The 54,407-nt window shown below is 60.3% G+C and carries 64 protein-coding genes and 2 pseudogenes (2 of these 66 running past the window's edge); 16 read left to right on the forward strand and 50 right to left on the reverse strand.

The annotated features are described in order from the left end of the window. Positions 1-22, reverse strand: the 5' portion of a protein-coding gene (locus CO656_RS19170; RefSeq protein ID WP_103452570.1) for a hypothetical protein. It extends 164 nt beyond the left edge of the window; only the first 22 of its 186 coding nucleotides appear in the window; it begins with the start codon at positions 20-22; the stop codon falls past the left edge of the window. Positions 23-497: 475 nt separating this feature from the next. Between CO656_RS19170 and CO656_RS19180 the strand changes: the two genes are divergently transcribed. Beyond that, complete coding sequence (locus CO656_RS19180) at positions 498-719, forward strand: hypothetical protein (protein ID WP_234819530.1); 222 nt, start codon at positions 498-500, stop codon at positions 717-719. 310 nt (positions 720-1,029) lie between these two features. Next, positions 1,030-1,242, forward strand: coding sequence for a hypothetical protein (locus CO656_RS19185; RefSeq protein WP_097526763.1), 213 nt, complete (start codon positions 1,030-1,032; stop codon positions 1,240-1,242). Between the two features lie 212 nt (positions 1,243-1,454). Here CO656_RS19185 and CO656_RS30855 read toward each other — a convergent pair. Beyond that, positions 1,455-1,604 (reverse strand): annotated as a pseudogene (locus tag CO656_RS30855) (ATP-dependent DNA ligase); the annotation flags it as partial. 735 nt (positions 1,605-2,339) lie between these two features. Here CO656_RS30855 and CO656_RS19200 point away from each other — a divergent pair. The 6 genes from CO656_RS19200 (at position 2,340) to CO656_RS19225 (ending at position 5,354) form a co-directional block, all read left to right on the forward strand. Continuing rightward, complete coding sequence (locus CO656_RS19200; RefSeq protein ID WP_097526765.1) at positions 2,340-2,795, forward strand: hypothetical protein; 456 nt, start codon at positions 2,340-2,342, stop codon at positions 2,793-2,795. Further along, positions 2,785-2,967 (forward strand): hypothetical protein, encoded by a 183-nt coding sequence (locus CO656_RS19205; protein ID WP_097526766.1) that lies wholly within the window; start codon positions 2,785-2,787, stop codon positions 2,965-2,967. Before CO656_RS19200 ends, CO656_RS19205 begins: the two co-directional genes overlap by 11 nt. Positions 2,968-3,011: 44 nt before the next feature. Next, positions 3,012-3,725, forward strand: a complete 714-nt coding sequence (locus CO656_RS19210) for an SOS response-associated peptidase (protein WP_097526767.1) — start codon at positions 3,012-3,014, stop codon at positions 3,723-3,725. Continuing rightward, on the forward strand, positions 3,722-4,228 hold the full coding sequence (locus tag CO656_RS19215; RefSeq protein WP_097526768.1) for a thermonuclease family protein: 507 nt from the start codon (positions 3,722-3,724) through the stop codon (positions 4,226-4,228). The genes CO656_RS19210 and CO656_RS19215 overlap by 4 nt, the downstream gene beginning before the upstream one ends. Positions 4,229-4,463: 235 nt before the next feature. Continuing rightward, the gene (locus tag CO656_RS19220; protein ID WP_097526770.1) at positions 4,464-4,664 is read left to right on the forward strand and encodes a hypothetical protein; all 201 of its coding nucleotides are present in this window, start codon (positions 4,464-4,466) and stop codon (positions 4,662-4,664) included. Positions 4,665-4,688: 24 nt separating this feature from the next. Then, positions 4,689-5,354: a Fic family protein gene (locus tag CO656_RS19225; RefSeq protein WP_097526771.1), complete on the forward strand. Its 666-nt coding sequence runs from the start codon at positions 4,689-4,691 to the stop codon at positions 5,352-5,354. A 285-nt stretch (positions 5,355-5,639) separates the two neighbouring features. Here the strand turns inward: CO656_RS19225 and CO656_RS19230 are convergent, their stop codons facing one another. The 7 genes from CO656_RS19230 to CO656_RS19265 form a co-directional block, all read right to left on the reverse strand. After that, a complete protein-coding gene (locus tag CO656_RS19230) occupies positions 5,640-6,014 on the reverse strand; it encodes a hypothetical protein (protein WP_097526772.1) in 375 nt (124 codons plus the stop codon). Positions 6,015-6,085: 71 nt separating this feature from the next. Further along, positions 6,086-6,337 (reverse strand): hypothetical protein, encoded by a 252-nt coding sequence (locus CO656_RS30860; RefSeq protein ID WP_097526773.1) that lies wholly within the window; start codon positions 6,335-6,337, stop codon positions 6,086-6,088. Further along, the gene (locus tag CO656_RS19240; RefSeq protein WP_097526774.1) at positions 6,228-6,512 is read right to left on the reverse strand and encodes a hypothetical protein; all 285 of its coding nucleotides are present in this window, start codon (positions 6,510-6,512) and stop codon (positions 6,228-6,230) included. The genes CO656_RS30860 and CO656_RS19240 overlap by 110 nt, the downstream gene beginning before the upstream one ends. After that, positions 6,512-7,336 (reverse strand): glycoside hydrolase family 108 protein, encoded by an 825-nt coding sequence (locus tag CO656_RS19245; RefSeq protein ID WP_179864793.1) that lies wholly within the window; start codon positions 7,334-7,336, stop codon positions 6,512-6,514. The genes CO656_RS19240 and CO656_RS19245 overlap by 1 nt, the downstream gene beginning before the upstream one ends. Positions 7,337-7,383: 47 nt before the next feature. Continuing rightward, the gene (locus tag CO656_RS19250) at positions 7,384-8,376 is read right to left on the reverse strand and encodes an SGNH/GDSL hydrolase family protein (protein ID WP_144353227.1); all 993 of its coding nucleotides are present in this window, start codon (positions 8,374-8,376) and stop codon (positions 7,384-7,386) included. A gap of 155 nt (positions 8,377-8,531) precedes the next feature. Continuing rightward, positions 8,532-8,747, reverse strand: coding sequence for a hypothetical protein (locus tag CO656_RS19255; RefSeq protein WP_210421638.1), 216 nt, complete (start codon positions 8,745-8,747; stop codon positions 8,532-8,534). Positions 8,748-9,112: 365 nt separating this feature from the next. Beyond that, positions 9,113-10,192: a hypothetical protein gene (locus tag CO656_RS19265; protein ID WP_097526778.1), complete on the reverse strand. Its 1,080-nt coding sequence runs from the start codon at positions 10,190-10,192 to the stop codon at positions 9,113-9,115. A 96-nt stretch (positions 10,193-10,288) separates the two neighbouring features. On the opposite strand from CO656_RS19265, the gene CO656_RS19270 reads away from it, so the two are divergent. Further along, entirely contained in the window at positions 10,289-10,486 is a 198-nt protein-coding gene (locus tag CO656_RS19270) for a hypothetical protein (RefSeq protein WP_097526779.1), read from the forward strand. Positions 10,487-11,292: 806 nt separating this feature from the next. Here the strand turns inward: CO656_RS19270 and CO656_RS19285 are convergent. From CO656_RS19285 to CO656_RS19360, 16 genes and pseudogenes are all read right to left on the reverse strand, one after another. Then, positions 11,293-13,329: a hypothetical protein gene (locus tag CO656_RS19285; protein ID WP_097526783.1), complete on the reverse strand. Its 2,037-nt coding sequence runs from the start codon at positions 13,327-13,329 to the stop codon at positions 11,293-11,295. Further along, the gene (locus CO656_RS19290; RefSeq protein ID WP_097526784.1) at positions 13,329-15,323 is read right to left on the reverse strand and encodes a phage tail tip lysozyme; all 1,995 of its coding nucleotides are present in this window, start codon (positions 15,321-15,323) and stop codon (positions 13,329-13,331) included. Before CO656_RS19290 ends, CO656_RS19285 begins: the two co-directional genes overlap by 1 nt. Further along, positions 15,323-16,684, reverse strand: a complete 1,362-nt coding sequence (locus CO656_RS19295) for a tail fiber domain-containing protein (RefSeq protein WP_097526785.1) — start codon at positions 16,682-16,684, stop codon at positions 15,323-15,325. The genes CO656_RS19290 and CO656_RS19295 overlap by 1 nt, the downstream gene beginning before the upstream one ends. A gap of 3 nt (positions 16,685-16,687) precedes the next feature. After that, positions 16,688-17,149 (reverse strand): hypothetical protein, encoded by a 462-nt coding sequence (locus CO656_RS19300; RefSeq protein ID WP_097526786.1) that lies wholly within the window; start codon positions 17,147-17,149, stop codon positions 16,688-16,690. Beyond that, positions 17,149-18,762, reverse strand: a complete 1,614-nt coding sequence (locus tag CO656_RS19305) for a hypothetical protein (protein WP_179864795.1) — start codon at positions 18,760-18,762, stop codon at positions 17,149-17,151. Before CO656_RS19305 ends, CO656_RS19300 begins: the two co-directional genes overlap by 1 nt. After that, the gene (locus tag CO656_RS19310; RefSeq protein ID WP_097526787.1) at positions 18,759-19,361 is read right to left on the reverse strand and encodes a hypothetical protein; all 603 of its coding nucleotides are present in this window, start codon (positions 19,359-19,361) and stop codon (positions 18,759-18,761) included. The genes CO656_RS19305 and CO656_RS19310 overlap by 4 nt, the downstream gene beginning before the upstream one ends. Next, positions 19,358-19,957 (reverse strand): hypothetical protein, encoded by a 600-nt coding sequence (locus CO656_RS19315; protein ID WP_097526788.1) that lies wholly within the window; start codon positions 19,955-19,957, stop codon positions 19,358-19,360. Before CO656_RS19315 ends, CO656_RS19310 begins: the two co-directional genes overlap by 4 nt. After that, positions 19,954-20,277 carry a hypothetical protein gene (locus CO656_RS19320; RefSeq protein WP_097526789.1) on the reverse strand — a complete coding sequence of 108 codons (324 nt, stop codon included), beginning with the start codon at positions 20,275-20,277 and terminating at the stop codon, positions 19,954-19,956. The genes CO656_RS19315 and CO656_RS19320 overlap by 4 nt, the downstream gene beginning before the upstream one ends. Next, a complete protein-coding gene (locus CO656_RS19325) occupies positions 20,274-20,453 on the reverse strand; it encodes a hypothetical protein (RefSeq protein WP_097526790.1) in 180 nt (59 codons plus the stop codon). Before CO656_RS19325 ends, CO656_RS19320 begins: the two co-directional genes overlap by 4 nt. A 54-nt stretch (positions 20,454-20,507) precedes the next feature. After that, entirely contained in the window at positions 20,508-20,942 is a 435-nt protein-coding gene (locus tag CO656_RS19330) for a hypothetical protein (protein ID WP_097526791.1), read from the reverse strand. Between the two features lie 12 nt (positions 20,943-20,954). After that, positions 20,955-21,950, reverse strand: a pseudogene (locus tag CO656_RS19335) (DUF5309 domain-containing protein). Positions 21,951-21,974: 24 nt separating this feature from the next. Continuing rightward, on the reverse strand, positions 21,975-22,940 hold the full coding sequence (locus tag CO656_RS19340) for a hypothetical protein (RefSeq protein ID WP_097526792.1): 966 nt from the start codon (positions 22,938-22,940) through the stop codon (positions 21,975-21,977). A gap of 32 nt (positions 22,941-22,972) precedes the next feature. Then, positions 22,973-23,212 (reverse strand): hypothetical protein, encoded by a 240-nt coding sequence (locus CO656_RS19345; protein ID WP_097526793.1) that lies wholly within the window; start codon positions 23,210-23,212, stop codon positions 22,973-22,975. Further along, positions 23,212-25,269, reverse strand: a complete 2,058-nt coding sequence (locus tag CO656_RS19350; RefSeq protein ID WP_097526794.1) for a phage portal protein — start codon at positions 25,267-25,269, stop codon at positions 23,212-23,214. Before CO656_RS19350 ends, CO656_RS19345 begins: the two co-directional genes overlap by 1 nt. Then, the gene (locus CO656_RS19355) at positions 25,269-26,708 is read right to left on the reverse strand and encodes a terminase large subunit (protein ID WP_179864796.1); all 1,440 of its coding nucleotides are present in this window, start codon (positions 26,706-26,708) and stop codon (positions 25,269-25,271) included. Before CO656_RS19355 ends, CO656_RS19350 begins: the two co-directional genes overlap by 1 nt. Continuing rightward, the gene (locus CO656_RS19360) at positions 26,596-26,985 is read right to left on the reverse strand and encodes a hypothetical protein (protein ID WP_097526795.1); all 390 of its coding nucleotides are present in this window, start codon (positions 26,983-26,985) and stop codon (positions 26,596-26,598) included. The genes CO656_RS19355 and CO656_RS19360 overlap by 113 nt, the downstream gene beginning before the upstream one ends. 58 nt (positions 26,986-27,043) lie before the next feature. Between CO656_RS19360 and CO656_RS19365 the strand changes: the two genes are divergently transcribed. After that, positions 27,044-27,298 carry a hypothetical protein gene (locus CO656_RS19365; protein ID WP_210421639.1) on the forward strand — a complete coding sequence of 85 codons (255 nt, stop codon included), beginning with the start codon at positions 27,044-27,046 and terminating at the stop codon, positions 27,296-27,298. A 937-nt stretch (positions 27,299-28,235) separates the two neighbouring features. Further along, the gene (locus CO656_RS29785; protein ID WP_103452571.1) at positions 28,236-28,478 is read left to right on the forward strand and encodes a hypothetical protein; all 243 of its coding nucleotides are present in this window, start codon (positions 28,236-28,238) and stop codon (positions 28,476-28,478) included. A 123-nt stretch (positions 28,479-28,601) separates the two neighbouring features. Here CO656_RS29785 and CO656_RS19380 read toward each other — a convergent pair whose 3' ends face one another. The 8 genes from CO656_RS19380 to CO656_RS31260 form a co-directional block, all read right to left on the reverse strand. After that, on the reverse strand, positions 28,602-29,120 hold the full coding sequence (locus tag CO656_RS19380) for a transcription termination/antitermination NusG family protein (RefSeq protein WP_097526799.1): 519 nt from the start codon (positions 29,118-29,120) through the stop codon (positions 28,602-28,604). A 38-nt stretch (positions 29,121-29,158) separates the two neighbouring features. Then, positions 29,159-30,562: an AAA family ATPase gene (locus CO656_RS19385; RefSeq protein ID WP_245428533.1), complete on the reverse strand. Its 1,404-nt coding sequence runs from the start codon at positions 30,560-30,562 to the stop codon at positions 29,159-29,161. A gap of 330 nt (positions 30,563-30,892) precedes the next feature. Further along, positions 30,893-31,687: a DUF1376 domain-containing protein gene (locus CO656_RS19390; RefSeq protein ID WP_158255688.1), complete on the reverse strand. Its 795-nt coding sequence runs from the start codon at positions 31,685-31,687 to the stop codon at positions 30,893-30,895. Then, positions 31,677-31,904 carry a hypothetical protein gene (locus CO656_RS30270; protein ID WP_158255689.1) on the reverse strand — a complete coding sequence of 76 codons (228 nt, stop codon included), beginning with the start codon at positions 31,902-31,904 and terminating at the stop codon, positions 31,677-31,679. The genes CO656_RS19390 and CO656_RS30270 overlap by 11 nt, the downstream gene beginning before the upstream one ends. After that, positions 31,904-32,113 carry a DNA-binding protein gene (locus tag CO656_RS19395; protein WP_097526802.1) on the reverse strand — a complete coding sequence of 70 codons (210 nt, stop codon included), beginning with the start codon at positions 32,111-32,113 and terminating at the stop codon, positions 31,904-31,906. The genes CO656_RS30270 and CO656_RS19395 overlap by 1 nt, the downstream gene beginning before the upstream one ends. A 96-nt stretch (positions 32,114-32,209) precedes the next feature. Continuing rightward, positions 32,210-33,160 carry a hypothetical protein gene (locus CO656_RS19400; RefSeq protein ID WP_097526803.1) on the reverse strand — a complete coding sequence of 317 codons (951 nt, stop codon included), beginning with the start codon at positions 33,158-33,160 and terminating at the stop codon, positions 32,210-32,212. After that, positions 33,147-34,334, reverse strand: coding sequence for a site-specific integrase (locus tag CO656_RS19405; protein ID WP_097526804.1), 1,188 nt, complete (start codon positions 34,332-34,334; stop codon positions 33,147-33,149). Before CO656_RS19405 ends, CO656_RS19400 begins: the two co-directional genes overlap by 14 nt. Before the next feature lie 692 nt (positions 34,335-35,026). After that, positions 35,027-35,161, reverse strand: coding sequence for a hypothetical protein (locus CO656_RS31260; protein ID WP_272938868.1), 135 nt, complete (start codon positions 35,159-35,161; stop codon positions 35,027-35,029). A 234-nt stretch (positions 35,162-35,395) separates the two neighbouring features. Between CO656_RS31260 and CO656_RS19415 the strand changes: the two genes are divergently transcribed. The 3 genes from CO656_RS19415 (at position 35,396) to trmFO (ending at position 37,607) form a co-directional block, all read left to right on the forward strand. Next, positions 35,396-35,539 carry a DUF1127 domain-containing protein gene (locus tag CO656_RS19415; RefSeq protein WP_064506658.1) on the forward strand — a complete coding sequence of 48 codons (144 nt, stop codon included), beginning with the start codon at positions 35,396-35,398 and terminating at the stop codon, positions 35,537-35,539. Positions 35,540-35,954: 415 nt separating this feature from the next. Next, positions 35,955-36,098, forward strand: a complete 144-nt coding sequence (locus CO656_RS19420) for a DUF1127 domain-containing protein (protein WP_014328242.1) — start codon at positions 35,955-35,957, stop codon at positions 36,096-36,098. Between the two features lie 87 nt (positions 36,099-36,185). Then, a complete protein-coding gene (gene trmFO / locus CO656_RS19425; protein ID WP_097526805.1) occupies positions 36,186-37,607 on the forward strand; it encodes a methylenetetrahydrofolate--tRNA-(uracil(54)-C(5))-methyltransferase (FADH(2)-oxidizing) TrmFO in 1,422 nt (473 codons plus the stop codon). 4 nt (positions 37,608-37,611) lie between these two features. Here trmFO and CO656_RS19430 read toward each other — a convergent pair whose 3' ends face one another. The 5 genes from CO656_RS19430 to yajC form a co-directional block, all read right to left on the reverse strand. After that, positions 37,612-38,079 carry a hypothetical protein gene (locus CO656_RS19430; RefSeq protein WP_097526882.1) on the reverse strand — a complete coding sequence of 156 codons (468 nt, stop codon included), beginning with the start codon at positions 38,077-38,079 and terminating at the stop codon, positions 37,612-37,614. Between the two features lie 83 nt (positions 38,080-38,162). Beyond that, positions 38,163-39,002 carry a phytoene/squalene synthase family protein gene (locus CO656_RS19435; protein ID WP_097526806.1) on the reverse strand — a complete coding sequence of 280 codons (840 nt, stop codon included), beginning with the start codon at positions 39,000-39,002 and terminating at the stop codon, positions 38,163-38,165. Positions 39,003-39,023: 21 nt separating this feature from the next. Next, complete coding sequence (locus CO656_RS19440; protein WP_179864797.1) at positions 39,024-39,410, reverse strand: Mth938-like domain-containing protein; 387 nt, start codon at positions 39,408-39,410, stop codon at positions 39,024-39,026. Beyond that, positions 39,410-41,962 (reverse strand): protein translocase subunit SecDF, encoded by a 2,553-nt coding sequence (secDF, locus tag CO656_RS19445; protein ID WP_097526807.1) that lies wholly within the window; start codon positions 41,960-41,962, stop codon positions 39,410-39,412. The genes CO656_RS19440 and secDF overlap by 1 nt, the downstream gene beginning before the upstream one ends. Positions 41,963-42,010: 48 nt before the next feature. Next, positions 42,011-42,343, reverse strand: coding sequence for a preprotein translocase subunit YajC (gene yajC / locus CO656_RS19450; RefSeq protein WP_037422867.1), 333 nt, complete (start codon positions 42,341-42,343; stop codon positions 42,011-42,013). A 313-nt stretch (positions 42,344-42,656) separates the two neighbouring features. Here yajC and CO656_RS19455 point away from each other — a divergent pair, with 313 nt between their 5' ends. Further along, complete coding sequence (locus CO656_RS19455) at positions 42,657-43,532, forward strand: ATP-binding protein (RefSeq protein ID WP_037422916.1); 876 nt, start codon at positions 42,657-42,659, stop codon at positions 43,530-43,532. Positions 43,533-43,559: 27 nt separating this feature from the next. Here the strand turns inward: CO656_RS19455 and CO656_RS19460 are convergent, their stop codons facing one another. Then, complete coding sequence (locus CO656_RS19460; protein WP_234819526.1) at positions 43,560-44,900, reverse strand: LysM peptidoglycan-binding domain-containing protein; 1,341 nt, start codon at positions 44,898-44,900, stop codon at positions 43,560-43,562. Positions 44,901-44,940: 40 nt separating this feature from the next. Here CO656_RS19460 and CO656_RS30865 point away from each other — a divergent pair, with 40 nt between their 5' ends. Continuing rightward, positions 44,941-45,087 carry a hypothetical protein gene (locus CO656_RS30865; RefSeq protein WP_234819527.1) on the forward strand — a complete coding sequence of 49 codons (147 nt, stop codon included), beginning with the start codon at positions 44,941-44,943 and terminating at the stop codon, positions 45,085-45,087. Positions 45,088-45,256: 169 nt separating this feature from the next. On the opposite strand, the gene CO656_RS19465 is transcribed toward CO656_RS30865, so the two are convergent. The 11 genes from CO656_RS19465 to nagZ all read right to left on the reverse strand — a co-directional run. Continuing rightward, positions 45,257-45,907: a biotin biosynthesis protein BioC gene (locus tag CO656_RS19465; RefSeq protein ID WP_097526809.1), complete on the reverse strand. Its 651-nt coding sequence runs from the start codon at positions 45,905-45,907 to the stop codon at positions 45,257-45,259. Positions 45,908-46,126: 219 nt separating this feature from the next. Beyond that, positions 46,127-46,780, reverse strand: a complete 654-nt coding sequence (locus tag CO656_RS19470) for a protein-L-isoaspartate(D-aspartate) O-methyltransferase (RefSeq protein WP_037422875.1) — start codon at positions 46,778-46,780, stop codon at positions 46,127-46,129. Next, positions 46,777-47,547, reverse strand: a complete 771-nt coding sequence (surE, locus tag CO656_RS19475; RefSeq protein WP_097526810.1) for a 5'/3'-nucleotidase SurE — start codon at positions 47,545-47,547, stop codon at positions 46,777-46,779. The genes CO656_RS19470 and surE overlap by 4 nt, the downstream gene beginning before the upstream one ends. A 26-nt stretch (positions 47,548-47,573) precedes the next feature. Next, a complete protein-coding gene (gene serS, locus CO656_RS19480) occupies positions 47,574-48,857 on the reverse strand; it encodes a serine--tRNA ligase (RefSeq protein WP_097526811.1) in 1,284 nt (427 codons plus the stop codon). 139 nt (positions 48,858-48,996) lie between these two features. After that, positions 48,997-49,839 (reverse strand): twin-arginine translocase subunit TatC, encoded by an 843-nt coding sequence (gene tatC / locus CO656_RS19490; protein WP_037422884.1) that lies wholly within the window; start codon positions 49,837-49,839, stop codon positions 48,997-48,999. Then, a complete protein-coding gene (gene tatB / locus CO656_RS19495; protein ID WP_097526812.1) occupies positions 49,836-50,549 on the reverse strand; it encodes a Sec-independent protein translocase protein TatB in 714 nt (237 codons plus the stop codon). Before tatB ends, tatC begins: the two co-directional genes overlap by 4 nt. A 70-nt stretch (positions 50,550-50,619) precedes the next feature. Further along, positions 50,620-50,826 (reverse strand): twin-arginine translocase TatA/TatE family subunit, encoded by a 207-nt coding sequence (locus CO656_RS19500; RefSeq protein WP_018239649.1) that lies wholly within the window; start codon positions 50,824-50,826, stop codon positions 50,620-50,622. Positions 50,827-50,917: 91 nt separating this feature from the next. Continuing rightward, on the reverse strand, positions 50,918-52,027 hold the full coding sequence (locus CO656_RS19505) for an ABC transporter ATP-binding protein (protein ID WP_037422892.1): 1,110 nt from the start codon (positions 52,025-52,027) through the stop codon (positions 50,918-50,920). Between the two features lie 71 nt (positions 52,028-52,098). After that, entirely contained in the window at positions 52,099-52,824 is a 726-nt protein-coding gene (scpB, locus tag CO656_RS19510) for an SMC-Scp complex subunit ScpB (protein ID WP_037384524.1), read from the reverse strand. Continuing rightward, a complete protein-coding gene (locus CO656_RS19515) occupies positions 52,817-53,680 on the reverse strand; it encodes a ScpA family protein (RefSeq protein ID WP_179864798.1) in 864 nt (287 codons plus the stop codon). Before CO656_RS19515 ends, scpB begins: the two co-directional genes overlap by 8 nt. A 145-nt stretch (positions 53,681-53,825) precedes the next feature. Continuing rightward, positions 53,826-54,407, reverse strand: partial view of a beta-N-acetylhexosaminidase gene (gene nagZ, locus CO656_RS19520; RefSeq protein ID WP_097526884.1) — the 3' portion only. The gene runs 435 nt beyond the window's last position; the window shows 582 of its 1,017 coding nt (coding positions 436-1,017); the start codon falls outside the window, past its right edge — the gene reads right to left on this strand; the stop codon is at positions 53,826-53,828.

The following is a 54,407-nucleotide window of genomic DNA, read 5'->3' on the forward strand; positions in this document are numbered from 1 at the left end:
CTTGACGATGCAGGCGATACATTGAGCCCTCCCTTGTAGTTCAGGAGAACGAAGATGGCGTCCGTGGGTTCCCGCCCTTCGCTACTTACGAGACTTTAGTCCGCCTCGGCATGGCCAAAGGTCCTATCTCCATTGCCGAGCGTGTCTCCCGCCACATATTGGGTAATTGTGCCTGCGGACCAGGGGACAAACCCCTCCCGCGTTATGGTGCCTGGTCCCAGAGCGATGCTTCCGTCCCTTCGCTACGCTCTGGGGCCTCGACTCCGAGCTTCCGCGCGAGGTCCCCCTGAACACCGGAAAGATGAGAGAGCTCATTGAGGACTGCCGGCGGGACATTAGAAACTATCTGTCTCCCGAAAGCGTTATCAGTGACAGGGAAATAGTCGTGGCCCCGCCCAATCGGCTGGAGGGGCCTCAAGGCAGGGACGAAGGCCGGCTCAAGATAATTCTCAGGCGAAAACATGTCTCTAGTTCGAGTCGGCCGAGCCCGCTTGGCGATGGCTCTGCCGCAACATCGAAAACAACTGCTCTCGATAAAGAGCGCTGAACTGGACGACCTTTTCGAAGCCTATGCCCTCGCGGCGGCGGCACTGGAAAGACTCAGCATGCAAACGCCGAAGCAGCCGGAGCTAGTGGCAGAATACAGGCAGATTTGCGTAAGCCTTCAAACTGAAGTCTTGCGGTTGCTGGCGAGAAACGGCGTCGTCGGAAATGCGTGAGGACAACGCCACTCTAGCCATGCCGCCCGGGATCGGCAATTGTGCGGCCTGCTGCGATGCTCTGGTCTACATGTTCATGCCGAAGCCGGCGGCGGAGGGGTATGCCGAGAAGGTGCAGCAATCGTCAGCCGCGGCTTCGCAGCATACCTCTTAACGTGGATTGCGACCTAATGCCGAGCCTCGGTTACATCAACCGCTTGGCGACCTTACATCATTCCTGGAGCGCGCGTATGCTGCATATCATAAAACACTAATACAAGGCATGGCCGCCAATTCCAGCGATTCACAACCGAGCCGAGGAGGAGGCGCCATGGAGCGACACGACGAACTTTGCCGACCGCTCACGCCTGCCGAAGTGGATATCCTGGGGAGGGTATTTGATGATTTGCTGGCCGAGTATTGCATTCCCAGCGAAGGACCGGATGCGGACAACCTGGCAGCCAGAGTGTTTACGCTCTACCAGTCAGGTGTGCGGGACCTTGAATTGCTGAAGAAGCTCGCCATACAGAGTGGAACTTCATAAGAATGAACCGGTTTGGCGGAAAAGAGCCTCCACTGCTGCCAAGACAACAGGGAGGCTCGCACCTGAGCGTTCGAATTCACAGGCGAGCTGTTTTTTGCGCACTCAGTTCGCCAGTGCAAGCCCTGCGCGAACTTTTTCAACTGCGGCGATTCAGCGCTTTCCTGCGTTTCCATTTATCGCCGCCAACCTCGCGATCTCCCGCTCCAGCCGCTGTAGCCGCCTCGCGTTATGATGCGCACGCGACTGGCCTCGATGTAGACGGCAAGCCGGTAGCCGTCCCATTTCACCTCGAAGGCCCAATCCGGCCCTGAGGGTGGACGATCAACGAGCGTAGCCAGGCAGGGATCAACACGCGCCGGCATTGGGTCTAGTGGCGCCGCTGCCGGCTTTATCGAGGATGCCCTCGGACTTTTCGCGGCTGTTTTCGTCATGTGGTTTCAGGCGGCGTCGGAAACTCCGCGTGCTTTTGTACCCTCAACCTATGCGAGGACAGCCAGGACGATTAGCGAAGTACACGGTCATAAAGCGTCCCCGTCGGATCCCCTCGACAGCGATCTCGCGACGCGTGATAGATTGAATCTCGGGGTCACGAACTCCGAGCCTGTAAGCACGACGAATAGCCTGGCGTTCGCTACAGCCGCGATAGGGTCGATAGTCGTCGTCATCATCATACCTTCGCTCCCGGAGCTCCGGTCCACCGGGTCCGATATACAAATCCAAGGACTGCGCTGACGGTGTGGACGGGATGCCGGCACACGTACTGGTTCCAATCAAGCCTATGGCGATTAGCTTACCAACGGACCTTTTCATTGTGTCTCCTCCACTATTTCAGTGAAGTCTAATTTGTACTCAACGAAATCGCGGCGAATGGGTTCCACGTGGGCCAAGACTGACGCACAGGGAGTTTACGCTGCCCCTAGCCACCTGCCCCACGCGAGGACACGAAGTCTGCCGCACCCAACCGCTTGGCATTCGGATCATGCGCATTGACTCTGCTGCGCACGAGAACATAATAAGAACATTCATCGGCGCTGCGGCGCGCCAATCTACAACAAGGGGACCAGACAACCGCTCTATGCGGTCAGAAAAGGTGCGCCATGCGAACGTTGGAAGATGAGATCGAGAGCATGATTGCCGTCAATCTTGCCATCTTGAAGCCCCATCAAAGGCGGGGCTTCGCCGGCCTGGATCAATATCGCCGCCCAGTTGAGGTCCGAGGCGTGCAGGAGGTCGCCGCCATAATTGCCGATTCTTTTCGAGCATTCGCCATTTTCGACATCGAGTCGGTGTTGCGCTCTCCGGCGATCACACCTTTCGTCACGCAGACGCTCTACTCAATACCAATCGAGCTGCGCCGGGCCGCATGCGATCAGGATCGGTCGAAAGCAGGAAACGCCCGCAACCAAATGGCTCACATGATCTCAGCGGCGCTGCTGCAAAGATACCACTTCGAGCAGTTGAAGCACGGTGGGAGCTCTTGCCATTCAAATTGGCAGCAAGCGTTTGAAGAGCAATTTGGCCGTCGCCGGGGAGAGAAAGCTAATGAGCGATGAGCAAGGAGCGAAGCCGCATTACGAGGCAGGCCCGTACGTCCACTACTGTGAGCACCCCGACTGCCAGAAGTGGGGCAGCTTCGGCTTTGCAGTCGGCAAGGCGGTGCCGAACTGGTTCTGCATTGAGCATCGGCCGAAGTGGAGCGGGCGGCCTGCTGACAATCATCATTGACGCGGCGCGCCGCCGCGGTAGCTTTTGTCGTTCCGGAGGAACCTATGTGCGGACGAGTCTACATCAAGAGCAGCCTTGACGACCTGTTACGGGGATTTTCCATGGCTGAGCGGGAAGCGGTCCTGGGGATGGCCAACCAGTTCCCGCGCTACAACGGCGCTCCGTCCCTTTACTATCCGATCATAATCCGCGATGTCGTCCGTGATCCGGACGTTTTCGGCCCCACATTCGTCAGTGCACGCTGGGGCTTGGTGCCCGGTTGGATGAAAGAGCAGAAGCCCGGCCGGCCGCCGCCGGTCAATGCTCGAAGAGAGGGGATTTCCTCGAACGGCATGTTCAAGAAGGCCTATGCCAGCCGCCGTTGCCTGATCCCGATCGACGGCTTTTTCGAGTGGAAGGACATCTTCGGCACGGGCAAGAACAAGCAGCCATATGCAATTGCAATGAAGTCTGGCGAACCATTCGCGCTCGCCGGCATATGGGAGAAGTGGCGCAATCCGGAGACCGGAGAGGATATCCGCACCTTCTGCGTCATCACCTGCCCGCCAAATGAGATGATGGCGACGATCCATGATCGGATGCCGGTGATCCTCCCTCGCGAGGATTACGAGCGCTGGCTTTCGCTGGAGCCGGATCCATTTGATTTGCTGAAGCCCTTTCCGGCCGAGCCGATGACGATGTGGCCGATCGACCGAAAGGTCGGATCCCCGAAGAACGATACCGCAGATATCCTCGATCCCACTGAGCCAGCCGAATGAAGCTTTCCCATGTCCTTGTCATTGCAGTTGCGCTTGGCGTCGCCCTGCCCGCTCGTTCTGCCGGTCCGATCATCGGACGCGCGACCGTAGTCGACGGCGATACCATTGAAATCCGAGGAGAGCGCATTCGCTTGCACGGCGTCGATGCCCCGGAGAGCTGGCAGCGTTGCGAGGACGGCGACGGCGGCATCTATCGCTGCGGCAAGGAGGCAGCATTCGCACTCGAACAGTTCCTCGCGGCGTCCCGCCCTACCCGCTGCGAGGTCCTCGAGCGCGACCGCTACGACCGTTTCGTCGGCGTGTGCTTTCGTGCCGACGGTCGCGAGGTCAATCGCTGGCTTGTGGAGAGCGGCAATGCTGTCGATTGGGAGAGATATAGCCAGGGAGCTTACGCCGATGCTCAGAGGTCTGCACGGTCGCGAGGTGCGGGCATCTGGCGCGGGAGGTTCAAGCTGCCTTGTCAAGCTCGCGCTGAACATGCGAAACGAGAAGCTGCTTGCTGAAATGTGCACGAACAATCGAGTATCGTCCCGCCGAAGAATTATCGGATTCGCAGACAATCCAGGCAGCATTCGCGCGCGTGCGACGAAGGGAACATAACATCGCAACCGTGCAGCAAGGACACACCTAAAAGCGATTTCATAAGGCTGGCACAATTCGATATAATTATCGTTACGCTTGATGTTGCCATGAATCGCCAAAGACGTCTTTATGGGGCTCGCATGAAAGGATATCAAGATGAATGAACCGCTCAGAAACTTGCTGGATGCCGCCAGAAAGAAGCCGCAGTCCCCGTCCGAGCTGGAGATTCAACGACGCAGCTTCGCGTACGGCAACACGCACTTCGAGAATGAGCTGATAACGCGTGAAATGGTCGAACGGGTGGCGAACGAATTGGCCAAGTCAGGCCATGCAGCTCAGACTACCAAATCAAAGTAATCTGAAGGGCATCTGCGGCTGATCATGACAGATGGAACGAGACGCCACAGCGTCGCCACCGAAGCCTATCTGATTAAGGATGCAAATGAGAGAGCTGAAGCAGAGGCCAGAAATGGCCTCCTGCAGTTCGATGTTGCCTGCAAAATGATTGTAGATGCCATTGAAAAGGGAAGCGCGTGGAAGCTTCGTCTTTCGATGTTTTTAGCGCTGCACCGAGAAGCCCTTCAAGGCATTAGCAACTATGCGGGCAGCTTTCGACCGGCCGCAGTGGAAATTCAGGGGAGCAGGCATAAACCTGTAGACGCATACCAGGTACCCGAGCTGATTGAGGACCTGTGTGAATACGTTAACAACAACTGGGAAAGCAAAACGGCGATCCATCTAGCATCGTACGTTATGTGGCGTCTGAATTGGATTCATCCGTTCAGCGATGGGAATGGACGTACTTCCCGCATGGTTTCGTATCTTGTACTTTGCGTCAAAGAGGGCTTGTTGCTGCCTGGGCGCAATACGATACCTGATCAGATTGTTGACAACCGCGGGCCCTATTTTGAGGCGTTGGAAGCTGCTGACGCGGCGATAGAAAATGGCGAGCTTGATCTTTCAAAAATGGAAGACCTCATTGAATCCATGCTAGCTGTTCAATTGGCGAGCGTCATGGAAAGCGCCAGCGGAAAGCACTATCTATAGCAAATCTCCTGTTCGCCTATCGAGCAGGTTAGCAACGTACATCGTCTTTGCCGCAGAAAAACGCGGGTCGCCCATCCTGCTCGCGCTCAACGAAACCGTCAGACAAAGAATCAACGCTGGTCGACTGGTCCTTCATGAAAGACCACCCATCGGCCTGGGAAAGTTCCGCCTTGCCGGTCCTTCCGCATATTGGGCATTTAAGATCAACCGTCCAACGATCCCTGGCAGTCATGTGGCCTCCGTTATTTCGCGGGCCATATTTAGTGCACGGCTGAGAAAGAGTCATCAGCGCCGAAGCTGCTGCCCGCCCTCTCGCTGCCCTGCCTCGATCCGCTGAAGGATCTCGCGAGTGACACGCATGTCCGCAGCGAGGCTGTTGAGCGTATTCTCAACCGCCCGCATTGAAGTAGCCGCCTCGGCAGCTTGCTTCTCGACCGCAGAGATTCTCAGTTCGTGATTGTCGAGTTGCCGGAGTGTGACTTCAACGGCCGCGACGCGCTTATCCAGGCGATCGAGGCTGGACGCTTGGGCAAACTGATTGGAGCTCAATCGCTCCCATGTCGCGCCCCATGCGATGAGACCTCCGGCAAAGCCGAGCAAGATCACGACCGTGTTTAAGTTCCACTCCCATTTCCAGGCTGGTGCTCTGACATTTGCCATATCATCGTTCCCGTTGGTCAATCGTCGGCCCCCGTATCTGCCGCATGCGCTGCGATGTCTGCTGGAATGGTTTACTGCGGCATATCGTGGTGGGCGCATTCGCTCTGCGTCCAGGCGCGGGCCCCGCTCAACCCCGCGACCGTCTCGTCGATCTTGTCCTGATCGGCCGGAGTCGCACCCCGAGCCCCAACCAGCGAAGTGCCGACGACCGCCCTAGCCGCCTGGTTGAGCCGGTCTTTCGACGCACTGACCTGTTGCGTTGACGTACAGCCGGCCGCGCTCAATGCACAGGCGACGGTTAAAGCGAGCGCGCTCGGCTTCATCGCGTAGCTCTCCAATTGCGTTGTTGGTTGCGGAATCAAGTTCGGCGCGTTCGAGCTTTCGGGCCGCCTCCCTTGCCGCAGGAATTATCCAGAGCGCGTTCACCGTCTGCATGATGAGGAAGACGACGATACCGCCAGCAAGCGCACCAGCGGCGAGGGAGAGGCGGCTGAACATCAACCGGCCTCCCTCACCCTGCGGACGAAATACCAGAGGCCGACGCCGACAGCGCCAACCATCGCCGCGGCCAGAGCCCATTGCACCGGACCGCTTCCAGCGAAGAGCGCACCGCCCGCAGAGAGAAGGCCGCCGAGCGGGCCCCAAGCTTCCGGCTTCTTCAGCACCTCGCCGAGACCTGTATCGCGGCTGTCGGCCTTTGCCCCGGCTTCCCGGGGCGTCTCGCTCTTCGCCACAGTGCTGCCGCTGGCGTCGGCCGCCAGCCGCAGCGCATTGCCGATGACGCCGGGTTGATCGGCCCATTCGCCTTTCGGGTCCTTGCCGGCAATGCGGATCGTCCAGCCGCGGCCATTGACCGGGAACCCGGTCTTCTTGTTGGTGAGCGAGCGCAGGAACCGCATGCGGGCTTCGCAATACGCGCGGATGAGCGTGCTAATCCCGCCCTCATACTTGCGCGCCGCTGCCAGAGTCTGTTCGCCTACCTGGCCGTCTTCCCGAACGCCCAAGACCTTCTGCAGTGTCTTCACAGCTCGTGCCGGTCCACTGTTGACCGCGAAATCGAACGCTGCGTAATCCAAGCCAGGCGGCAGCAGATCGCCCCCGCTCTGCGTCCAGTAGGAGCGCCGATAGATATCCTCGGCTTCCTCCCGGCTTATGGCCTTAACCTGCTCAGCGGTCATCGCAGGCTTGCCGCGATGTGCCGCCAAAGTCGCGTGCGTAATGCCGAATTTCGTCGGGCCGCCCCGATCAGTCTTCACATTCACGTAGCCGCCCTCGTGTCCGAACATGAGTTCGAGGGCGACGGGAAGGGTTTCCCGAGCCATGTTCCACCTTTGTTGCTGGTATGGAAAAATCCCGCTCAAAGGCGGGGCTACATTTGCGCCAGGATGGCGGTTCGGAAAGTGTTGTAGAGCGCGACGTGGCCGGCTCGATTCGGATGAATGCCGTCCGTCAAAAGATGCGTTGCCGGGTTAATGGCTGACCAGTTGTTGACCAGGTAGGCCTGCAGCCCGTCGCCCGATAGTTGGCTGATCATTGTCGCGATGTCGGTGTTGAAAGCCGACACGCTAGAATCGCTCCCGCCATACTTCTTATAGCCGTAGGCGTTCATGCGGATCACGTTCGAGACGAACGTCTTAACGCCGGTCTGATTGGTATTCCCGGCGATGTAATCGAGGCGGAAGTTCTGCCCATTCGCCGAGGTCACGGTCAGCTCGACCTTGTGATTGCCTGAGGAGAGCCCTCCGAAGCGGAAAGCGGCCGGGCCATACGGGAGGCCGTTCGCCGTCGTCATGCCGCCGTCGCCGGTCCCATCGCAGGTGACGGTGCCCTTCAATACCCCGTCAATCCTGACCTGAGCGACGCCCTTCGCGGCCGGGTGGTTCTGGATGATAGTTCCAATGTAGACAGCGGTTCCGCTTACCCATGCAGTCGCCTTGGCGCCATTCTGAGTGGTCGTGACGCCGAATGTGTTGACCACGGTGTTTGACCACGTTCCGGTTTTCGCGATCGACGTGCTGCGGCCGGTCTTCCTGACCGTTGCCGTAGCGTCAAGGATAAGTCGGCGAAGGAAGGCGATATAGTATCCGCGCTTGATGCTGCTCGCCTGGTAGATCCGCTGGTCATTGACCCCGACCATAATCGTGGCGATATCGCCCGAGGCGCGCTTGACGGAAATGGCTTTTTGCCCCTGATCCGCAGACATGTCGCCGTTTTTGGCCCGGTTGACCATCGGGCGACCGAGATTGGTGGAGAGCAGAGTGGCGTAACGCTGAGCGGTCGTCACCCCGTGGCCGACAGTGATGCTGTCCCCGCTCATGTCGAGTGAAGGCATAGACAACTCCGATGAGTTGCCAGACTGCAACGCCAAGCCTCCCGCCAGGAGCAGGATGAATGCTGCCGCTTCAGTTTTCTGGCGAGTGGGTTCGCTTCACCGAAGTTGTGTTCTTCGATGCTGATATGAGATCAGGCGCGGGAAACTTAGAGACGGAGAGCAGAGTCTCCACATCTCGTGATCTGTTAGTTGGCGACGGCGCTTGACGTTCCCGCGCGGACAACGCCCCTGCCCTTGAAGGCTTGATCCTGGGCCATGTCGCCGGAATAGGCGCGGTTGACTTTGGTTTCTCCGGTCGTGGCGATACGAAGCGCCGGCCAGCGTTGCGCGACAGGCGGACGATTCCCGTTGCCGGCGTCGTCTGCGCTGTTGCTGTTGCCGGTGATGTCAAGAATGGTCATGGGGTTTCCCTTGGGGACAAGACCGACGCAGGAAAGCGCCCCGGTTGCAAGCAAGCCGGTGATCAGCGTCCGTCGATCGATTGAGGAGAAATCCATTGCCAAACTTCAAAGAGAGATACCGGGCGACGGGTATCATCTAGGCTCGAAGCTTGACAACGGGGGCTAAGAACTAATGGGGAAATCGGGATTTGCCGCCAACCACTGCCGGATCGTAGGGTTTAGGCCGTGCGGGTCCTCGGGGTAGGACCAGTATTCCGTATCGAATGTTTCACCGCACACAGTTACGCGAACGGAGAGCCTATAGACGTCTTCCTTCTCGGTTGCAGAGACCGAGTAAACTTCATCGAGCGACATCGTATAGGACATCAGGCGACCCTCTGCATAAGCGCCACGTTGCTACCAGCCAGCCCCCTGGCGCGCCAGGTTCCACCTACAGCGGTCCCGTTCACGGTCGTTGAATACTGCTGCGTATTCGATGCGAATAGGTAGAAGGTCATAGCCTCGTTCCGATCCGGGGCGGCGCCGTAGGACACCACGATAGTTGTGCCAATTGGGAAGGTGAGGTTCGCCGCCGACGACCCCGTGTAAACAAGATCCGTCGTGTCGAGCACGGCCAGACCGCCCAGACCAAGGTTCGTGCGCGCTGTCGACGCCGTTGACGCCCCGGTCCCGCCATCTGCGATTGCGAGGTCCGTGATACCGGTGACCGATCCGCCTGTGATTGCGACAGCACTTGCATTTTGGGTCGCAATTGAGCCGAGGCCCAGCGAAGTGCGCGCGGTAGAGCCGCTTTCAATGACGTACGTGGTGCCGTTGCCGACGATAAATCCGCCGTCCGTGAAGGCAAGACCGGAGATAGCAGCAAGGGCAGCATCATATGCTTGAACGTTCGTGCCGATGGTGACCCCGAGTGTCGCACGCGCCGTGGTCGCGTCTGCATCATCGAGCACTGTTCGTGCGAAGGCGGTTAGCGAAGCGGTCGCGTAGGTGTCCGAAGCCGTCGTGTAGATCATCTGGTTGGCGGACGTCGTGAGACCGGCAATTGACGTCAGACCGGCGTCCGATGCCTGCGCGCCGATAGTGGTTCTCACTGCAGCGGCGTCAGCATCGTCCAGGATCGTGCGGGCGAATGACGTCAGTGCTGTCGTCGCGTAAGTGTCCGATGCGGTCGTATAGATCATCTTGTCGGCAGAGGTCGTCAGGCCGGCGATCGACGCGAGACCAGCATCGTAGGCCTGAACGTCTGAACCGATCGCCAGCCCGAGCGCCGTGCGCGCACCGCTCGCCGTGGTCGAACCGGTGCCCCCAGCGGTGACCGGGCGCGCGGCATTGGCATCTGCCGTCAGATCGTCGACGAACGCGTTATAGGGCACGCTCTGAATGGTCGTGTTCGACACGCCTTTCGTGCCGGCCGGAGGGGAATAGACGCCACCAGTTCTGGGCATGGGCATTCTCCATAGAAAAGAGGCTCCGCACCGGAAGCCTTGCCATGTGGTCGGAATTTCGGTTTGATCGCCACCGGCAAACACAGGGGCAGTTCAATGACTTACCTCGACGAAGATGCTGAGCGGGCCGTTCAGCTTTTCATGGCCGAATACGCTGTCAGCCGGGATGAAGCGCTCCGTCTCATCGTACGAGACTGGTTAATCGGGCACGCGTATCTTTCTCAGAGTGAGGAGGGCGAACTGACCAAGCGAGAACCAGAAGGAGATGCAGAAATTGCCCTCGGCGGCGCATGAGGCCATGCCTCGACTCTTGCTAGTCTTCTATTCTCGACTTCTTGTTTTATCTATTGACTCTTGTCGCCAATAAGTTGTTCACTGAGTCCCAGGGGAATTGAGGGGCACATCTTGACGTTTAATTTGGCGGGGCGGCTTTGTATTGCCGCAGCGATTACGCTTGCCTTGGGGAGCTGCACCACAACGCAGGCGGATCTTCGGAAAAATCCAAAAGCCGTGAGCAAGGCGGCATTGTGTAGGACTTTTCTCGAAACCTATGACCCTTCATTCAAGCAGGAAATCGCGCTTGAACTCGGCCGCAGAGGCATAAGTTATTATGAATGTCCGGCCATGGTTCAGAAGCAGAATCAGGCAATTGCGGCGACGGTAGCCATTGCCGCCATCGGGACTGCAGTCGCTGTATGTGCCAACAATAATTGCGGCGGGGGATCGTATTACCCTTCATCTTACAGGCCCTATCGAGGGAATTGCCAATACGATTGGCAGTATGACGCCGCGGGCAACAGGTGCGGAAGGCGCAGCGCCTATTCCCGCCCAGGTGGATATTGAACCTACGCGAGCTCGCATCTTCAATTTCCCCGCTACTCGTGTATGTTGTGGCAATGACCGCACGGCACACCATTGAGCACGACCCCAACGAACCGAAGATTGATCGGCGGCCGGAGAGCTTTCGGCTGCTTTTCTTCATCGTTGCACTCGGATGGGGTGGCTATTTCTATTCATTCCGGGCCGACTGGACTGCTCTTTTTCTCGGTTTCGGCACCGGGGCAGTCTTCATCCTCTGGGTTTCCTCCCGGTATCGCCATTTATGGTAGCCGAGCTATGCCGGCATTCGACCCCTGCAGCATGCTTTCCAGGATCATCGCGCGGAGCTGATCGCGACTGACCTGCTGACCACGCACTCGGTTAAGCGTCGCCAATGCCTGGTTCGGATCTGTTTCGACCAATGAGCGCCCCACCCTCTCGACAACACGAGGCGGCAGGCCTTTTCCGGCGTTGAAAGCCTGGCGAGCGCCAGTCAGCGCCGCTTGCTTCCAGTTGCCGGCCAGAAGGTTTGCGAGGACAGCCGGGTCAAAGTTTGCCATGTCGTCGATATCACCGAGGTTGTCAGTAGTTCGGCTGTTGCCAAGCGCAGCATTCGACGTCTCGAACATCCGGTTCTCGCGACCAATGCGATTGCCAAGCTGCTCAGCGCGGCCTGGAGCGGCGAACGCCTGAAACTCCTGCTCATACTTCGGTGTGGTCAAACCACGGGCTCGATTCGTTGCCGGTCCCATCGGAAGGCTTTCGATGTCCGCGATGATCGGATCAACGTAACCGGACCGGAAAGCCTGCTGCTGGTCGGGCATCATCGCATTGAACTGCTCAATGCTGTCCTCTGACCGCACGCGGCCCGACTTTGCCGCCTGACCTTCCGCCACGCTGTCGATAACCCTGCTCCGACTGGCAAACGTATCGTTGGCATGCCGGTAGGCATCGGACGCGTTTTCAAGGGCCCGATCGACCTCCCGCTTTATTTGACCGAGATAGTGTGCCCGGTTTCCGGCCCCCTGCCCTTCGGCGCGCCGGATCATGTCGTCGAGATCGAGTTTCGCGCGGAAGAGAGCATTGAAATCGGTCACCTGCGAATTGCCATCGGAGATCATTCGACGCACGCGAGCAAGTGCCCCCTCGATTGTGTCATTCCCGATATTGTCCCGCGGGCTGACGACCCGGTTGACGCCGGGCGACAGGGTCTCGTCGATCCTGTCGAGGATAGGCGTCACGTTGACTGGGCCAGCACCTCGGCGGGCCGCGGTGTAGAGCTGGTCAGCTTCGATATCGCGGGCGCTCGTCAAGGCGCGACTGACTTGATCCGAGGTCTGCGGAGCGTCGAAACCTTCGGCCAAGGCGTTTGCCAATCGCTGAGGCTGACCAAGCTGACGGCGGACAAGAAAATCCGTCACCTCCTGGCGGGCATCATTTGGCGTCCTGGTGACTGGGACAAGAGCTCGCTGTCCGGCATTCCCCATCGCATCGGCCAGCGTGTACATCGACTGCCCATCATCTACCGCGGAGCGCATGATGTCTGCGATCTGCTCAGGCGTCTTACCGGACCGCTGCAAGTAGGTTCGGAGGGCCTTGTCGGTATATGCAGCGGGGCGGAAGGGAGCAACGAACGGAGCGGTGGCACCTTTTACGGCACCCGCTATAGCCGTGGTCGCGCCAGGCAATGCTGCGCCGACGCCCAGACCGGCGGCAAGACCGGTCGTCGAGCTCGATATACGGTCGTCGATCCCTTCCCCGCTACCAAAACCTTGAAGAGCACCGAGGACTGCGCCCTCTTTCGCGGAGGCTGCAGTTACACCTCGCAATCGCTTGCCGGCTTTGATCGCATTTGTCGTCGCCGACAAGCCGTTCCGCGCCAGCCCAACCCCGCCGCCGACTGCACCGAGAATTTGACCCGTGAGACGCTCGGCCGTGCGCTTCTTGGCATCGAGCTCGTCCGTCGTGCGCTGGGCTTTCAGGTTTCGATCGTACCGCTCGGCAAGCGAGCCGCCGTCCTGACCAGTTCCGAAGAGAGGATTGAAAAGCGCATCCCCGCCGGCGGCAATTTCATCAGCCAGGCCGAATGACATCGTGTCCGCAGCGCCTCGCATGAACGTATCAGCACGCCCAAGCCAGTTATCACGGGCATCCGCCTGTTGCGGCTCTGTCGGCTGCGGTGCTGGCGGCTCGGATGTTGCTTGGTTCGACCCGCTTCGCATCCGCGAAATCTCAGCCGCGAGCGCCCGCGCGGCCTCAATGTCCCCCGCCCGATCGGCATTGATCAGCGCGTTGGAAAGTTGCTCGATCGTTGCCATCAAGGTGCTCCGTACTTCTTGAGAAGGTCATCGATGTTCTGACCAGTCGCTGGAGCACGATCCGGCTTGTAGTAATTGCCGCCGCGCAAATCGGCCGCTCGATCATTGTTGAACTGCAGCCGCTTTTCGGCCAACGCGCGAGCTCGGGAAAACACCTGCTTCCGGACCTCGCGGGGCATGGTCGACGAGCCTTGCAATTCGAGCAGGATGTTTCGCTCGCCCTCTGTCGGGTTGCCGCCAAAGATGGTTTTGAGCTGCGTGATGGCTTGGCCGATGATGGCGTTGTCCATGTCGGTCGTAGCCTGGGAGCTTTCCGGGCTCGAGACAACATCCGGCACCATCCAGTCTGGCAGATTGTTGCCGATCGACGCTCGCGCGCCGGCAAACCAGCCGCTATTTGCCCTATCGGAAAGAGCTTCTGCCTGCGACAGAGCATCGAGAGCGCTCTGGTTTGCCGCAACCATCTCGTCGGCTTCAAGGATCGCCTTCTTGTCCGTCGCCGTGAGCGCCTGGGAGTCTTCGCGCGGGAATTTTCCAGTCAGCACGAACGACTGATAGCGCGGGTCCTGTGGCGTTAGGCCTAGTTCGGTTGCAGCAGCCTTGCGCGCTTCCACCTCATTTCCAACGTTGATCGTCTGGCCGGCGCCGCCGACAGCGTCGACCTTGCCGCCGCGGGAACGCTGATAGACGCGCTGGTCGGTCTCCGGAATGCCGAGCGCCGAGCGCTCCTCCGGCGTGAGCGTCTGATATTCAGGCGTCTTCAGGTTCTCGACCTCGGCGCGCGTCTTCTCCAGGCCGAGCTGATAAGACGGGTCTGAGCGCTTCTGCTCGGCCTCGAACTGCTGGCGCTTAAGCCATTGCTGTTGCTCGCGTGCGGCCTGCTGCGCGCCAATCTGCTGCTGGTATAGAGATTCCAGCACTGCTCGCTCTTCGGGAGCGAGGAAGGGATTGGCAAGGGCCTGAAGCAACTGCGGATCAACGCCAGAGAGCGGGGCGACCTGCGGCATCTGCTGCGGTGCCTGCGCGACCTGTTGCGGAGGCGCTGGAGCCTGTGCCGGTGGTTGCTGCATGCCTGGGAACTGTGCCCGATTTTCCGGCGTCTGCTCGAAGGCTGCGACCTCATCCGTCAAGGAAGGCTGGCCAGTCGGCGCGGGCGGCGGGGGTGCATTCGGCTGCGGCCGCGCGCTGGGAATGCCGATCGACGGATCGAGGCTGGCGACCTGCTGCGGCTGTCCCTGGCCCTGAAATTTCGGCAGGAAGGCGTTGGCATAGCCGAGACGGTTTGCAGCCTCTCCGCCCGGCTGGTTGTAGCCTGCGAACTTCCAGGCGTTATTCATGAGGGTCTGCGCTTCCTCGGTGCTCTTGGCGTTGTTCAGCGCCGTGACGAGGTTCGGATCCTCTTGGAGGAGGAATTCCGCCTGCGTCTGCGGTGAACCGTTGCCCTGCTCACCCTTCGAGGCCGCATAGGCCTGAAGCTTCTCAAGCCGGGGCCCGCGCCAGGACATGATGCCGCCGGCCGTACCGGGGTCGCCGCTCTGGCTCGGATCGCTCCAGGTCCGATTGGCATTCGCCGGGGAAAAGCTGCTTTCAGCCTTTCCGGTCGCGGCAACAGCAGCGAGGCCGAATGGGTTCGTTATCGTATTGTCGACCGTATCCATGAAGTTCGAATAGATCTCGTTCCCGCTCATGTTGACGTCGCCGGCAGACGTCGGCTTGACGCCGGGGGAAAGCATGCTCGATGCGCTGGCATTCGGAGCTTGGCCGACGATGCGATTGAACAGGTCGGATGCGGCGCTGCGGCCTTCGCTCTCTGCCTTGTTGGCGCGCCGGTTCATAACGCCGGCCACGATGCCCGAGCCGAGCGCGTTCAAGCCCTCGCCGATGTTCCGCGGAGCAGACGATGCGCCCATGATGGCCATGGCCAGTTCACGCTTGCGCTTGATCGACTCGGGCGTTTCTTTGGTGTCGCCGCCGAACAGGAACGAATAGGCCATTATTTCTTCCTTCCTGCGTTGAAGAGCGCGCCGTAATTGACCTGTCGGAGACCGTCGCGGCGCCGGAATACGGCATCCGGCCGCTTCTTCTCGACCTCTTGCGCCATCACGCCGATGTGTCGCTTCCCGTCGTTGTGTTTGCCGCGATAGGCGTATTCGTAAAGGCCATGGCCCTTGAGTTCGCCGACCTTTTTGATGTCCTTCTTCGCCCGCTTGTCCGACAGGCTGGCGAGATGGCCGCCGAAGCCGAGCAGGCCACCGAATAGACTCTGCATATTGCCCTGCTGCTGATTGTATGCGCCCATCTTGTTCGCATAGTCCTGCTGGACGAGGCCGGCATAATCGACGGTCGGCATCGGGTTCGACTGGGTCGGGACGAAACTCGGGCTGTTCACCTGGGCGCCCGACATCAGGCCGATGATTTCGTTGATCGGCTGGTTGCGCTGGGCGTAAAGCTCGTTCAGGTACTGCGCCCGCTGCTGGTTCGCCATGTTGAACTTCGACTGCTGGGCATTGAAGGTCTGATCCTTCAGCGCGTTGTTCGCCGCGGTCGAGGTGTTCTGGTTCTGGTACATCTGCTGCTTGGCATCGTTGCCGAAGCCAGCCGACGTGACGTTCTGGCCGAACTGCTGCTGTTGCGCGGCGTTCTGGAACGATGCCTGATCGCGCGCCAGACCGGCGATACGGCTCTGTTCCTGACCCGCATTGAGGATTGCGGAGATCCGAGCGTCATTCGACTGACGGCTCGCCTGGTCGATCGCGCGGTTATAGGCTTCGGACCCCGGCTGCAGGCCTTGATTGGCGAGCCTGGTTTCGAGCGCCGCCCGATCCTGCTCAAGCTGCGGGTTCAGCCGGTCCATCAGAGCCTGTTCATAGCGCGACGTATCGAAATCCACGTCGAAGGACTTCGTGATATCGCCGGCATTGCCGACGCTCGTCTGGAGATTGGGGCCGCCGCCGAACTGCTGATACTGCGGCAGCCCGATTGCGCCAGCATTGCCCCCGGTCGGCGCGCTGGAGATATCGATCGGCTTGCCAAGCAGGTTGTTGAGCTTGCCAGACTGCGTGTTGGCGAGCGTCGCCATGTTCAATTCGGCGGCGTCGGTCTGCCCCTTGATGGCCTTCTGCTCAGCCGAAAGCTCCTGCGTCGCGGTCGGAACCTGCAGGTCATACACCTTGCCGCTGAGCGGATCGGTCCACTTCTGCGTCGTATAGGTGTAGGTCAGCTTCCCGTCCGGCGTCACCTGGTTGACGTTGCCCATGACGTTGTTGGCAACTGCTGTTCCAATGTTCGTCGCGGTCTGCGCAGATGCCGTTTCCTGCGGGTCTGGCGATTTCGGAGCGCTACCATAAAGGCCCATCGTTCAATCCTTCATCCATTCTTCGACGGTCTCTCGCGAGCCGGCATGGCAGAGTTCGAAAAAATCTTCCGTTGCCTTCTTGGCGTGGTCATAGCCGCCGCAGATCGCCGCAACCGCCGTGACGATAGAGCCGATGGCCTCACGCATGACGAACCCGAACTGGCGCTTCAGCGCGTCCCGGGAGGACCGCCACTCGTCCGAAAGTTGCCATTGGACGATGACGCTGTTGATCAGCGGCGCCAGGGCTTGCGCATGGCGGATGAAGAACGGATTGACCGGCAGATGAGTGAGCGTGCGCACCAGCAGCCAGCAGACGTTGCGCTGCCGGTTCTCTTCCTCGTCAACAATGTCGTCTGCCAGTCGGGCTATCTCGGCGATCTGCTCGAGGAAATCGGCCGCGGCCTCGTCGCCCATCGTCCATCGCAGCAGCGCCGCTCGGACCTGTTCCGCATCGTTCGGCAGCATCAGGCGCTCGCCTCCCCGACCGAAACCTGCATGGTCGCCAGATCAACCTCGAGATCGAGCTTGAAGTCGCCGCCGGAGGTAATCACGCAGCCTACCGCCAGCATGTCGCCGGATGCGCGGACGTTCTGGCGGAAGTCGTAGCGCTGCACCTCGGAAACGCCGTCCCAAATCGCCACGTCCCAAAGGCCGACATCCCACTCCGACGAGGTCGCGTCGCCCTCAGTCACAGAATTGAACGTCGGCGTCGACTTGTCGTAGTCGGCGCGAGCGAACAGCCTGACCTTCGGCCGCGACTTCGCCCGGAAATACATGTGCGCGAGCGTCGCCGTTGCCCTCTGCCCGAACTGGCCGGCCGGCGAGAACTGCGAAAGATAGGTGGCAGAGAAGGTCAGCCCATCATCCGTCCCGCCTGCGTCGCCCTGCCATACATAGCCGTCGAACGAACCGAAGAAGAGCCCGCCCTGCAGCGTCTCATAGCAAAGCGCATGCCAATTGCTGACCGTCGCCCAGCGGCCGGTGAGAACGTTCAGGACGAACGTCGTGTCGGCAACGACGGTGTTTTCGGGGAATGCCACGAACACGAGGTTCTGCTCGGGCCACTGCTTCAGCGTCCAGCCTGTCCCGGTGGCATTCGCCGCCCTCTTCCAATCGTCCTCGATGGGGCGCGAGACGGAAACGAGGCTCAATGCCTGCCTATCGCGCTGGAATACCTGCGACATCGGCGTCAGGCCGTCGGTCGTGGCAATGAGGATGTCACCCCCTGCCCGGATCCAGGCGTTCTTTCCGAGCGGCTTGCCGATCTGGTAGACGCCCTTCAGCGCGAATGTCGAGGCGCTCGCCGGGTCGTCGCCGGCATAGACCGCAATTTCCCCCTCGGTCGAGACGAATACGCACATATCCGACAGGCCGTCGCCGCTTTCCAGCGACCAGGAGAAGCCCGTCAGCAGCGAGCCGCCCTTCTTCATGACGCCGCCAAGCGGAAACACCGTAGCGGCGCCGCTGACCGCGTTCACTGCGAGATAATAGGCATCCAGCGTGCCGTTCTTCAGGAAGAATTCCCGGTTCTTAAAAAGCCAGCCGTAGTTGAGCTGCGGCATTGTCGTGCCGTCAGTGAAGGTGATTGCCGTCGTCGACCACGTCGTACCGTTGTAAAGGCGGCGGTCGTCGGCTCCGTTGACGCAGACAAGCCAGGATGTGCCCGCGTTGGTGTGCTGGAAGGCGCACCAATCGCCGCCACTCAGGCCGCTGACATCTGCAGCAGTCGTCGTCGGAGGCGCAGCCGGCGATGTCATATTGTAGATCGCCGTTCCCGTCGCCATGAATAGCTTCTCGGTCGAGCCGTATTTGTACTTGAACGCGCTCTTGATGTCGGTTCCGTCAGCGGCCAGGCCCTTCTTCTGCGAGCCGCCGCGGATTTTGCAGCCGATCAGCGTCGGAAAGAAGTTGCGGAGCACCACAGCGGAGCCCGGTTGCTGGGTCGCCATGTCGGCCGTCGTGATAAGCCCGCCCTTCGGTGCAGGGAAGGTTACCGGCTGCGACGACTGCATGCGGCCAATAGAGACGGCGCCGCGGTTGGACTGCTCTATGCGGCCTGCTCGGGGCTGTATCTTCACGTCCTACCCCTGTCCGCATTGATTTCCTGCACGAGATCGGCCTCGAACTCGGCGAGGTTGTCCTCGTAGGCGAGCCCTTTTTGACGCTTCCACCGCCAGATGATGCCCTTGACGAGTAGGCGCTCCGGAAACAGCGTGGTGTCATCGTCAGCGGCCCACTCCGCTGCCTCGCCGGCCGGATCATTCATGATCCAGTTCTTCGATACGTAGTCGATGACCGCATCAACGGCCGAATCTGCCGGCGAAAACAGGAACTGGTTGGCCTTGAGGAAGTAATAGGGCTGCGTCGAAGGAACGACCGAGATAATCGACCATTGGCCGCTGTTGTTGACGGGCCGTGCGAAGTCTCCGGTTGCCGTTCGAATGCCTCCGCCTGGCGTCAGGCGCTGATAATCGTCTGGGAAGTTTTCAGGAGACGCCGTGCAGGTGTGCTGCTTCAAAGTGCGCTGCCAATCGACGCGGCGCGCAATTTCGTCGCCGGCTTCCTGGGCAAGAGCTAGCATGGTCTGAGCATTCGGCTCGGTGGAACCGTAGACGGTCTCGAACTGAGAGAGCGAGACAACGTCGCAAACCTCGTTGATTGCGGAAAGGAGCGTCATGGCGTTACACCTCCGACGACGACTTGCGCATTACCCCAGCGGGTGCGCTCGTCCTCGATCCTGAGGCCATTGATCGCCAGCGCCAGAAGCTGTTGCGCAGCCGTCGCGCCTTCTACGTCCTTCTTCCAGATCGCAATTTCGTTGACGAGCGCGAAGAGGTAAACGTCGGGCGCCTTCTCCAGCAGCCAGTTCGTGGGATCGGTGACGGTCAGAGCCGGAATGCGGCTGTAGTAGGTGACGCTGATGTCCTGGTCGGCTGATGGCCGAACCTTGATCGTGCTGCCGACAATGGCATAGCCAGCGGGCGTGCCGCTGCGGTCCATGTAGCTGTTCGTCAACTGCTCGAGCGAGACAGCGCGGATCGGGATGCCCGATGCGTTCTTCACCTCGCGTGCCTCGAGGAAGTCGGTCGGAAGCGTGCCGTCGCCCTCGGTGAGCGTGACCATGGCCGTGTCTTCCATGCCAGCGACGCGAAGCCCGCGGTTCAGCTTCAGCTCTGCGAGGCCGAGTAGCCGCGGGAAGACGTGCGAGATATCGGCATAGCCGGAATACTCGCCTGCATCGATCAGAAGCGCGGCGTAGTCAGGGATGGTCATAGACGGCCCTCTTTCGTGCGCCAGACGCGATTATCGCTGTCGTTGATCCAGCGTTTGACGAAACGGTCGTCGCCTTCGCTATGCGCTTGGACGAGGCCGGAATGGTGCGCGACATTGAGCGGGATCGATGCGACCCGGTGCCAATCGCCTTTCCAGGCGCGGCTTGCCTCGTTGCGAACCGACTGGTTCTCGCTGATGACGTTCGTCACCGGATAATCGACGCGGAATACGTCCTTCTCCCCGTCGAAATAGTGCCAGACCGACCGACCGGTCGCATGGTCGTAATCGTAGAGAGACCACGAGCCATCGCGAATGATCATGCATCGTCTCCGGGGAGAGGGTCGGCGCGCTCGGCCTTGCCGTTGGCGATCAGTTCCTTTGCCGCGGCGATGGGAAGATCAAGGACAGTGCCGGCCTTGATGCGCTGGTCGCCCTCTGCCCAAGTATCGTAGAGCAAGCGGACTGGTGCGGTCTTTGCTTTTGCTTCGGGTGCCATGTTCGTTTCTCCTGAAAAGGGAAGAGGCGAGCCGAAGCCCGCCCCTCATGGTGGTTAGCTGACGGCGGCGCTGAAACAGGTCGCCTCGGTTCCTGTGGCAGAACCACGAACGGTGACGCCCCAGAGGCCGGAAGCCAGGTCTTCAAGTTCGATGATGTCGCCCTTGATTCCGCCGGTCGTCGAACCGTTCATGGTGATAGTGTCCGAGTCCGCTGCGGTTTCGAACAACACGGTCGTATCGGCCGAATCCTGACCAAAGAGAGCCGTGCCGGTCATGACGTCGGTCGCATTGGCAGACTGAACCTTCAGGCTGTTGGACGTGACAGTCGTCTTGACGACCACCTTGAACTTGACGCCGGTACCGGAAGCGGCCGGCAGCGTCATGGTGATGCCTGCGGCCCGATCGGCGACGACGGTTGCGCCGCCGTGGGTCTTCATCGTGAGCGACAGCGTCGCAGCCGTGGCCGAGATTGGCTTGTAAGAGGTCATGGCTGCTTCTCCTTAGCTCGAAGCCGTGAGGCCGAAGAGGTCGGCGGCAACACCGAGGCCCTTCTCGTTGTGGACCTTGAGGGTGCCCTCACCGATGATGACGCCCTTGTCGGCATCGCCCGTCTTCGCGATGTCCTTGTCTTCCTGGATCTTGCGGAGCCAGAGGAAGGACAACATGTCGGTATCGATGAAGAAGGCGTTGCGGGCCTGCGTGGCGCTGGTTGCCTGCACCCGGTTCGGGTGGATCATCACGGTACCGAACGGACCTTCGTAGTAGTCGGCCGTGGCAACGATGGTGTTGCGCTCGCCGCCCTTTGAGACGGCATAGCGGAACGGGGCCACATTGCTGTCCGACATGAAGGTGACGAACACGCTCTTGACGTACGGCTAGACCGAGACGTGACGGAAGTTCGCGCCGCTCTGGTAGCCAGATTGCATCACCGTATCCAGGATGGTCTTGGTGAACGCACGCTGCGTGCCGGCGGTCGGAGCGACCGTCAGGCCCGTACCGGAGTTGAAGCCGCCGTTGGAGCCGCCAGCGCCGCGGGAGACGTTGGTCGTTATCCAGGTGTTGAGCGAGCCGAATTCGCGGGTGCTGCCGGCGACAGAGGCGTTCGTGTCGACGATGGCAAACTCGACGTCCTTGCGGATCTCGACGCCCCTTTTCAGCTTCTGATACTTCCGCTTCTGGACGTTGCCAGCCTCGGAAACGACTTCCTGCGTGTTGGAGATGATCCAGTCCTTGCGCAGGATCTGAGTGTAGTTGCCCATGCGCGCCGGCGGGGTGATGGCGTCGAAGGCGTACTCTTCACCTTCCTCGCGGATGTTCTCGCCGGGTGCGGCAAGCTCGTCCGTTTCCCACTCGGGATGGATGGAGACGGCCTTGCCCTTTTCGATCAGGGAATAGATGGGGGTGTCTTCGGGCGTGATGCGGGACACCACGTCCGAAAGCTCTTCACGATTGCCAACCGCCTGGCTGGTCGTGAAGGTGTTGGTTACAACAGCCATGTTTCTGGTCCTTTGAAGATGGGGTTAGTCGAAGTCGATCGACATCGCGTCCTTGATCGACCCGGTTTTCGACAACCTCTTCATCGCTTCCTGACTTTGGCGGGCCTTCGGGTTCAGCGGGCCGTTCGGCTTGGCCTTGACGGCTGCCGGCGGGGCGTTTGCCACCTTCTTCATGGCCTTGTTCTTCGCCTGTTCGGCCTGGAGACCGAGCATGGCGTAGTGCATGACCTTGAAATACCGATGGTCGGTGAACTTCTGCATCTCGTCGGAAGAAAACCCGAAATCCTCGCCCGCCTTGAAGGCGTCGGCGAAGAATTTCTCGCGGGCCTCGTCCTTGGAGAGATGCGGAAAGGCTTCGAGCAGCTTGGCGTTCTCGGCCGCCAGAGTTTCCTCTGTCGCGGCGCTCTTGAGTTCGCCTGCTACCTGTTTCGGCTCGGCGCTCATGTCGATGAGGCGCTGAACTTGCTCCAAACCAGCGTCGTACATAGCCTTCTGGCGTGTGTACTCTGCCGGGTTCTGCATCGCCAACGTGCGCGGGGGCTCGGGCGGCAGTTGGGAAATCAGGAATTCTGCGATAGCGTTCGCCGTGTTGGCGACGCGGGTTGTCATCGCCTCAAGATTTCGGCCCTTGTTGCCGAGTTCCTGAGTTTTGTGGCGATAATCACGCTCCCGCAAATACCCAAGCTTCAGTTCCTCAAGCGGAACCTGCTCGCCACCTTTCAGAGTGATAACTGCGTCCTGGGTTTCGTTGGTCTCCTCGTCCTGTTCGGATTCGGATGACTCGTCGCCCTGGTTGGCGGGATCGTCGGTCTCTTGACCATCTTCAGAGGTCTCACCCGTCTCGCTCGGCGATTGATGCTCTTGCTCTTCCTGCTCGTTGGCCTCTTCGGGCTCGGCGAAGTTGAGATTTGCAGCGTCATCGAGGGAAAGCGAGGGTCGCGCACTATCACTCTCTCCAACGAACGGAGAGTTGGTGGTTGCGTCTGTCATGTCTGGCTTGCCTTTAAGGTTTCGCGCCGGCCCTATGCCGGGGCTTCCTTCCCGTCAGCATTGGCTTGCCCCTCAGAGAGGAACTTGAGCTTGCCGCGGAAATTTCGGATTGCCCGCACTTCGGCCGCAAAGGCGGCGCGGGTCTCATGATCGGTGATCTGCGCATGAACGCAGCCGTTGACGGCCGCCGTCTCCAGTTCATCCATCAGCAGATGGAAGAGCGGCATATCGAGCAGCACGCGGGCCGCGGCGGTCTTGTCTGCAGGACTCATCAACCCGGATCCCCGCCAATATTCACGTTTGCGACTGGATCACGCGTCAGCATCTGCATGGCGCTCGTCTGCCGCTTGAGCTGGATTTCCTGCTCGATCTGGTAGCGCTTCAGCGCCATTTCCTGCTCGATCCGCTTGGTTTCGAGCGCGCCTTCCATCTGGATCTTCTGCCGTTCAAGCTCAGCGTCCAGCTTGGCCTTCTCCATGTCGGCCTGGGCCTTGATTTGCACCTTCTGCATTTCAGGATCGGGCTTGTTCGCCTGCGCCTGCGACATCTGCTTGATTTGCTCGGCCGTCGGCTTGGTGAAATAGAGATTCGGAGTTCTAAGACCGGCCGCCTCGACACCACGAGAGACCGAATTCCAGATGTTCTCGGCCGAGACATACGGATTATCGACCGGGCCATAAGCGGCAAGCAGCTTCTCCTGCTGTGCACCGACCACCTGCATCATCATCATATCGCGCTCGCGTGTCCCCGCCCCGAGGCCGGTGTTTACGGTCGCATCCATGTCCGCGTTCCACTGCCGCGGATCGAACGTCACCCACTGATTTCTGAGGCGCACCGTGCGCGGCTTGTCCTGATGCTTGATCACCAGCCGCAGGAGGCCCTGAAACACGCGCTTGAGGCCCTGTGCGAACGTGCGCACCATCAGCTCCGTCTGGCCGACGCCTGCCGCCTCGATCATCGCCGAGGCCTTGGCGGTCATGTTCTGCAGCGCATCCGGCGCCATGCCGCTCGAGGCGTCGGAAATGCCTGTCCGGTCGGTTGCTTCCTGGTCAAGATAGGAGAGCATCGCGAAGGACTTTTCGGCGACGAACGGGACGATGTTATAGCCAACGGCGGCGCGGGCGTCCGTCCCCTGCGCTACCCGGATCGGCTGGCCGAATTTTGGATTGAGCACGCTTTCCGGGTTCTGGATGACGCCTTCCTGCACGATAGGCTGCTGATTGTTCTGCCAGTACAGGTTATCCAGCGTCTGGCGCATCAGCACCGTCTTGACGCGCTGGATTTCCGCCATGTCGTCGGTGACGGAATTGCCTTCGCGCTGATGCGGCCGGCGCTCGACGATCAGATCGGCGAACGGGACCTCGTCGGTTTCCTCGTCGACGAGCAGATTGGTTTCCGCCAGGCCGCCGGCAAAGCACATGCGGCGCAGTTCCGCTATGCCGTCGTCGTCGGCGTCGAGCTTCACATAAAGCTCGTAGTAATCGACCTCCTGCAGCGCCTTGACGATGGAATCGTTCTCGTCGAACGCATCCCGGCGCCGGGTGAATTCTTCCTCTTCCTCCTCGATATCGGAGCCAGAGGCAGCGAAGGCATAGACCCTCTCGCGTTCATAGCCCATCGCGACCAGATCGGAGCGGCGCAACTGCGTCTTCATGCCCGTTATCGGGCTGTCCTCGATCGAGATGGCGTCGGGATGGATCAGGAATTCCTCAAGCGGCACTCCGGCCAACTTCGAGCAACCATATTCCTTCGTGCGCCTGATCTTGACGTTGTAGAGCGTGACCGGCACCATGCCTTGAGCCGTCTGGATCTGCTCCTGATAGGCTTCCTGCTCCAGCACCTCGACATCGTCGTCGGCGACGAGCTGCACGAGCGCCGCCTCATCAAGGCCCGTGTGCGACGATACGCTGGTCGAGCGCTTCTTCTCGTACCACCAGCGAATGATGCCATTGCGCAGCTTCAGCGCGTCATGCGCGGCATCCTGGACCGCATCATAGCCATCGCTCTCGGGAAACACGACGTAGTTGATGTAGTCGGTCGCCTGCTCTGCGCTCGCCTCGTCGCCCTCATTCATCGGCTCGTATTCGACGACCTTATCATTGCCGAGGATCGTACGGACGAGAGAAGGCAGAACCTTCTTGATCGCAGAGCGCACATCACGGGAAACCACCTTCGACCGGTTCGGATCGGCCGGGGTGTCCTTCATCGTCCCGTCGTAGTATTCCATCGCCTTGATGCGATCGACGGAAAGCTCGTCCCGATAGTTCTCGCAGTCCTTCACGAGCTGCGAGACCTGGGCAGCAATCTGCTGTTTCGACATCGCGGCCATTAAACAACCTTCCGATCTTGGAATTTCCAGGCTGCGGCGTCGGCCTTCACCTTGGCGAACCGCTTCATCATCAGCGCGTACCGAGACGCTGAAATCACGTCGTCGCGCTCTTTCACGACCTTGCCGTCTTTCCGGTGATAGAGCCGGAATTCCTCGAACCACTCGCCGCAGGTCGAGAAAATCTTCCAGCGGCCCGTCTGCATGCGCTGGAGCATGTCGGACAGGCCAGCCTCGACGCCGTTTGTCCCATCGTCGAAGGTGGCGCGCTCGTGAAGCATGTTCAGGCCTTGCGCCCGGTATTGCGTTGCCAGTTGCTCGCCCGACCCCTTGTCGTGCTGCAAGCCGTCGTGAGGCCATGACCACGGCAGCCAGGCGCCCCAGGGCTTGAGAGCAGCAGCGTGAATGATCGGCGTTGCCTCGCGCTCGCGATAGACCTTCGTGACATAGAACACGTCGGCATCCCGATCCCAGGCGCAGCCGGCAGCCCCGAACGGGTGATCCCACCCGAAATCCAAGCCCCCGATCTGAACCCAATGCTTCGGGATTTCGAACGGCGCGACCGTTATGCTCTCTTCCGCAATCGGGAAGATCCGGCCCGAGCCGAGCGACGGAACGCCCTTCGTTCTCGCTTCCCGCTCATGGGCCGGGTATGAATCAATGATCTTCTGCCGTTCTTCGGCCGTGTAATGCTCAGCGTCCTCGATCGTCATCGTGATCACTTCACGATCCGGCGACTTTTCGAGGATGTACCGAGCGACAACCGTGCTCATGCCCTTGAGAGGCGTGAACGTGACGGCAATCAGTCCCTGCGTTGCGTTGGTTCGCGTGATGCCTTCGAAATACACATCTTCTGGCGGCTCTTCGTCGAACCAGATGTAATCAACCGTATTTGCCTGCCACTTACCGCGACCCTGCTCGTATGCCTTAAAGAGCAGCGTTGACGTTCCGCCCGAGACATGCCGAACCGTGATGCTATCCAATGCGCCAGACACGCCAGAACGGCGGGTGTGGGAGATAATATCGGCCTTCGGTAGATACCCAGTGCCCCATTCCTCCTCGGTCATCGGAGGGCCAACGAGAAGGCGCTGAACGCCGTCCCTGGTCAGCTCGTACGATTCAGAGCCGGCGATTGCGACGATCGGCTTGCTGTAGCGCTTGCCTTCCCACCAGTCCGGATATTTGCCGGTGAGATGCATCGCCGCCTCAGCAGCACCAGCAAGCGTCTTGCCGAGCTGGTTACCCGCCATAAACAGCCGCTCGCGGTAGCCATTGCCGGCCGCATGGAATTCCTTCTGCTTCGAGTAAGGCTTGTACCCGCTCAGCAGGTTAGTGCGTCGTCTCCGGTCCAGTTCCGCCAACAGAGCCGCTTGCTCCTTGAGCATCGAGGAAAGGCCGGATTGCGGAATCGAGTTGCCGGATGCGCTCGATAAGCTGCTCATCCGTTAAATCATCCGTGCTGTTGATGTTGACGTTCAGATCCTTCGGGAGGATCGAGGCAATGACCTTGAGGTATTGGTCGGGCTTCTCATCTCTGACCTTTGCGATAGCCTTAACGCCGTACTCCTCGAAGTCAGCGTGCATCGCTTCGAGGAACGCTTCGCCGAGCTTGTTGCGCGAGCCCTTCGGCCGGCCGGGGTTGCCTGGTTTGAATTGGTGCTCAACCGGGGGCGTCGGCGTCCGCGTTTTCTCCCCGTTATTTCGGGTCTCGTCTGTCATGCCAACTTGCCTTTTGCGTATGCTTGGGCGAACTTCCGGCACCGCGTCCGGTGTGGGAATGGGCTACCGTTGGAGGAAGAAAGTGAATCGAAAAGAACTCGAGCAGATGCGCGATTACTATGCTGTTAATGTCAAGTACGCTGAAGAAATGATCGAATTCCTCAAAGAATACCGGTGGGTCTCCAGAGCTCCTGATGATCAGCGCTCAGATGATGAGGTAATTCAGGAGCAGGTGGAGATGCATCTTCGGCTCATCGAGAATTACTCCAGATCCATCGCGATGCTGGAAGCGCGCATCCGCGGCACGGAGTGAATTAGGCGTGCACGAATCTTTCCGGGAAACAGTACACTCGCTCGTTCCCTCTTTTGAGCGGCTAATGGCTATGCCGCCGATCCGAGGGGCGCGATTCCCACTCGAGCAAAGCCGGTCGCATAAGCTTGCGGGTGTCTATCTGATGTCCGAGGACGACACACACCTATATGTCGGTCGTTCAAACAACATTGTGAGCCGCTTCTACGCACATCGACGAAAGAGCTCAGGTGATGGCGTCGCGCCATTTGCGTACCGTCTTGCATGCCTTTCAAGCGACCGTCTCGCCGTGAGTTACGCTGCAGGACACAGGGACAGTCGCGCATCGAAGATGGCGGATCCAGAGTTCAGATTGCATTTCCAATCCGCGAAGGAGAGGATCACTACGATGGACTTCAGGTACGTCCTGGAGCCAGATCCCGTGAGGCAAGCCATCCTCGAAGTGTATTGCGCCGTGGCTCTCGGTACGCCGCACAATACTTTCGACAACCACTGACCTAAGAAAGATTGGCTGGCCGGACCTCAGCCATGCTTTCCATGAAGTGCCTCGTGAAGGGCGACCCGCTTGACAGCGGCAAGCCAAAATCTGAGCGTGGTATTCGATTGAGTCGAAGGAGCAAAAAGTGACGCAACAGATTAAGGTTGGCGACATTGTTATGCTGAAGTCGGGCGGCCCGCAAATGACTGTCTCGTCTGTTGAGCCGGCATACGATGGTGGGCCCATCCATGCGTGGTGTGATTGGTTCGTTCAGGACAGAGGGCCTTGGAAAAAGGACCGGGGTGACTTCCCTGTTACTTCGCTGGTCCTGGTATAACCGGGAGACCGCTTGTGAAGCCTCATGTGCGCGCATCCATAGCAGCTATAGCGCTTAGCCACGCAACAGGTCGTCCGGTATCTTCGATATATGACCACTCTGGGGCAGGTCACCGGAGCATTTCAGTGAAAATCAACGGACAGACCGTAGCGGCCTTTGATCATAGCACTGGTTCCAGCATCCGCGGGAACTTGGCTAGGCTCTTTCACTACGGCGAAGGCTCGGCGGTCATGCTCCGGGCGAATGGCAATGGCTCCTATCGCGGACACGACTACGGCAGCGGAGCAAGCTTCAAGGTCAAGGTTCATCGCAAAAGGGTTGATATCTTTGACTACGGCGAGTCCGCTTATTTTGCGTACTCTGGCTAACACCAACGGCCTAGTAGAATTTTGGCAAAGTAACCCTGAGGCGGGGAGCGCGAAACCTCCCCTGAGCCTCGTGGGTCACTCGATGGCGCCCAGCAGAACAGGCTGCAACTCGCTGCCGATAACCTAGGCTACTCGCCTGATACTTTCAAGCCCGATTTCCACCTCGCGCAGAGATCCGAACATCTCAACAACAGCTTTGATTGCGCGCCGCCCTACCACATTCGTTACTGCCCCGTAATGACCTGCGAGCGGCCCATCCTTGACGTGCACGCTGTCACCAGGCTTGAGTCGGCGGACCGGCGGCCGGAGTTTGTCGAAGTCGCCTCGCTCCTGAGCATCCTTGATCCTCTCAATGACCGACCAGGCGACCGGCACAGGATTGCCGCTGGCGTCGCCGAGGACCGCAACGGCATTGCGGACGTCCCGCAGCGTAGCGAAGTCGCGGGGCTCGAGGCGGGCGAAGCAGTAGCCCGTGAACAACGGCAACTCCTTCATGATCCATTTCTTGGATTGATGGTGCCGGATTTCGCGGCGCATCGTCGGGCAGAAAACATCGAGGCCTATTTCCTGCATTTCCTGAACAGCCTTCTGCTGCAGCCCTGCCCGCGTTCTTACGACGAACCACTCACCAGATTGCATCATGGGTAAAGCTCCTGTTGATGATGACGTAGAAGAATCCATTACGCTGTTCTGCCGCTTCGAACGGTGTCCCTCGACCTTGGCGATCGATAGCCCTCGATCTCGGGTAAATATTCGAGGGCCGTCTCACCTTTCTTTCCAGACCAAGAGAAACGAGCCTTCTTCACCAGAACTACCGTTTCGTTGAGGCTTGGGTCTGGCACGTCGATGACCACGCCGTGATCCGGCTTGTTGTACCAGGCCGCGCTTCCCTCGATGTCGTAGAGTGTCGGTGTTCTTGCTTCGCCGCCCCTGCCAACGTCTTTTGTTGGGTGCGCAACGACAATCGCTAGAACATGATGCCGCAAAGCAAATCGCCGTATCTGCCGCAGCGCGCGGTTGACGTACTGCGTTTCGCTTTCACTTTTCGGCCGGGAGTGTTCAACCTCGTTCCAAGGATCTATGACGAGCACCTTTATCCCGTGCCTTATGACAGCATCCGACGCCCTCTCCAGTAGCCACTCAAGCGTCATGTCTTCATCCATCTCGCCCGTGGGGTCAGCATCGATGAAGACGAAGTGATCTTGAATGAACCGATCGGCCCGCGAGACTATTTCCCGGTTCCAATTTGCCGCGGATAACCCCGACGCAGAAAGCCGAAGTTTGAACCTCAGCGCCGGTACGGTAGGGATCTCAAACGATGCGACGGCTATCGTGAAACCGTAATTTCGCGCCAAGTTGACGCACATGTTCATGGTCCAGGTCGATTTCCCATGCCCGGGGATGCCTGTAACGACCAGCAACTCGCCAAGCCAAAGGCGCAGGTATTCGTCAAGCTCAGGCCATCCCGTTGAGTACGTGCGCGGCTCATCAACTTCCGGATAGTCGGAGAGCTGGTAAACGCCCTTCACAGGATAGGGCTTTGCGTCCATCAGAACCCGGGCGACCTCATCGGGGCCATGCTTCATCCGAACGTCATTCAGATCCTTGCATCCATCCGGATATGTGACGAAAGAGCATCGCGCCGCGCCCAAACGCCTCAGCAGCTCTGCCCTAAGCCGCTGGCCCGGGGCATCGTTATCAAGCGCCAGGATGAACCGCTGTATCCTCTTAAGCCGGTCCCTGTTGTTGAAGCAGAATTGGAACTTGCCGATCGCATCCTCATCAGGGTTGCTATCGTCCAGTTGCTCTGGATCTTCCCCATCACGAACGGGCAGTGCACCGTCCGGAACGCTAACTGACGTGTGGAAACCGCAGTCGATCGCCGTCAAGGCGTCTATTTCGCCCTCGGTGATGATAAGTGCCTTTGTTCCGGCCTCCAGCGCCGGATCGTCCATGCAGTCAGCATTCCAGAACGTTTTCCGGCCACCGGCTCGCTGCCAAAACTTTTTGCCTGGTGCTCGGTACTTCTCACCGACAGCCTTTCCGCCATCAATGAATGGGAAGACGATGATGTTGCCATTCATGGCCGGCACGATAGCGGTCGCACCATTCGGCTGCCGTTCGGTGCTAGCCGTATAAACTCCTGAATGTTCGGCCACGGCCGGATCGATCATTCGATTTCGAAATGCCTGAACCCCCGAAGGGCCTAGTTGATTCATCGTAGAAGTCGCCTCCGTGGAAGCCGCAATGGTGGCAATTGAACTGGACGCCCTTCGCGTCTATCCGAACGGACAAGCATGGTTCGCGCTTGTTTTTCCTGGTCGGAGAGCATTTAGGGCAAGTTGTTTTCTGATTTCCGCCAGCTACGCGCCTAAGCCGTATTCCATGCGCGGAGAGAATGGATTCGGCCGTATTCATATCCTGGGATCGGAGCGCCGCCGCACTTCGCCTCCTGCCGCTCTAGCAGCCTGGGCAGCATTGACGCGCGCGACCGCGTCTCGTTCCTTTTTCGCCAAGGCCCCACTGACAGCGGTGAACCACTGGCTACCTTTCTTGCCGGCCCATTCGTCCAACGACCACAGTTCCGCCTCGACTGAGATATGCGGAAACGCCTTCCTCCAGTTCGCCAGATCCTTTTCCAAAAGACGGATTGTCTTGGCTTCAAAAGCATATTCGGCGACGTCGGAAGCATCATCATCGTTAGATGATGATATTATTTCTATTCTCTTCCCTTCCCTTCCCTTCCCTTCGGGACCTGTAACAGTCTTTGTCACTGGCTTTGCTACAGTGGTTGGTACAGTCTCTGTTACAGGGTCTGTCACTGGCGTAGAACGAACCTCTGCTAAGGCTTGTCTAGCCGCGCTTGTGCGGTTCTTGTTCTTCCTTAGCTTCGCCGCTCCATCTGTCGCAATGTCTGTTACAGCACTGTGCCAGATCCGACCGTCGCGGCGCTCCCAGCCGTGAAGGATCTCCCCCTTGAGGCTCTCCCATTCATGCGGGGATGCCATGGCAGCATCGGCTAGCACGTCATCGTCGTCTTCGATGCTTCCAGCCGGAACCTCGTGCCACGCCCGCATCCACAGGTTCATCATGTAGAACGCCAGCTCTGGCTTACGCTTGCATCGAAGCCACGCCTTTGACTTCCGAAGCCTCTCGATCTGCAGCGGCATATATGGCAAGCACCGCACGTCTGTTGCTTCATCGGACATCGGCGGCCCTCGTCTTGTGGACGGGGAACAGCGCGACGTTTCCGCTCGTGCCGCGATGCGCTGGCAGCTTATGGTCGTCATCAAGGTAGACGTTCAGAAATGACACCCAGGCGTCGGCGGCAGTTCGTGCGTCGAGAAAATCCCCGCTCTGGTCAGCCTTTATCTTTGCTTGGCGGTATTCTTCCCAAGCCGCCATCTGCTCTTCGAACGTAGCCATTAGCGAAGAGCCCTCGCCGGTTGCGATCGAGCAGCTTTTGCCTGTTCAATTACCGCAACGATCTCCGATCGTGGCCAGCGCGATAGAGCCCCGATCTTAACCGGCTGCGGGACCGTGCCGTCGGCGACACGGCGCCAAAACGTCGGGATGCTTACCTGGAGAACTTTTGCGCCCTCGCGGGCTGTGAGTAGGGGGTCTGTGAGTTCCATTTTTCAGCCTCGTATGTCGTTGATACGGGCTGAATCATGATGGAACGATCGGAGAGCAAATAGCCTGCAGGATTTAAAAACCGTTTCGATACGGTGTTAGGATTTCCCGCCGCGCCTGCCTGGCTTCGTTATTTCGGGATTGATCTCGGAGGCTTGCTTCCAATGCAATTCAAACTGTCTGATGGACATTTCCGGGAAAAGCCGTGACTTGAACTCAGCCTTCGTCAAGAATGGGTCCTCTCGCCAGAGCTCCAAAATACAGTCTCTTGGTGATTGCCCTGAGAACATCCGCCCCAGCTGAGTTTGCTCCTCCGATTCCGCCCCTCGGAACTTTTTCATCCATTCGGCAGGCGCAACAACGGGGCACCCATCATAGGGGCTGAGCATGTTCAACAAGGCGCGCGGTCTTTCAGTGTATACCTCGTCTTCTATAAGAGCTTCTATCGCCTTGGAATCCCCACCTACATTGATGCCCTTTAATGCTGTGTATGCCTCCTTCAACATATCCAGAGAGTTAACCAGAATTCTTAGCTTACCAACATCGACGCTTCCAACATGCCAGTTGATAACCGGGATTGTGTCAATGGCGCCAGAAGCGGCCGGCAACAACCTGCCTCCGGATCCTCCAACGAATACTTTGCTACGCAGGAACGAATCATGCCAATAAGGCGCATCGAGTGACTGAAGGCCAAATATGTACTCGTGCCGTTTGAATACTCCGAGATTTTGCTGTTCTAACCTCGCGTCAGAAAACATGGAACTTTCGCGACTTACCCTCTCTCTAGGGTAGAATAACTCAAAGCCCAAGTTAACCTTTGAGCCATTCGAGCAGAGAATTTGGATACTACTTCTTCCTTCCTCAGAAAAAAGATCATACACAACGAACTTAGCGGCGATCTTCGTATTATGAACGATGTATGTGGTCTCAATGCCAGAATTTATAGCCTCACGATACTCTTTTGCTTTGATTCTTAACTTCTCATTTATAATATTTTTCGCGACTGTATAAAAACGGTGCAAAGGTTCATAGCCATCAACCGCGATCATTTTCTACCTCATTGCCTTTCGAAACAAACCGCGCCCAGCCTTCCATCAGCGTGCGACGCTGCTCAATAAAATCTGTGCGCCGATACGCCCGTTCCACGATACCGCCAACGGTATGCCCAAGGACGGTCTCCGCAATGTCGTGGGAGGTTTCGGTTGTCTCAGCAATCCAATCTCGGAGGCTCGATCGAAAGCCGTGTGGGCGCGCCTCCATTTCGGCGCGCTCCATCAGCCTCGACATGGTAGCGTCGGAGATCACCCCTTTTTTCACGCTCGGGAACAAAAAACCTTCTCTGGCATGTCGACGCGCTTGCCCGATTACCTTCTGAGCCTCTGTGGAGAGAGGTACACGAAACTCGGATGTTGCGTCTTTCCTTCCTTTCATCTTCTCGGCCGGAATCGTCCAAATCCCATCCTTTATCTGTTCCTCGCGAAGGTGCCGGAGCGGCATTGAGCGAACGCCCGTCAGAATTAGAAGGCGGAGCGCAAGATGCGTAACTGTCCCGTCGTTCAGCGAGGCATAAAACGACGGCACTTCACGCCATGAAAGCGCGGGAATGTTGGTCGCCGTGTGGCGTTGCTTCCCGAGTAGCGCCCGCGCCTTTTCCGTCGCCTGCAGATCCACCTCGAGTCCGAGGGCTGCAGCATGCCGCATGCAAATTGCCAGCCTGTTAAGGGCCTTTCGTGCCGTCTCCGCCTTTTTATGCCAGATGGGTACGAGAGTATCCCGGATGTCCTTTTGGTCTATATCGGAGACGGGCATCTTGCCCAACTTCGGCAATATGTGGCCTTCGAGTGGGCTGAACCAACGGCCAGCAACGCCGTCGCCTTTGAGCTCCGCCTTGCGGCTCTCGAATGCGTCTTTAGCGACGTCCTCGAGCAGATGGAGATTTCGAGCTGCTTCGCGCCGGAGGCGTTCTCGCTCCTTGATCGGATCGACGTTTGAACGAGCTACCTTACGCCACTGCTCCGCGGCCTCACGTGCTTCTTTCAAGGACACATCGACAGCAGATCCCAGGCCCATCTCACGGCGCCGGCCGTGAATGGTGACACGCAAGAACCATTGCGAGCCACCATCCTTTCGTTTGTGCAGCCACAATCCGCCACCATCAGAATACTTCCCCGCTCCTGCGTTCTTCACGGCGATAGCGGTCAACTTGTTCTGTCCATGCCCCATTCGTACCCACCTCTGTATCCACCTTCCTCCCTGCGATGGCATGGATTACGGTGATAGATGTTGAGGACGAACGAAACACGAACCTCCTTTCGCTTCAAGAGGGTGCATCGAAATTGATATCGGCTGATACTACAAGATATGGATTTTCATTGCCCTCACCGGGCACCAACGTGACATCCCCACCAGCACAACGACCGTAGCACCCCCGCCACCGGCCCGATCAATTCGACCGCAATGGACGATTTGCGCAGGATGCACATCTTCCATACCGATATTGCACTGCACAAAATGCTCCCAGCTGCGCTATGTTGAAGACATGAAAAGGCCGGTGGTGACGAACCAAAGCCGCCCGCGGTTGGTCTCCCGCCCGGACTTCCGGAACGACCCGAGCCGAAGCTCGACGGAATTCGAAGCAGCGTACTCCTCCTCCCAACGCTGTTTCGATAGGATTGGCAACACTCCTCCTCCTCCCGGTTGCCAATCGACTTTAGAACGCCTGCCGGACCTCCTCCCCCGGCGGGCGTTTTTTGTTCTTCGCACCTGCGAGAAGATCCATCACGCTTGTGAAGTTAATCTGAGCGTGTTTGCACGAAATTGAAGCATTTCCGCCAAGCGGCTGTCGCAGCCATGCATCGCGCGCATATGTGCCATTCCGCAGTGTCCCTATACAAATTAGGGGTTCACGCCTATCTTCAGATCATCGATCGGGCAGCGCACTCCTCCTCCCAGCGCTCCCGATACGGATTGGCAACCTCCTCCTCCCAGTTGCCAATCAGAACAGGCAACGCCCGCTGGATCTCCTCCCCCAGCGGGCGTTGTTTTTGCATGGTTCGAGCAGCCTTTCGAGCTTCGCCTCCCCACCTGAGGCGATTCCAGGCACACTCGACAGCACCATAAATTAAGACTGGATTAACGGCCGACAGAGGATTGCAAAAGCTGCATGGGTGCGATGCAGCATCGTCTCTGTTTTCCGAGCACAAATCGATTATATTCCTGCCCATAAGATGATGGCCAGCAAGAGAGATAGAGCGCTGGCGAACGACCCTGAAAGGAATAGGATCATGAACCTCGCACGTTCTTTCAACAATTGGCGCAAGTATCGTCAGACCTGCAACGAGCTCGGCCGCATGAGCGACCGTGAGCTGAACGACCTCGGCATCGGCCGCGCCGACATCCCCTACGTTGCTCGCAAGGCTGTCAAGTAAGTCACAGACTGCTGCTGTTTTCGTAACGCCCTCCGGCCTTGCCGGAGGGCGTTTTTCGTTGCCTGATCGGTGCATGACACCGGGCTTTCGGTAGAGGCGGTTTAGTCCGTCCGTTCGGTGCACCATTTCGCGTCGCATAATTGCTGCCATGGGAGCCTTGGTGAGCCAGCCCGCGCGTCGACACTGTCCGCGAAAACCGCGGCAAAACAACGCGCTACCGCTGGCGCGATGGGAGTAGCCGCGTGCTGCATTTTCGGGCTCCGCCCTTTCCATGCACAGCAAATCATCGACGCAGTGCACAAATGCATAGCAGATGCATTTTCTTTGCACTCCACCTGCCAATTGGACAAGCGTATAAGAACCTCAACGACGCAGACAAATCACTGTCGCGCCCAATCGATCTGAGGAAACGACCATGAACCCCATTCGTCTTGCAAAGAGCTGGATCAACTACCGCCGCACTGTCGCCGAACTCGGCGGCCTGTCGAACCACGCCCTGAGCGATATCGGCATCACCCGCTACGACATCCGCAACATTGCGGCCCGCTCCTTCCGTTAATCGGAACGAAGCCTGAAACTTGAAAGACGGCGCCCGCGGGCGCCGTTTTTGTTGGAAGCGCGGAAGGGCTATGCTAGGAAGCCGCGCATGAACAGGACCACCTCTCCTTATTCGCCCATTCATGTCATCGGCGGAGGGCTTGCCGGCTCGGAAGCCGCCTGGCAGATCGCCGAGGCCGGCGTGCCGGTCATTCTGCACGAGATGCGCGGCGTGCGCGGCACGGAGGCTCACAAGACCGACGGCCTCGCCGAACTCGTCTGCTCCAATTCCTTCCGTTCCGACGATGCGACGAGCAATGCGGTTGGCGTGCTGCACGCGGAGATGCGCCTCGCCGGCTCGCTGATCATGCAGGCTGCCGATCGCAACCAGGTGCCGGCCGGCGGCGCACTTGCTGTCGACCGGGAGGGCTTCTCTCGGGCCGTCAGTGACCATATCCACAGCCACCCGCTGATCTCGGTGGTTCGCGAGGAAATCAGCGATCTGCCGCCGAGGGAATGGGACCTTGCGATCGTCGCCACCGGTCCGCTCACCGCTCCCGGCCTCGCCGAGGCGATCCGCCGCGAAACCGGCGCCGACGCGCTTGCCTTCTTCGATGCCATAGCGCCGATCGTCTACACCGAGACCATCGACATGGATATTTGCTGGCACCAGTCGCGCTACGACAAGGTCGGCCCCGGCGGCACGGGCAAGGACTATATCAACTGCCCGATGACCGAGGCTGAGTACAACGCCTTCGCCGATGCGCTGATCGCCAGCGACAAGACCGGCTTCAAGGAATGGGAAGGCACGCCCTATTTCGACGGCTGCCTGCCGATCGAGGTGATGGCGGAACGCGGCCGTGAGACCCTTCGCCACGGCCCGATGAAGCCCATGGGGCTCACCAATACCCACAATCCCTCGGTCAAGCCCTACGCCGTCGTGCAGCTGCGCCAGGACAATGCGCTGGGCACGCTCTACAACATGGTGGGCTTCCAGACCAAACTGAAATACGGCGCCCAGACGGAGGTGTTCCGGATGATTCCGGGCCTGGAGAACGCCGAATTCGCAAGGCTCGGCGGCTTGCACCGCAACACCTACATCAACTCGCCGGTCCTGCTCGACCGTTCGCTGACGCTGAAATCCCGTCCCGGCCTGCGCTTTGCCGGCCAGATCACCGGCTGTGAGGGCTATGTAGAAAGCGCCAGCATCGGGCTTCTCGCCGGACGGTTCGCCGCTACCGAGCGCAAGGACGAAGCGCTGTCGCTGCCGCCGGACACGACGGCCTTTGGCGCGCTCCTCAATCACATTACCGGCGGGCACATCGTTTCCGAAGACGAGCCGGGCAAGCGCTCGTTCCAGCCGATGAACATCAATTTCGGCCTGTTTCCGCCGCTGGAGCCGGGTGCGCTTTTGCGGCCCGAAGGTGCCAAACGCTTCCGCGGCAAGGAAAAGGCACTGGCCAAGAAGCACGCGACTGCGGCACGAGCGCTGAAGGACTGCGCCGAGTGGCTTCATCACGAAGCCGCATAAGCGTTCAGTCGATCGTCTGCGCCGCCGCCTTGCTTTCGGACGGTGGCTCCGCGAATTCGGATTTCGGATTGAAGCTACCGAGCAGCCAGAGGGAGACCTCGGCCGCCTCTGCAGCGGTCCGAAACTCGAAGCTGTTATCCAGATAAGCGAAATCCGGGAAATGGACGATGAGCCCCTGCCCGCTTTCCGAGCTGTTTACCCGCAGCTTACCGGGATGAATCACATGGCATACATAGTGCGTGCCGTGCGACTGGATGAATCCCGCCTTGCCGTCGTGCAGACGAAGAAAAATAGCCTTGCCGTCGATGGTCGCATGCAGCGCGCGGATTGCCTCGTCCGGAAAGGCACGACCAAACTCGACCATGGCCGAGCCGGTATCGGGATTGCTGGCGTCGCGCTCGGCGCGCGCGTTCATCCAGGCATAAAAGGCGGCAACGAACGCAACCACAGCGATGAGTATGAACCAGAGCATCATCCGTCCCCTTCGGACGACAGGAATAGGTAAGGCCCGTTCTTATCGCTCGAGGCTTGCGCCAGCTTGAACGGGGACATTCGTCAAAAACGCCGGCGTCGGCTCGCGCGCCACATCCGCCATTGCCGTTGCCACTGGGGCGGCTGGATCGAATACCGCAGGATCCGGGCTCCGGCGGCCTCGGCGCGCTCGAACACCGGCTCGGCAAGAGCAACGGGAACGAAGGCCGAGAAATTCTGCGGAGAGATCGAACCCAAACTCTTGCGCGCCTTGGCGAGATGATCGCGGCCGAGCCCGCAGAATGCGCGAACGGCCCTGCCGATCGCGACCTCGTCGCGCCCGTCCAGCAGCATCTCCCGGTCGAGACCGGTCGCCCGCAGGAGGTCGGCGGGAAAATAGACCTGGCCGCGCCGGCAATGGACCGGCAGGAGCAACAAAAGGCCGGCGATCGTCTGCGCAACGCCGGCGTGCCCGGCAGCCTCTGCGGACATTCCGGCGTTCGCCGGGTCGAGAGTGAGCGAAGCCAGTTGAATGAGTGCGGACGCCGTTTCGCCCGCATAGCCCTCCAGCGCCGTCGTGTCCTCCATCGGGTCGTCGTAGAGGTCGAAAATGCGCGCATCGATCATGTTCTGCAGAACGGCAACGGGCAGACGATGCTCGGCAATTGAGGCAAGCAGCGCCTCGGCTAGCGGGTGGCCCTCGCCCCCCGAATGGTTCTCCAGCAGGTCACGCCACCATTGCAGCCGAATTTCGCCGGGAAGCGGCTCGTGTACCAGGTCGCGGATGCGGGCGATCTCGGCGTTGAAGGCGTAGAGGCAGGCAAGCGAGTGCCGCTTTTCCGGCGAGGCGAGCAGGCATGCGAGATAGCGGTCGCGATCGGTGTCCCGCAGTGTCGCGAGTATCTGGGGATCTGGCATTTGCACGCTGCGATTCCTTCGGCTCGATCACACCGCAATCAGGGCTGCAGCGACGGCGCGCGATTCTGCCAGCATGACATTGTAGGTGCGAACCGCCGCGCCGGTATTCATCGGATCGGACGAAATATCGGCGGCCTTCAATGTTGCCTTCAGATCCGCCGGCAAGGGTCTGATGTCGCGGCCGGTCCCGACGAGCAGGACTTCGATCGCGTGAGCCTCGCCAAGAACGCGCCGGAATTTTTCGATCCCCAGCGGATCCCCCTCGGCGACGTCCCAGGCATAGACGCCGGAGGGCAGCAGCAGCACCGAGCCGCGGTGCGACATGTCGGCGAAGCGGAAGCCGCCATTGCCGTAGGCGTCGATAGGCGCGCGTCCCGGAAAGTGCGCTTCGCGCATTTCGATACCTTTTGCCATCAGGCCGCCCCCGTTGCCGTACCCGGCGTCGTCCCGCGTCCTCCCAACTCGCCGCCGAGACGATTGTTTCGACGGTTGAAGAGAATGAGCACCGGCCCGGCGATATAGATCGACGAAACCGTCCCGATAACCACCCCGAAGAGGAGCGTCGCGCTGAAGGATTGCACGAGGCGGCTCCCGCCGAACAGGTAAAGCGCAACGAGGGCAAGCGCCGTCGTCGTCGCCGTGAGGATGGTACGCGACAGGGTCTGGTTGATCGATGCGTCGATCAAGACCGAAAGCGGCATCCGCCGATAGCGCGCCAGGTTCTCCCGGACGCGGTCGTAGATCACCATCGTGTCGTTCAGCGAGTAGCAGACGATGGTCAGAAGCGCTGCGAGGCTCGCGAGATTGAATTCGATGCCGGTCAAGACCAGGAAGCCCACGGTCAACAGCACGTCGTGAAGCGTGGTGATGACGGCACCGGCAGCAAACTTCCAATCGAAGCGCAACCAGACATAGAGGATGATGGCGAGTATCGCCGCCGCGACTGCGAGCGTACCGGCGCGCGTCAGTTCTCCGGACACCGCCGGGCCGACGACCTCGACACGGCGGAAGCTGTAGTCACCTTCGAGCTCGGCGCGGACCAATCCCATTGCGGTCTGATCGGCGTTGTCGCCTGCCTCCTGCGATGGGATGCGCAGCAGGATATCCCGCGCCGAGCCAAGCCCCTGAATCTGGACCTCGCCGAGGTTCAATTCGTCGAGGCGGGCGCGGACGTCGGCGACGTCGGCTGTGCCTTGCTTTGACCGGAGCTCCAGAAGAGAACCACCTTTGAAGTCGGCCCCCATGTTGAGCCCGAGGCTCACCAGCAGGACGAGCGAAGCAAGCGAGAGCGACGCCATCAGGATGAACACCGGATTGCGGAGGGCCATGAAGCGGATATCGGCCTCGGCAAAGAAGCCTGTGCGGATACCCCTTGGCAGATGTTTCGGCCGGCGGCGGCGATACCATCCGCGGATGAGCCGGCGGGTCAGGCTATGCGCCGTCAGGATGGTCGTGACGCTGCCTATGGCGAGCGTCGTCGCAAACCCGCTGATCGCCCCGGTGCCAAGCAGGAAAAGGATGACGCCCGCAATCAGCATCGTCAGGTTCGCATCGATTATGCTCCTCAACACGCGCGAAAAGCCGTTGTCGAGGGCCTTGCGCAACGGCTCACTGCTGTTGCGCACCTCCTCTCGCAGCCGCTCGTAGATGAGAACATTCGAATCGACCGCCACCCCGATCGTGAGAACGATCCCGGCGATCCCCGGCAGGGTCAGCGTAATTCCGAGAAGGGAGATTACCGCGATGATGAGCACGACGTTGACGATCACAGCGACCACGGCGACAAGGCCGAAGAAACCGTAGAACCCGATCATGCAGGCGGCGACCGCGGCTGCCGCGACCAACCCGGCCGTTAAGCCGTTGGCGATCGCGTCCGTGCCAACTTCCGGACCGACCGTGCGCTCTTCGATGACCGTCAGTGAGGCGGGAAGCGGCCCGGCTCGCAGCAGAGCGGCGAAATTCTCCGCGCCCTCCTCCGACAAGTCGCCGGAGAGCCGGACCATATCGCCTTCGATGACGTCGCCAAGCGCCGGTGTCGAGACCACCTGTCCATCCAGCACGATGGCGAATTGCCGGTTCGACGCGGCTTGCGACAGCGTTGCGAGCCGCGGGGACTTGATATCGACCACGGGTTCGCCGGTCTGAGGATCAGTCCCGGGCTGCGCATCGTCAAAGTCCTCAGCGGAGGCGAAGGCCTGCCTTTCGACCAGATAAGGCACCGGCGGGTCATCCAGCGAATAGAGCACCTCCGACGCGGCGGGCGGCCGCGTATCGAGGGCTTGTTGCGCCGGCATCGATGGGTCGAGCCACCGGAAAGCGACGCTGCCCCGCTGGCTGAGGAGATCCTTGAGACGTTGTGGGTCCTCCAAGCCGGGTATCTGGATGCTCAAGCGATCGCTGCCGCGGCGCTGGATCACCGGTTCCGCGGCCACCACTTCTCCGACGCGGCGACGCACCGCCTCGATCGACTGGGCGAGCGCCGCGGACAGCCGGAAATCGATGCCCTCGTTGGTCAGGCGAAGCTGAACCGGCTCCTGCGCCGTCGTCTCGTCGACGACCAATTCCCGGATCGGATTGCCAGCCCGGCCCGGTGCCTCAACCGGCGCGGTGAGTGTATTGAGGGCCTCTCGGGCTGCCGCTAACTGAGACGTATCGCGCAGCCGAAACTGAATTTCCTGACCGCTGCCGGAAAGGCCGGTATAGCCGATTTCGGCGCCTCTCAGCGCTTGGGCGATGGCCTGGATCGTGGCTTGCAGGCGGTCCGCGACGATGCTGTCGCGATCAACCTTCAGAACGATATCGGAGCCGCCCTTGAGGTCGAGGCCGAGCGGCACCTGCCGATGCGGCAGCCATGCCGGCCATCCGGCAAGCTGCTCCCTCGGAACGATGTTCGGCAGAGCAAAGGCAAAACCGGCCAGGACGACCAGCCAGATCAAGGTGTTCTTCAGCGGCGAGAAGTTGGGCATGCCTTGAAATGCTCCATCGCCAGACCCGGCCGGCCGTGGCAGGTGAGGTTATTCCTTGACGGGCTCACCCTTCACGCGGACTTCGGACACGCCGCTGCGGGCGACGCGGACCTTGATTCCCTCGGCGATTTCGACCTCGAGTTCCGCATCGTCGATAACCTTCGTCACCTTGCCGATGATACCGCCGCCGGTAACGATCTGATCGCCGCGGCGGATGTTCTTCAACAGCTCTTCGCGACGCTTCATCTGCGCACGTTGCGGGCGAATGATCAGGAAGTACATGACGACGAAGATCAGGATGAACGGCAGGATGGACATCAAAATGTCGGCCCCGCCGGCGGCGGGCGCGGCAGTCTGCGCAAAAGCTTCGGTAATGAACATCGATCACTCCTTGAGTTCAACCCACGCGGTTACTTTGCCCGCGCGAAATCCGACGGGAATATAGGGAAGCAATCCCACGACACAAATGTCGGCACCCTTCTCCGTTGCTCCTGCCTCTGACATAATTTCCGCAACAGGAGAACCCCTTCAGGGCGGAGAGCCGGGCTTTTCCAGCGCAAACCGCCGTGCTACCGACAAAATCATACCGCCGGCGGAGAAACGGCCGGATAGATCAAGCAACTGCACCGGACCCCGCATCTTTCGCCAGGAGCGTGAGCCAAGCCCGCAGACCAGTATGCCCGGAGATATAATGATGCGCGAAAGCAAGCTCGACATTCTGATCAATGAAGTGCAGAGGCTTTCGGCAGCGCTCGACCGGATCGCCGGGCCGGCGCCGGCGGAGAACGACTGGAACGAAGCAGAATGCTTCGTCTGGGTCCCCGTTACCCGCCATTTGCAACCGGTCACCAAACCGAATCGCATCGATCTCTCGTTGATCACCGGTGTCGATCATGTCCGCGACATCCTCTTCGACAACACGCTTCGCTTCGCAGAGGGTTTTCCCGCGAACAACGTGCTCCTCTGGGGCGCACGCGGCATGGGCAAGTCATCGCTGGTCAAGGCGGTACATGCGAAGGTGGCGCGCGACAGCGGCGGCGGCCTCAAGCTCGTTGAGGTGCATCGCGAGGACATCGCGTCCCTCCCCGCGCTGATGGACATCCTGCGGCAAGCCCCGATGCCGGTGATCGTTTTCTGCGACGACCTTTCCTTCGATCACGACGATACGTCCTACAAGTCGCTGAAGGCCGTTCTTGACGGCGGAGTGGAGGGCCGCCCGGCAAACGTCGTACTCTATGCGACCTCGAACCGCCGACACCTTCTGCCGCGCGACATGATGGAAAACGAACAGTCGACTGCCATCAATCCTTCGGAGGCGGTCGAGGAAAAGGTCTCGCTCTCGGATCGCTTCGGGCTATGGCTCGGCTTCTACAAGTGCAGCCAGGACGACTATCTGGCCATGGTCGACGGCTATGCGCGCTATTTCCATCTGCCCGTCGAACCGGCATCGCTGCATGCCGGCGCCCTCGAATGGGCGACGACGCGGGGATCGAGATCCGGCCGCGTCGCCTGGCAATTCATTCAGGATCTGGCTGGCCGTCTGCGCCGTCAACTGGACGAGACGGCATGATCGGGCGCGCAGGGCGCCCGATGAAGACTATTCGAGGAAAGTCGCCGGGTTAACCGGGGTCGCATTCTTGCGAACCTCGAAGTGCACCTGCGGCTGGCTCGCCTTGCCGGTCATGCCGGAGGCGGCAAGCGTCTGGCCGCGCTGGACCTTCTCGCCGCGCTGAACCTTGAGCTGCGAGGCGTTGCCATAGACCGTGACGGTGCCGTCATCGTGGCGGACCAGGACGGCATTGCCCAGTTCCTTGAGGCTGCTGCCGGAATAGATGACCACGCCGTTCTCTGCCGCCTTGATCGGCGTGCCTTCGGGCACCGAAATATTGATACCGTCATTGCGGTTGCCGTCGACATTGGCGCCATAGGCGGCAACCACCGCGCCGCGGACCGGCCAGCGATATTTGCTGATGCCCGTCGACTTCGGAGACTCCTGGTCGATATCGGTCTTGATAGCGACGTCCGAAACGCTCTCCTTGGCGACCGGAGCCTTGTATTCCGCCGGCTTGCCCTGATCGAGCGAAGCCACTTTCGTTTCCGTTTTGGCCGGCACGGAGGCCGTGACGACGGCATCGGTCGCCGCTGCTCCGGCTGCAGGCATCTTCAACTTCTGGCCGACGCGAATAGCTTCCGCCGTCAGACCGTTTGCCTGCTTCAGCGCCGCGACGGACACGCCGTTGGCCTTGGCGATCTTGTTCAGCGAATCCCCCGGCTTGACGGTGTAACCGCCATCCGAGCCGTCGCCTGCACCGGCATTGTTAAGCTTGCCGGCGGCCACATCGTTGCGGCCTTCGCTCTTTTCGCGGGACTGAGACTGGCCGGGAAGGATCGCCATCTCGCGCTGGCCGGTGGGAAGCGGCGAAGGCTGCCTCTTTCCGCCTTCGAAGTCGGCAATGGAACCAGAGGCTGCGGCCTTTGCTGCACTGCTCGAAGCGCCAAAGGTCGGGACGATAAGGCGTTGACCTGGCTCGACCTGGCTTGCCGACTTCAAGCCGTTCGCCTTGAGGATTTCCTTCTCGGGAACTCCGAAGCGGCGGGCCAACACGGCAACCGTATCGCCGGGGCGCACCATGATCGTGGGCGCATTCGCCGTCGTCCAGCCACCTTTGTTCGGAGTCGTCTTTAGATCCGACGGCAGCGGCTCAGCCTTTGCGAGTATGGGCTGCGGTTGGCGGGCGGCGGGAAGCGCCTGCGGCTGACGCGTTGCGACCGGCGCCGGCTCCGCCAAGGCAGTACGCTGAACGCTGACCGGCGTCGAAGCGGCCCGGGCGCTGGAGACCGGCGTACTCGCCGTGCTCATCGGATCGTAGGACGCGGCCTGCGCGGAACTCGGAAAAGCCTGGCCGTAAGAGCCGCCGGAACCTGCGGATGAGGCCAATTGGCCGCCGGAGATATCGCCACGTGGAACATTCCCCGGGATGGAACTGGTGGTGATGTCATCCGAACTCGAAAAGAGCCCGTTGAAACGGCTGACGTCGGAGCTGCAACCGGTCGCGACGCTTGCCAGCAAAACCGCCCCGCACAGGCGGATCAAAGACTTCCCTGCACCGGGAGATGAAAATTGACGCATGACGCTTACCCACTCCGAACGCAACTCGCTGTGGAATGATTAAAGCGCATTAGAGTTACCGCCCGGTTAAGGGCGGGACTCATTTGACAAAATGCTAACCATAGGATGTCCGCGCATCCGTGACGCAGAAGCCTTTCCGCCCTAAATGCCGCAGAGGCAACAGCTCAAAGGAGCTCGGAATAGAGGCGCTCGATTTCCGACAGCGACCGCGATTCAGGCAGCTGCTCCTCATAGCTGATGCTGCCGACGTCCCAACCGACGAAGGGTGTTTCGCGGACCGGCGTATCGGTGGAACCGACTGAAGAGACAGCCTTGTCCTCGTCCAGGAAGACGCTGACGAGTCTTTCGAAATTTCCGCCCGTGTCCAATCCGCTTCCGGCATCGTATTCGAGCGACCGCAAGCCGGCCAGAGCCGCCTCCCTCGTGCCGAAATAACGCAGGCTGTTCTGGTCCTCCGTGCGGAGGCTGTCATAGTAGTCGATGAAGGAACTATAATAAGCCTTGTAGTCGCCGGTCTCGGCATGCTTCCCAAAGGCCTGATATTCGCGCGCAGCCAGCTGCGGGGAAAGCGTGTTGTTCCACTCGTCCCGGGTCAAGGGCGGCAGTTTCTCCGGCGCCTTTCTTGTCCGGCTGAGATAGAGCAACGCATCGACCGACAGCGAAATGCGTGGCGTCGGATCGAAAAAGCTTGTCGGAGTTGCCTGGACGCCGCCATCGTCCTTGCTTCCGGAGACGACCTGCCCGGCGGGACGGCCGGCGAGATTGCCCAAACCGTCGCCCGTCGTCGCTGCCGTCAGCCTGTTCGCAATCTCCATCCACCGTCTCCGTCACTGGCACGAGGGAGCGGGTCGCCGTCGAGGCAAACGCGCCTTCAGCCATCGTGCCCGTCCGGGCTAAGGGCTGAAGCTTGCGCGAAGCTGGATTTGGTTAAGAATGGGTTAACAGGCTGATCCGCAAGGGGTTTGCTGCGTCGAGGGAACGGCGCAGCGGTGCCTCAGCCACCTCCGGCAGCCGAGAATCAGGTCACCCGTCCATCAAAGAAACGATGCGAGCTGCGGTACGATCGGAAGATAGGGCGCATCGAACAGGTCTTCACGATCGAAACGGCTGCCCGTCCGGCTGACCCGCACGATGCGGCACTGTGTTTCGCTCATCATGATCGGCACGAGCAGAGTACCGCCGGAGACGAGATGGTCGGAAAACATTCGAGGCAGGCTGCCGAAGGCGGCGGTGATAAGAATTCGGTCGAAGGTCCCCTCGCCCGGCACTCCGGAACTGCCATCCGCCTGCCTGACCACGACATTGCGGATGCCAGCTTTTTCGAGGTTCTTCTGCGCCGAACTCACCAATGTCTGGTAGCGGTCGATCGTCAGGATGCGTTCGGCGATGCGCCCCATCACTGCGGCGGTGAAGCCGCTGCCTGTCCCGACCTCGAGAATCCGCTGGCCCGGTTTGATGTTCAGGCAATGCAGCAGGCGGACTGCCAAGTCGCAACCTTCCATGAACGAACCGCAGTCGAGCGGTATCAATCGTTTGGAATAGACCTCGTCCTGGTACTGCGGCGGACAGAAAATGCTGCGCGGCGTCTGCTCGACGGCCTTGAGCAAATCGTGATTGACCACGCCGGCGGAACGAAGGCGCAGCGCCATCGCTGCAAAGCCTTCCTGCTGCGAAACGCGTCCGTTCAAGCGCCTGTCCCTTCCCGCAGTGCGCGCGCAATGCGCTCCTGGACGGTATAGTCGGTCATATCCAGTTTAAGCGGGGTTACCGAAATCCGGTTTTCGCGCACAGCGTGAATGTCGGTGCCGGAGCGGAAGTCGCCGGAGCGCTCGCCGAAGCGGAGCCAGAAATAGGGAAATCCGCGGCCATCGATGCGTTCGTCGATGCTGAGGCCGAATTCGAGCTTGCCTTGTGAGGTCACTTCGACGCCCGCCACCGCATCGGCCGCGCAATCGGGGAAGTTCACATTGAGGAGCGTGCCATCCGGAAGCGCGACATCCATCAAGGTACGGATCAGGGCGGGCGCATGGGTCTCGGCCACGTCCCATGAGACTGCGCCGCCGACGGCATGCCGGTAAGCCTGGCTGACGGCGATCGACCGGATTCCCTGCAGTGTGCCCTCGATTGCGCCGGCGACCGTGCCTGAATAGGTGACGTCGTCGGCGAGATTGGCGCCGATATTGACGCCCGAAAGGACGAGATCCGGCCTACGGTCGAGGATCTTGCGCGCTGCCATGATGACGCAGTCGGTCGGCGTTCCCCTGAGGGCGAAACGCCTCTCCGCCACCTGCCGCAATCGCAGCGGCTCCGACAGCGTCAGCGAATGGGCAAGGCCGCTCTGGTCCACTTCCGGAGCGACGACCCAGACATCGTCCGAGATCGTCAGGGCGATCCGCTCGAGGACAGAAAGCCCTTCGGCATGAATGCCATCGTCATTGGTCAGCAGGATGCGCATGCCGGTCTCTTTCGCTTGCCCGCGCTTCAGGCCGCCTTCTCGATGCGTCTAAGACCGCCCATATAGGGGACGAGAACCTCCGGAACGGAGACCGAGCCGTCGTCATTCAGATAGTTCTCGATGACGGCGATCAGCGCGCGGCCGACAGCGACGCCGGAACCGTTCAGCGTATGGACGAACTTCGTGCCCTTTTCCTCCTTGGTGCGGTAGCGTGCATTCATGCGCCGCGCCTGGAAGTCGCCGCAGACCGAGCAGGACGAGATTTCGCGGTAAGTATCCTGCCCCGGCAGCCAGACCTCGATATCGTAGGTCTTGCGTGCGCCGAAGCCCATGTCGCCGGTGCAGAGCGTCATGACCCGGTAGTGGAGCCCGAGCCCTTTCAGCACCTCCTCGGCGCAGGCCGTCATCCGCTCATGCTCGTCGATCGAGGTCTCGGCGTCGGTGATCGACACCAGTTCGACCTTGTTGAACTGATGCTGGCGAAGCATGCCGCGTGTGTCGCGGCCGGCAGACCCCGCCTCCGAGCGGAAGCATGGCGTCAGGGCCGTGAAGCGCAGCGGCAGCTTTTCGCCCTCGAGGATCTGCTCGCGCACCATGTTCGTCAGTGGAACCTCCGCCGTCGGGATCAGCCAGCGATCGTCCGTCGTGCGGAAGAGATCTTCCGCGAATTTCGGCAGCTGGCCGGTTCCATACATCGCATCGTCGCGGACGAGCAGTGGCGGCTGCACCTCGATATAGCCGTGCTCCTGCGTATGCAGGTCCAGCATGAATTGGCCGAGGGCGCGCTCCAGGCGGGCAAGCTGACCCTTCAGAATGGTGAAGCGCGAGCCGGCAATGCGTGCGGCCCCTTCGAAGTCCATGAACCCCAAGGCTTCGCCGATTTCGAAATGCTCGAGCGGCTTGTGATTCCACGTGGGCTTGGCGCCGACGGTGCGCTTCACGACATTGCCGCTCTCGTCCGGACCGACCGGGACGTCCTCAAGCGGAACGTTCGGGATGCGCGAGAGCGTATCGTTGAGCTCGGCTTCGATCCGGCGGCTTTCCTCTTCGGCAGCCGGCAGGGCGTCCTTGAGTTCGGCGACCTCGGCCTTGAGCTTTTCCGCGAGTTCGCCGTTCTTCTGCGCCATGGCGGCGCCGATTTCCTTCGAGGCGGCGTTGCGGCGCGACTGCATCTCCTGCAGCGATTGCAAGACCGTGCGGCGGCGCTCGTCAAGCGCGATCAGCGATGCCGACAACGGCTCCGCGCCCCGCTTCGCCAGCGCATTGTCGAGCAGGCCAGCATTCTCACGAATCCATTTGATGTCGAGCATAGTCGTCCCACGCGTTGGTCTGCTGCATGTCTCCTCAGATCGACCTCGATTTGAGGAGACATGCAGCAATTCGAAGTGCTACAGCGACCTTTGCGCGTCTGATAAAACGCGCGGCGCTGCAGGTCACGGCGCGATTAGATCAGCCCTGGGCGGGCCCGACCGTACCCGAAGAACCTTCCTGCGAAGACGCAGACTCGCCTGCAAGTGATTCAGCTTCCCGCTGCCTTTCAACGAGTCGCGCCGTATAGATTGAAATCTCGTAGAGAAGGATGGCTGGCAGCGCAAGACCGATCTGGGAAACCGGATCCGGCGGCGTCAGCACGGCCGCGACGATGAAAGCGATGACGATCGCATATTTGCGCTTCTCGGCGAGCCCCTGCGAGGTGACGAAACCGACGCGCGCCAGTAGCGTGGTGACGACCGGCAACTGGAAGACCAGGCCGAAGGCGAACACCAGCGACATGATCAGGCTCAGATATTCCGAGACCTTCGGCAGCAGCTGGATCGCAACCTGCCCCTCTCCACCGCCCTGCTCCATGGCCAGGAAGAACCACATGACCATCGGGGTGAAGAAGAAGTAAACCAGCGCCCCGCCGAGCAGGAAAAGGAGTGGAGACGCAACCAGGAACGGCAGGAAGGCGGCGCGCTCGTTCTTGTAGAGCCCGGGCGCGACGAACTTATAGACCTGCGAGGCGATTACCGGAAAGGCGATCACCAGCGCGCCGAACATCGCCACCTTGATCTGGGTGAAGAAAAACTCCTGCGGCGCGGTGTAGATGAGTTCCACGTTACGATGGCTGAGACCGGCCCAGCTCACCGCCCACTTGAACGGCAGGACGAGGAGATTGAACAGCTGCTTGGCGAAATAGAAGCAGACCAGGAAAGCGACGAAGAACGCGCCGACCGCCCACATCAACCGCGCCCTAAGCTCGATCAGGTGCTCGATCAACGGCTGCGGCTTGTCCTCGATATCGCCGCTCATGCGTCACCTTTTTTCTTGCGCGCAGATGCGCTTGTCTTCTCGGTTCCGACGGGGGCCACGCGGTCGTCGGCTGTGGTCTTCCTAGTCGCCGCTTTCTTCGGCGCGGCCGTAGCGGCGGCTTTCTTGGTGGCTGCCTTGATTGCCGGTCCCTTGGCGCTCGCCGCCTTCTGCGAAGCTGCTCTCGGCTTAGCGGCACGCTTCGGCGTCGCCTCGGGCGCCTTCGATTCCGCCACCTTTACCTCGTCCGCCGCTGCGCGTTGCATCTGCCGGGAGGCAGACCCGACGGCCGCGGCTGCCACCGTCTCGACCGGCTTCGCCGGCATTCCAGCGGGCGCAGTCGCCGGCTCGATTTGTGGTGCAGGCGTGACAGGAGCCTCGGGCGCGACCGGTTGGGCCGGAGCGTCGGGCGTCGTCGCCCTTTGCAGATCGGATTTGATCTCGTTTCCGAGCTGCCGCAGCGGGTTCATGGCATCGCGCAATGCGGTGGTCGGATTGAGGCTTTGCGCATCGCTGATCGTCTTGCGAACCTCGTCGAGATCGGCCTCCCGCAGCGCTTCATCGAACTGGCGGCGGAAGTCGGAGGCCATGCCCCGCATCCGCCCCGTCATTCGTCCGAAGGCCCGCAGCATGGGCGGCAGGTCCTTCGGTCCGACGACGACGATCAAGACGATTGCAATAACAACAAGCTCGGTCCAGCCGATATCAAGCATCCGACGCGCCCTACAAACCCGTAATGCGGCTCACCGGACGCTAGGCGCGCCGGTTGGCCATTTCCGATCGTCAGCGGACTTCGTCGGACTTGTGCTCGACGGTCTTGCCGTCGATCGTCTTGTCGGCCGAGGCAGCGTCCTCGTCGGTCATGCCCTTCTTGAAGTTCTTGATGCCCTTGGCAACGTCGCCCATCAATTCCGGGATCTTGCCACGACCAAACAACAGCAGCACGACCACCAGGACGATCAGCCAATGCCAGATGCTAAACGAACCCATCCACTTACTCCCTCAGGCTTTATCGATTCAAAGCCATCACGTTGTCATTTTTCAGGCGCCGCTTGAAGGCGCGCCGTCATTGTGACCGAACCTAAGATGTCGAGGCGTCTTTTTCAAACACCAATATGTCGCGCTCGTTAACGGAAAGCGTGACGTCACGCAATCCTGTCGGCAACAGATCGGCCCGAATGCGGGCCCGTACCGTCCGCTCCGACTGCGGCACGGCGAGTTCCAGCAACTCGACGACGCCCAGGAAGCGTCGAGACAGGATGCGCGCCGGGATGTCGCCGCCCTCCGGCTTCAACTGAACACCGGAGAGCCGCACCGCCACGCTCAAGGGCTGCCCCTCCTTGTATTCCCCGGCAGGCACGTCACCGAGCGGCGTTTCGACGCGGCCGCCGCGCACACGCGCATCGAACACGTTGATCTCGGAGAAGAACCCGGCGGCAAACAGATTGCAGGGCTTGCGATAGAGCTCGTCGGCGGTGCCGACCTGAACGAGGCAGCCATCCTTCAGGAGCGCTATACGGTCGGCCATGCGCATGGCCTCTTCCGCGTCATGGGTGACGACGATCGCCGTCGCCCGCGTTTCGCGGAGGATCGCCAGCGTATCGGCACGAATGGAATCCTTCAGGCGGGAATCGAGACCGGAGAAAGGCTCGTCCATCAACAGCACCGCCGGCCGCGGGGCGAGCGCCCGCGCGAGCGCCACCCGTTGCTGCTCGCCGCCTGAAAGCACATGCGGGTAACGATCTGCGTAATGAAACAGCCCCACGCGATCGAGCGCCGCATCGGCCTGGATCAAAGCCTCCTTCTTCGGCAGGTCGTTCAAGCCGAAGCAGACATTGTCGCGAATGGTCATGTGCGGGAAGAGCGCGAAATCCTGGAACATCAGCCCGACGCCACGCCTTTCCGGCGGCAGGAAGACGGAGGGACCGGATATTTCCTGCCCGTTCAGCAGAAGCCGGCCGCCGGTCTGCATCTCGATGCCGGCCGCGATCCGCAGCAAGGTTGTCTTGCCGGACCCGGAGGGGCCGAGCAGGCACAGCACTTCGCCGGCCTCGGCAGTCAGCGAGACGTTCTTGATCGTGTCCTTCGAGTGATAGCGGTGGCTGATGTTTTCGAATGCGAGGCTCGCCGCAAAGGACACACCCTGGCGTCTCGTCGTCGCAACGGCGCCGTTGAGCGTGTCTGAACCCATACCCGCATTCCTTGACCGAAGGCCTTCCGGAGGGATAGCGGCCTTAAAGCCGATAGCCCAACTCAGGATTCCTAATCGTCCCCTTCAGCCTTCGGAGTCAAGAGGCCCAGTTCCTCGAGGTCCATCTGGGTGATGGGATCCTCATTGTCGGAAAGTTCGTCCTCACCGACAGGGACCGGGATATGCAGGTTGGAGGGAACCCGACCGGACAGGAGACCGGCGCCCTTCAATTCCTCGATGCCCGGGAGGTCGCGGATTTCTTCCAGCCCGAAGTGATCGAGGAAATCCCGCGTCGTTCCGAATGTGACCGGCCGCCCCGGCGTGCGTCTTCGGCCGCGAAACCGCACCCAGCCCGCCTCCATCAGCACATCGAGCGTGCCCTTGGAAGTCTGAACGCCGCGGATGTCCTCGATCTCCGCACGCGTCACCGGCTGGTGATAGGCGATGATGGCCAGGACTTCGAGCGCGGCGCGCGAGAGCTTCTTGATCTCCTGCTCGTCAGTTTGCACGACGAAGGAGAGATCGGCCGCGGTGCGGAACGCCCAGTGGTCGGCGACCTGAACGAGATTGACGCCGCGGCTCGCATAGGACGCTTTCAGCCGTGCCATGACACGGCCGACATCGACGCCACGGGGTATTCGGCTGGCAATATAGCTCTCGGAAATTGGCTGCGCCGATGCGAAGACGAGCGCTTCGGCGATCCGCTCCGCCTCCTCCGCCAGCCCTGGATCGATGAACACCTCGAGGTCGTCCTCGTCATCGGGTAGTCCGGGCAGGTATTTTTGCGCCTCAGCCACGCGCTGCCTCCATTTCCGCCAGGGTCGCGGCATCGATCGGCTTCGGCCCGCGCCTTAAATAGATCGGCGCGAAAGCGGCTTCCTGCCGGATTTCCAACCGTCCCTCCCGCACCAGCTCGAGCGACGCGGCAAAAGAACTCGCGATTGCGGTTGCGCGCTCCTTCGGGCCCGTCATGTAGCGGATGAGGAAATGGTCGAGCGCGGTCCAGTCTTCGAGGCTGCCGACCATCCTGGCGAGGATGAGGCGCGCATCGGCAAGCGACCAGACATGGCGCTTCTCGATCGTCACCTGGGTTATCGCCTGCCGTTGGCGGAGCGTAGCGTAGGCCGTCAGCAAGTCGTAGAGCGAAGCGTCGTAGCCGGACTTTCGTTCCGATACGAGGTGCTCAGGTGCACCGCGTCCGAAGACGTCTCGGCCCAGCCTGTTGCGGTTGACCAGCCGCGTCGCGGCATCGCGCATCGCCTCGAGGCGCTTCAGGCGGAAAGCAAGGGCGGACGCCATTTCCTCGCCCGAGGGGCCCTCGTCCTTCGATTGCTGGGGGATCAGCAGGCGCGACTTCAGATAGGCAAGCCATGCCGCCATGACGAGATAATCGGCGGCAAGCTCGATGCGGATGGAGCGCGCCCGCTCGATGAAGGCGATATACTGCTCGGCAAGCGCCAGAACGGAGATTCGCGAAAGATCGACGCGCTGGCTGCGGGCGAGATGGAGAAGCAGGTCGAGCGGACCCTCGAAGCCACCAATGTCGACGACGAGCTCTTCCTCGTGCAAGCCGCGATCGGCAGACTCGTCCTGCCACAAAGGCTCCATCGGCGCCTTTGCCACAGGTTGTCCCTGCCTTTCGTCAGACCCCATCGACCCCATGCCCTTTCGACGCGGCGGCGCCGCGTTTCCCAAATAGAGCGCCCACCTTCATGCGAAGCCGCAAAAAAACGCTCTACAATTTTGAATCTAGAGCATCTTTTCTGCCTTCTGCCTGTCCACCCGAAAGCAGAATGCCCTAGACGAGCGAGAACATCGCATTGAACTCCGCTCGCAATATGTCTTCGTCCGAACCGTCAGGCTGCCGGAAGGCGGCCTCGGCCGCCTTCCCGCGGCGCAGCCGGTCGCCCGAGAGAACCGGCACGACATCGGCGACGGCTTTCATTTCTTCCATAATGCCGTGGCAATGCAAGACGAGATCGAGGCCTGCGTCGACAATCCCTCGCGCGCGGGTGGTCATATCCCCAGCAAGGGCGTTCATGGAAACGTCGTCGGACATCAACAGGCCGTCGAAGCCGATATAGCCGCGGATGATCTCCCGCACGACCTTGGAAGAGGTGGTTGCCGGATTGTCGGGGTCGATCGCCGTGAACACCATATGCGCCGACATCGCCATCACCTCGTCCCTCATGGCGGCGAAAGGCTGGAAATCGACACGCTTCAGTTCGTCCAACGAGGCGTCGACCACCGGCAGGTTGTGGTGCGAATCCACGAAGGTGCGGCCATGGCCCGGCATGTGCTTCATCACCGGCAGCATGCCGCCCGCTTTCAGGCCTTCGCCGACGGCACGGCCGATCGCCGTCACAATCGCCGCATCGTG

It is taken from the genome of Sinorhizobium sp. FG01 (assembly GCF_002531875.1).
Classification (GTDB): Bacteria; Pseudomonadota; Alphaproteobacteria; order Rhizobiales; family Rhizobiaceae; genus Sinorhizobium; species Sinorhizobium fredii_C.

Coding starts and splice junctions, on each gene's coding strand:
- CO656_RS19180 (WP_234819530.1), top strand. CDS start 498: ATGGCTCTGCCGCAACATCGAAAACAACTGCTCTCGATAAAGAGCGCT.
- CO656_RS19185 (WP_097526763.1), top strand. CDS start 1,030: ATGGAGCGACACGACGAACTTTGCCGACCGCTCACGCCTGCCGAAGTG.
- CO656_RS19200 (WP_097526765.1), top strand. CDS start 2,340: ATGCGAACGTTGGAAGATGAGATCGAGAGCATGATTGCCGTCAATCTT.
- CO656_RS19205 (WP_097526766.1), top strand. CDS start 2,785: ATGAGCGATGAGCAAGGAGCGAAGCCGCATTACGAGGCAGGCCCGTAC.
- CO656_RS19210 (WP_097526767.1), top strand. CDS start 3,012: ATGTGCGGACGAGTCTACATCAAGAGCAGCCTTGACGACCTGTTACGG.
- CO656_RS19215 (WP_097526768.1), top strand. CDS start 3,722: ATGAAGCTTTCCCATGTCCTTGTCATTGCAGTTGCGCTTGGCGTCGCC.
- CO656_RS19220 (WP_097526770.1), top strand. CDS start 4,464: ATGAATGAACCGCTCAGAAACTTGCTGGATGCCGCCAGAAAGAAGCCG.
- CO656_RS19225 (WP_097526771.1), top strand. CDS start 4,689: ATGACAGATGGAACGAGACGCCACAGCGTCGCCACCGAAGCCTATCTG.
- CO656_RS19230 (WP_097526772.1), bottom strand. CDS start 6,014: ATGGCAAATGTCAGAGCACCAGCCTGGAAATGGGAGTGGAACTTAAAC.
- CO656_RS30860 (WP_097526773.1), bottom strand. CDS start 6,337: ATGAAGCCGAGCGCGCTCGCTTTAACCGTCGCCTGTGCATTGAGCGCG.
- CO656_RS19240 (WP_097526774.1), bottom strand. CDS start 6,512: ATGTTCAGCCGCCTCTCCCTCGCCGCTGGTGCGCTTGCTGGCGGTATC.
- CO656_RS19245 (WP_179864793.1), bottom strand. CDS start 7,336: ATGGCTCGGGAAACCCTTCCCGTCGCCCTCGAACTCATGTTCGGACAC.
- CO656_RS19255 (WP_210421638.1), bottom strand. CDS start 8,747: ATGACCATTCTTGACATCACCGGCAACAGCAACAGCGCAGACGACGCC.
- CO656_RS19265 (WP_097526778.1), bottom strand. CDS start 10,192: ATGCCCAGAACTGGTGGCGTCTATTCCCCTCCGGCCGGCACGAAAGGC.
- CO656_RS19270 (WP_097526779.1), top strand. CDS start 10,289: ATGACTTACCTCGACGAAGATGCTGAGCGGGCCGTTCAGCTTTTCATG.
- CO656_RS19285 (WP_097526783.1), bottom strand. CDS start 13,329: ATGGCAACGATCGAGCAACTTTCCAACGCGCTGATCAATGCCGATCGG.
- CO656_RS19290 (WP_097526784.1), bottom strand. CDS start 15,323: ATGGCCTATTCGTTCCTGTTCGGCGGCGACACCAAAGAAACGCCCGAG.
- CO656_RS19295 (WP_097526785.1), bottom strand. CDS start 16,684: ATGGGCCTTTATGGTAGCGCTCCGAAATCGCCAGACCCGCAGGAAACG.
- CO656_RS19300 (WP_097526786.1), bottom strand. CDS start 17,149: ATGCTGCCGAACGATGCGGAACAGGTCCGAGCGGCGCTGCTGCGATGG.
- CO656_RS19310 (WP_097526787.1), bottom strand. CDS start 19,361: ATGACGCTCCTTTCCGCAATCAACGAGGTTTGCGACGTTGTCTCGCTC.
- CO656_RS19315 (WP_097526788.1), bottom strand. CDS start 19,957: ATGACCATCCCTGACTACGCCGCGCTTCTGATCGATGCAGGCGAGTAT.
- CO656_RS19320 (WP_097526789.1), bottom strand. CDS start 20,277: ATGATCATTCGCGATGGCTCGTGGTCTCTCTACGATTACGACCATGCG.
- CO656_RS19325 (WP_097526790.1), bottom strand. CDS start 20,453: ATGGCACCCGAAGCAAAAGCAAAGACCGCACCAGTCCGCTTGCTCTAC.
- CO656_RS19330 (WP_097526791.1), bottom strand. CDS start 20,942: ATGACCTCTTACAAGCCAATCTCGGCCACGGCTGCGACGCTGTCGCTC.
- CO656_RS19340 (WP_097526792.1), bottom strand. CDS start 22,940: ATGACAGACGCAACCACCAACTCTCCGTTCGTTGGAGAGAGTGATAGT.
- CO656_RS19345 (WP_097526793.1), bottom strand. CDS start 23,212: ATGAGTCCTGCAGACAAGACCGCCGCGGCCCGCGTGCTGCTCGATATG.
- CO656_RS19350 (WP_097526794.1), bottom strand. CDS start 25,269: ATGGCCGCGATGTCGAAACAGCAGATTGCTGCCCAGGTCTCGCAGCTC.
- CO656_RS19355 (WP_179864796.1), bottom strand. CDS start 26,708: ATGAGCAGCTTATCGAGCGCATCCGGCAACTCGATTCCGCAATCCGGC.
- CO656_RS19360 (WP_097526795.1), bottom strand. CDS start 26,985: ATGACAGACGAGACCCGAAATAACGGGGAGAAAACGCGGACGCCGACG.
- CO656_RS19365 (WP_210421639.1), top strand. CDS start 27,044: ATGGGCTACCGTTGGAGGAAGAAAGTGAATCGAAAAGAACTCGAGCAG.
- CO656_RS19380 (WP_097526799.1), bottom strand. CDS start 29,120: ATGATGCAATCTGGTGAGTGGTTCGTCGTAAGAACGCGGGCAGGGCTG.
- CO656_RS19385 (WP_245428533.1), bottom strand. CDS start 30,562: ATGAATGGCAACATCATCGTCTTCCCATTCATTGATGGCGGAAAGGCT.
- CO656_RS19390 (WP_158255688.1), bottom strand. CDS start 31,687: ATGTCCGATGAAGCAACAGACGTGCGGTGCTTGCCATATATGCCGCTG.
- CO656_RS30270 (WP_158255689.1), bottom strand. CDS start 31,904: ATGGCTACGTTCGAAGAGCAGATGGCGGCTTGGGAAGAATACCGCCAA.
- CO656_RS19395 (WP_097526802.1), bottom strand. CDS start 32,113: ATGGAACTCACAGACCCCCTACTCACAGCCCGCGAGGGCGCAAAAGTT.
- CO656_RS19400 (WP_097526803.1), bottom strand. CDS start 33,160: ATGATCGCGGTTGATGGCTATGAACCTTTGCACCGTTTTTATACAGTC.
- CO656_RS19405 (WP_097526804.1), bottom strand. CDS start 34,334: ATGGGGCATGGACAGAACAAGTTGACCGCTATCGCCGTGAAGAACGCA.
- CO656_RS31260 (WP_272938868.1), bottom strand. CDS start 35,161: ATGCAAAAACAACGCCCGCTGGGGGAGGAGATCCAGCGGGCGTTGCCT.
- CO656_RS19415 (WP_064506658.1), top strand. CDS start 35,396: ATGAACCTCGCACGTTCTTTCAACAATTGGCGCAAGTATCGTCAGACC.
- CO656_RS19420 (WP_014328242.1), top strand. CDS start 35,955: ATGAACCCCATTCGTCTTGCAAAGAGCTGGATCAACTACCGCCGCACT.
- trmFO (WP_097526805.1), top strand. CDS start 36,186: ATGAACAGGACCACCTCTCCTTATTCGCCCATTCATGTCATCGGCGGA.
- CO656_RS19430 (WP_097526882.1), bottom strand. CDS start 38,079: ATGCTCTGGTTCATACTCATCGCTGTGGTTGCGTTCGTTGCCGCCTTT.
- CO656_RS19440 (WP_179864797.1), bottom strand. CDS start 39,410: ATGGCAAAAGGTATCGAAATGCGCGAAGCGCACTTTCCGGGACGCGCG.
- secDF (WP_097526807.1), bottom strand. CDS start 41,962: ATGCCCAACTTCTCGCCGCTGAAGAACACCTTGATCTGGCTGGTCGTC.
- yajC (WP_037422867.1), bottom strand. CDS start 42,343: ATGTTCATTACCGAAGCTTTTGCGCAGACTGCCGCGCCCGCCGCCGGC.
- CO656_RS19455 (WP_037422916.1), top strand. CDS start 42,657: ATGCGCGAAAGCAAGCTCGACATTCTGATCAATGAAGTGCAGAGGCTT.
- CO656_RS30865 (WP_234819527.1), top strand. CDS start 44,941: ATGGAACTGGTGGTGATGTCATCCGAACTCGAAAAGAGCCCGTTGAAA.
- CO656_RS19465 (WP_097526809.1), bottom strand. CDS start 45,907: ATGGAGATTGCGAACAGGCTGACGGCAGCGACGACGGGCGACGGTTTG.
- surE (WP_097526810.1), bottom strand. CDS start 47,547: ATGCGCATCCTGCTGACCAATGACGATGGCATTCATGCCGAAGGGCTT.
- serS (WP_097526811.1), bottom strand. CDS start 48,857: ATGCTCGACATCAAATGGATTCGTGAGAATGCTGGCCTGCTCGACAAT.
- tatC (WP_037422884.1), bottom strand. CDS start 49,839: ATGAGCGGCGATATCGAGGACAAGCCGCAGCCGTTGATCGAGCACCTG.
- tatB (WP_097526812.1), bottom strand. CDS start 50,549: ATGCTTGATATCGGCTGGACCGAGCTTGTTGTTATTGCAATCGTCTTG.
- CO656_RS19500 (WP_018239649.1), bottom strand. CDS start 50,826: ATGGGTTCGTTTAGCATCTGGCATTGGCTGATCGTCCTGGTGGTCGTG.
- CO656_RS19505 (WP_037422892.1), bottom strand. CDS start 52,027: ATGGGTTCAGACACGCTCAACGGCGCCGTTGCGACGACGAGACGCCAG.
- CO656_RS19515 (WP_179864798.1), bottom strand. CDS start 53,680: ATGGGGTCTGACGAAAGGCAGGGACAACCTGTGGCAAAGGCGCCGATG.